This window comes from Pseudomonas sp. PAMC 26793, from assembly GCF_000313235.1.
GTDB lineage: Bacteria > Pseudomonadota > Gammaproteobacteria > Pseudomonadales > Pseudomonadaceae > Aquipseudomonas > Aquipseudomonas yamanorum.
Window position 1 is genome coordinate 1 of sequence record NZ_AMXG01000029.1, and the last position, 54417, is coordinate 54417.

General features: G+C 58.2%; 59 protein-coding genes and 2 pseudogenes (1 of these 61 only partly in view). 31 read left to right on the plus strand and 30 right to left on the minus strand.

Annotation, left to right across the window (positions count from 1 at the left end; translation table 11 throughout):
* Positions 1–210 precede the first annotated feature (210 nt).
* The 3 genes and pseudogenes from D109_RS01000000131855 to D109_RS1000000134920 all read right to left on the minus strand — a co-directional run.
* Entirely contained in the window at positions 211–1032 is an 822-nt protein-coding gene (locus D109_RS01000000131855) for a hypothetical protein (protein ID WP_017477079.1), read from the minus strand.
* Between the two features lie 695 nt (positions 1033–1727).
* Positions 1728–1952, minus strand: a complete 225-nt coding sequence (locus D109_RS1000000134915) for a DUF4406 domain-containing protein (protein WP_256219493.1) — start codon at positions 1950–1952, stop codon at positions 1728–1730.
* A 23-nt stretch (positions 1953–1975) separates the two neighbouring features.
* A pseudogene (locus tag D109_RS1000000134920) lies at positions 1976–2035 on the minus strand (hypothetical protein); the annotation flags it as partial.
* A gap of 108 nt (positions 2036–2143) precedes the next feature.
* Between D109_RS1000000134920 and D109_RS1000000134025 the strand changes: the two are divergent.
* Positions 2144–2884: a hypothetical protein gene (locus tag D109_RS1000000134025; RefSeq protein ID WP_152416355.1), complete on the plus strand. Its 741-nt coding sequence runs from the start codon at positions 2144–2146 to the stop codon at positions 2882–2884.
* A gap of 185 nt (positions 2885–3069) precedes the next feature.
* Here the strand turns inward: D109_RS1000000134025 and D109_RS1000000134925 are convergent, their stop codons facing one another.
* On the minus strand, positions 3070–3300 hold the full coding sequence (locus D109_RS1000000134925) for a hypothetical protein (protein WP_017477083.1): 231 nt from the start codon (positions 3298–3300) through the stop codon (positions 3070–3072).
* A gap of 80 nt (positions 3301–3380) precedes the next feature.
* On the opposite strand from D109_RS1000000134925, the gene D109_RS1000000134030 reads away from it, so the two are divergent.
* Positions 3381–4259 (plus strand): hypothetical protein, encoded by an 879-nt coding sequence (locus D109_RS1000000134030; protein ID WP_177325514.1) that lies wholly within the window; start codon positions 3381–3383, stop codon positions 4257–4259.
* A 320-nt stretch (positions 4260–4579) separates the two neighbouring features.
* Here D109_RS1000000134030 and D109_RS01000000131870 read toward each other — a convergent pair whose 3' ends face one another.
* Both D109_RS01000000131870 and D109_RS01000000131875 read right to left on the minus strand, forming a co-directional pair.
* Positions 4580–4879 carry a hypothetical protein gene (locus D109_RS01000000131870; protein WP_017477085.1) on the minus strand — a complete coding sequence of 100 codons (300 nt, stop codon included), beginning with the start codon at positions 4877–4879 and terminating at the stop codon, positions 4580–4582.
* A 151-nt stretch (positions 4880–5030) separates the two neighbouring features.
* Positions 5031–5408 carry a hypothetical protein gene (locus D109_RS01000000131875; protein ID WP_177325512.1) on the minus strand — a complete coding sequence of 126 codons (378 nt, stop codon included), beginning with the start codon at positions 5406–5408 and terminating at the stop codon, positions 5031–5033.
* On the opposite strand from D109_RS01000000131875, the pseudogene D109_RS1000000134930 reads away from it, so the two are divergent.
* Positions 5355–5501: pseudogene (locus tag D109_RS1000000134930) on the plus strand (lysis protein); the annotation flags it as partial. The gene D109_RS01000000131875 and the pseudogene D109_RS1000000134930 sit on opposite strands and share 54 nt — an antisense overlap.
* Here the strand turns inward: D109_RS1000000134930 and D109_RS1000000132785 are convergent.
* Positions 5488–6021, minus strand: coding sequence for a GAF domain-containing protein (locus tag D109_RS1000000132785; RefSeq protein WP_081585339.1), 534 nt, complete (start codon positions 6019–6021; stop codon positions 5488–5490). The pseudogene D109_RS1000000134930 and the gene D109_RS1000000132785 overlap by 14 nt on opposite strands.
* A 744-nt stretch (positions 6022–6765) precedes the next feature.
* Between D109_RS1000000132785 and D109_RS0111930 the strand changes: the two genes are divergently transcribed.
* Positions 6766–8385: a methyl-accepting chemotaxis protein gene (locus D109_RS0111930; protein WP_017477087.1), complete on the plus strand. Its 1620-nt coding sequence runs from the start codon at positions 6766–6768 to the stop codon at positions 8383–8385.
* 904 nt (positions 8386–9289) lie between these two features.
* On the opposite strand, the gene D109_RS0111935 is transcribed toward D109_RS0111930, so the two are convergent.
* The 5 genes from D109_RS0111935 to D109_RS0111955 form a co-directional block, all read right to left on the minus strand.
* Positions 9290–9967, minus strand: a complete 678-nt coding sequence (locus D109_RS0111935) for an SOS response-associated peptidase family protein (protein ID WP_026077909.1) — start codon at positions 9965–9967, stop codon at positions 9290–9292.
* 28 nt (positions 9968–9995) lie between these two features.
* The gene (locus tag D109_RS0111940) at positions 9996–10334 is read right to left on the minus strand and encodes a hypothetical protein (protein WP_017477089.1); all 339 of its coding nucleotides are present in this window, start codon (positions 10332–10334) and stop codon (positions 9996–9998) included.
* Positions 10335–11026: 692 nt separating this feature from the next.
* Positions 11027–11938, minus strand: coding sequence for a bifunctional GNAT family N-acetyltransferase/nucleoside diphosphate kinase regulator (locus tag D109_RS0111945; protein ID WP_026077910.1), 912 nt, complete (start codon positions 11936–11938; stop codon positions 11027–11029).
* A gap of 297 nt (positions 11939–12235) precedes the next feature.
* Positions 12236–12742, minus strand: a complete 507-nt coding sequence (locus D109_RS0111950; protein WP_017477091.1) for a GAF domain-containing protein — start codon at positions 12740–12742, stop codon at positions 12236–12238.
* Positions 12743–12828: 86 nt separating this feature from the next.
* Positions 12829–14454: a methyl-accepting chemotaxis protein gene (locus D109_RS0111955; RefSeq protein ID WP_026077911.1), complete on the minus strand. Its 1626-nt coding sequence runs from the start codon at positions 14452–14454 to the stop codon at positions 12829–12831.
* A gap of 747 nt (positions 14455–15201) precedes the next feature.
* Between D109_RS0111955 and D109_RS0111960 the strand changes: the two genes are divergently transcribed.
* The gene (locus D109_RS0111960) at positions 15202–15660 is read left to right on the plus strand and encodes an Hsp20 family protein (RefSeq protein ID WP_017477093.1); all 459 of its coding nucleotides are present in this window, start codon (positions 15202–15204) and stop codon (positions 15658–15660) included.
* A 128-nt stretch (positions 15661–15788) separates the two neighbouring features.
* Here D109_RS0111960 and D109_RS0111965 read toward each other — a convergent pair whose 3' ends face one another.
* From D109_RS0111965 to D109_RS0111980, 4 genes are all read right to left on the minus strand, one after another.
* Complete coding sequence (locus D109_RS0111965; protein WP_017477094.1) at positions 15789–17117, minus strand: OprD family porin; 1329 nt, start codon at positions 17115–17117, stop codon at positions 15789–15791.
* Positions 17118–17351: 234 nt separating this feature from the next.
* Complete coding sequence (locus D109_RS0111970; RefSeq protein ID WP_017477095.1) at positions 17352–17606, minus strand: hypothetical protein; 255 nt, start codon at positions 17604–17606, stop codon at positions 17352–17354.
* Between the two features lie 39 nt (positions 17607–17645).
* Positions 17646–18638 (minus strand): zinc-dependent alcohol dehydrogenase family protein, encoded by a 993-nt coding sequence (locus D109_RS0111975; protein WP_017477096.1) that lies wholly within the window; start codon positions 18636–18638, stop codon positions 17646–17648.
* A gap of 61 nt (positions 18639–18699) precedes the next feature.
* Positions 18700–19002, minus strand: coding sequence for a helix-turn-helix transcriptional regulator (locus D109_RS0111980; RefSeq protein WP_017477097.1), 303 nt, complete (start codon positions 19000–19002; stop codon positions 18700–18702).
* A 601-nt stretch (positions 19003–19603) separates the two neighbouring features.
* Between D109_RS0111980 and D109_RS0111990 the strand changes: the two genes are divergently transcribed.
* Positions 19604–19801, plus strand: a complete 198-nt coding sequence (locus D109_RS0111990; RefSeq protein WP_017477099.1) for a hypothetical protein — start codon at positions 19604–19606, stop codon at positions 19799–19801.
* A gap of 56 nt (positions 19802–19857) precedes the next feature.
* On the opposite strand, the gene D109_RS0111995 is transcribed toward D109_RS0111990, so the two are convergent.
* Positions 19858–20418: a fasciclin domain-containing protein gene (locus D109_RS0111995; RefSeq protein WP_017477100.1), complete on the minus strand. Its 561-nt coding sequence runs from the start codon at positions 20416–20418 to the stop codon at positions 19858–19860.
* A gap of 73 nt (positions 20419–20491) precedes the next feature.
* Here D109_RS0111995 and D109_RS1000000134580 point away from each other — a divergent pair, with 73 nt between their 5' ends.
* Positions 20492–20638, plus strand: coding sequence for a hypothetical protein (locus D109_RS1000000134580; RefSeq protein WP_177325513.1), 147 nt, complete (start codon positions 20492–20494; stop codon positions 20636–20638).
* A 13-nt stretch (positions 20639–20651) separates the two neighbouring features.
* Here the strand turns inward: D109_RS1000000134580 and D109_RS0112005 are convergent, their stop codons facing one another.
* From D109_RS0112005 to xylA, 4 genes are all read right to left on the minus strand, one after another.
* Positions 20652–21788: a sugar ABC transporter permease gene (locus D109_RS0112005; RefSeq protein WP_017477102.1), complete on the minus strand. Its 1137-nt coding sequence runs from the start codon at positions 21786–21788 to the stop codon at positions 20652–20654.
* The gene (gene xylG / locus D109_RS0112010; RefSeq protein WP_017477103.1) at positions 21789–23348 is read right to left on the minus strand and encodes a D-xylose ABC transporter ATP-binding protein; all 1560 of its coding nucleotides are present in this window, start codon (positions 23346–23348) and stop codon (positions 21789–21791) included.
* A gap of 68 nt (positions 23349–23416) precedes the next feature.
* A complete protein-coding gene (xylF, locus tag D109_RS0112015) occupies positions 23417–24418 on the minus strand; it encodes a D-xylose ABC transporter substrate-binding protein (protein WP_017477104.1) in 1002 nt (333 codons plus the stop codon).
* 57 nt (positions 24419–24475) lie between these two features.
* Positions 24476–25792, minus strand: coding sequence for a xylose isomerase (gene xylA / locus D109_RS0112020; protein WP_017477105.1), 1317 nt, complete (start codon positions 25790–25792; stop codon positions 24476–24478).
* A gap of 153 nt (positions 25793–25945) precedes the next feature.
* Here xylA and D109_RS0112025 point away from each other — a divergent pair, with 153 nt between their 5' ends.
* From D109_RS0112025 to D109_RS0112035, 3 genes are all read left to right on the plus strand, one after another.
* Positions 25946–27157 carry a DNA-binding transcriptional regulator gene (locus D109_RS0112025; RefSeq protein ID WP_017477106.1) on the plus strand — a complete coding sequence of 404 codons (1212 nt, stop codon included), beginning with the start codon at positions 25946–25948 and terminating at the stop codon, positions 27155–27157.
* Between the two features lie 54 nt (positions 27158–27211).
* Positions 27212–29362, plus strand: coding sequence for a phosphocholine-specific phospholipase C (locus tag D109_RS0112030; protein ID WP_026077912.1), 2151 nt, complete (start codon positions 27212–27214; stop codon positions 29360–29362).
* Between the two features lie 139 nt (positions 29363–29501).
* On the plus strand, positions 29502–29777 hold the full coding sequence (locus D109_RS0112035; protein WP_017477108.1) for a hypothetical protein: 276 nt from the start codon (positions 29502–29504) through the stop codon (positions 29775–29777).
* Here the strand turns inward: D109_RS0112035 and D109_RS0112040 are convergent.
* Positions 29768–31483, minus strand: coding sequence for an amidase (locus D109_RS0112040; RefSeq protein WP_017477109.1), 1716 nt, complete (start codon positions 31481–31483; stop codon positions 29768–29770). The two genes, D109_RS0112035 and D109_RS0112040, sit on opposite strands and share 10 nt — an antisense overlap.
* 153 nt (positions 31484–31636) lie before the next feature.
* Here D109_RS0112040 and D109_RS0112045 point away from each other — a divergent pair, with 153 nt between their 5' ends.
* Positions 31637–31942 carry a putative quinol monooxygenase gene (locus D109_RS0112045; RefSeq protein WP_017477110.1) on the plus strand — a complete coding sequence of 102 codons (306 nt, stop codon included), beginning with the start codon at positions 31637–31639 and terminating at the stop codon, positions 31940–31942.
* Positions 31943–32028: 86 nt separating this feature from the next.
* Entirely contained in the window at positions 32029–32283 is a 255-nt protein-coding gene (locus D109_RS0112050; RefSeq protein ID WP_017477111.1) for a hypothetical protein, read from the plus strand.
* Between the two features lie 14 nt (positions 32284–32297).
* On the opposite strand, the gene D109_RS0112055 is transcribed toward D109_RS0112050, so the two are convergent.
* The gene (locus D109_RS0112055; protein WP_017477112.1) at positions 32298–33098 is read right to left on the minus strand and encodes an SDR family oxidoreductase; all 801 of its coding nucleotides are present in this window, start codon (positions 33096–33098) and stop codon (positions 32298–32300) included.
* A 120-nt stretch (positions 33099–33218) separates the two neighbouring features.
* On the opposite strand from D109_RS0112055, the gene D109_RS0112060 reads away from it, so the two are divergent.
* Positions 33219–33743, plus strand: a complete 525-nt coding sequence (locus D109_RS0112060) for a MarR family winged helix-turn-helix transcriptional regulator (RefSeq protein ID WP_017477113.1) — start codon at positions 33219–33221, stop codon at positions 33741–33743.
* 74 nt (positions 33744–33817) lie between these two features.
* On the plus strand, positions 33818–35149 hold the full coding sequence (locus D109_RS0112065) for an LLM class flavin-dependent oxidoreductase (RefSeq protein ID WP_017477114.1): 1332 nt from the start codon (positions 33818–33820) through the stop codon (positions 35147–35149).
* Positions 35150–35388: 239 nt separating this feature from the next.
* Here the strand turns inward: D109_RS0112065 and D109_RS1000000134585 are convergent, their stop codons facing one another.
* The 3 genes from D109_RS1000000134585 to D109_RS1000000134590 are packed head-to-tail and all read right to left on the minus strand — an operon-like array spanning position 35389 to position 36772.
* The gene (locus D109_RS1000000134585) at positions 35389–35910 is read right to left on the minus strand and encodes a hypothetical protein (protein ID WP_017477115.1); all 522 of its coding nucleotides are present in this window, start codon (positions 35908–35910) and stop codon (positions 35389–35391) included.
* 60 nt (positions 35911–35970) lie between these two features.
* A complete protein-coding gene (locus D109_RS0112075; RefSeq protein ID WP_017477116.1) occupies positions 35971–36609 on the minus strand; it encodes a helix-turn-helix domain-containing protein in 639 nt (212 codons plus the stop codon).
* Between the two features lie 4 nt (positions 36610–36613).
* The gene (locus tag D109_RS1000000134590) at positions 36614–36772 is read right to left on the minus strand and encodes a hypothetical protein (protein ID WP_167410161.1); all 159 of its coding nucleotides are present in this window, start codon (positions 36770–36772) and stop codon (positions 36614–36616) included.
* 202 nt (positions 36773–36974) lie between these two features.
* On the opposite strand from D109_RS1000000134590, the gene D109_RS0112085 reads away from it, so the two are divergent.
* From D109_RS0112085 to D109_RS0112110, 6 genes are all read left to right on the plus strand, one after another.
* Complete coding sequence (locus tag D109_RS0112085) at positions 36975–39122, plus strand: TonB-dependent receptor domain-containing protein (protein ID WP_017477118.1); 2148 nt, start codon at positions 36975–36977, stop codon at positions 39120–39122.
* A gap of 423 nt (positions 39123–39545) precedes the next feature.
* Positions 39546–40391, plus strand: a complete 846-nt coding sequence (locus D109_RS0112090; RefSeq protein ID WP_017477119.1) for a DNA/RNA non-specific endonuclease — start codon at positions 39546–39548, stop codon at positions 40389–40391.
* Positions 40392–40648: 257 nt separating this feature from the next.
* Positions 40649–41194 (plus strand): sigma-70 family RNA polymerase sigma factor, encoded by a 546-nt coding sequence (locus tag D109_RS0112095; RefSeq protein WP_017477120.1) that lies wholly within the window; start codon positions 40649–40651, stop codon positions 41192–41194.
* Entirely contained in the window at positions 41191–42135 is a 945-nt protein-coding gene (locus D109_RS0112100; protein WP_017477121.1) for a FecR family protein, read from the plus strand. The genes D109_RS0112095 and D109_RS0112100 overlap by 4 nt, the downstream gene beginning before the upstream one ends.
* Before the next feature lie 89 nt (positions 42136–42224).
* Complete coding sequence (locus tag D109_RS0112105) at positions 42225–44714, plus strand: TonB-dependent siderophore receptor (protein WP_026077914.1); 2490 nt, start codon at positions 42225–42227, stop codon at positions 44712–44714.
* A gap of 110 nt (positions 44715–44824) precedes the next feature.
* Positions 44825–45463, plus strand: a complete 639-nt coding sequence (locus D109_RS0112110; RefSeq protein WP_017477123.1) for a hypothetical protein — start codon at positions 44825–44827, stop codon at positions 45461–45463.
* A 63-nt stretch (positions 45464–45526) separates the two neighbouring features.
* On the opposite strand, the gene D109_RS0112115 is transcribed toward D109_RS0112110, so the two are convergent.
* Positions 45527–46072: a hypothetical protein gene (locus D109_RS0112115; RefSeq protein WP_017477124.1), complete on the minus strand. Its 546-nt coding sequence runs from the start codon at positions 46070–46072 to the stop codon at positions 45527–45529.
* Between the two features lie 213 nt (positions 46073–46285).
* Between D109_RS0112115 and D109_RS0112120 the strand changes: the two genes are divergently transcribed.
* The 5 genes from D109_RS0112120 (at position 46286) to D109_RS0112140 (ending at position 49144) form a co-directional block, all read left to right on the plus strand.
* Positions 46286–46615 carry a hypothetical protein gene (locus tag D109_RS0112120; protein WP_017477125.1) on the plus strand — a complete coding sequence of 110 codons (330 nt, stop codon included), beginning with the start codon at positions 46286–46288 and terminating at the stop codon, positions 46613–46615.
* Between the two features lie 95 nt (positions 46616–46710).
* The gene (locus D109_RS0112125) at positions 46711–47406 is read left to right on the plus strand and encodes a fumarylacetoacetate hydrolase family protein (protein ID WP_017477126.1); all 696 of its coding nucleotides are present in this window, start codon (positions 46711–46713) and stop codon (positions 47404–47406) included.
* Positions 47407–47442: 36 nt separating this feature from the next.
* Positions 47443–48342: an AraC family transcriptional regulator gene (locus tag D109_RS0112130; protein ID WP_017477127.1), complete on the plus strand. Its 900-nt coding sequence runs from the start codon at positions 47443–47445 to the stop codon at positions 48340–48342.
* 90 nt (positions 48343–48432) lie between these two features.
* The gene (locus D109_RS0112135) at positions 48433–48879 is read left to right on the plus strand and encodes a GNAT family N-acetyltransferase (RefSeq protein ID WP_017477128.1); all 447 of its coding nucleotides are present in this window, start codon (positions 48433–48435) and stop codon (positions 48877–48879) included.
* 4 nt (positions 48880–48883) lie between these two features.
* Positions 48884–49144, plus strand: coding sequence for a hypothetical protein (locus D109_RS0112140; protein WP_017477129.1), 261 nt, complete (start codon positions 48884–48886; stop codon positions 49142–49144).
* Positions 49145–49431: 287 nt separating this feature from the next.
* Here the strand turns inward: D109_RS0112140 and D109_RS0112145 are convergent, their stop codons facing one another.
* Positions 49432–50376: a diguanylate cyclase gene (locus tag D109_RS0112145; RefSeq protein WP_017477130.1), complete on the minus strand. Its 945-nt coding sequence runs from the start codon at positions 50374–50376 to the stop codon at positions 49432–49434.
* Between the two features lie 244 nt (positions 50377–50620).
* Here D109_RS0112145 and D109_RS0112150 point away from each other — a divergent pair, with 244 nt between their 5' ends.
* Positions 50621–50869, plus strand: coding sequence for a DUF1652 domain-containing protein (locus tag D109_RS0112150; RefSeq protein ID WP_017477131.1), 249 nt, complete (start codon positions 50621–50623; stop codon positions 50867–50869).
* Positions 50870–50873: 4 nt separating this feature from the next.
* On the opposite strand, the gene D109_RS1000000134595 is transcribed toward D109_RS0112150, so the two are convergent.
* Positions 50874–51017, minus strand: coding sequence for a hypothetical protein (locus D109_RS1000000134595; RefSeq protein ID WP_167410160.1), 144 nt, complete (start codon positions 51015–51017; stop codon positions 50874–50876).
* Between the two features lie 269 nt (positions 51018–51286).
* Here D109_RS1000000134595 and D109_RS0112155 point away from each other — a divergent pair, with 269 nt between their 5' ends.
* The 5 genes from D109_RS0112155 to D109_RS1000000132795 all read left to right on the plus strand — a co-directional run bounded on the left by D109_RS0112155 (position 51287) and on the right by D109_RS1000000132795 (position 53744).
* Complete coding sequence (locus tag D109_RS0112155) at positions 51287–51607, plus strand: YXWGXW repeat-containing protein (RefSeq protein ID WP_017477132.1); 321 nt, start codon at positions 51287–51289, stop codon at positions 51605–51607.
* Between the two features lie 47 nt (positions 51608–51654).
* Complete coding sequence (locus tag D109_RS0112160; protein WP_017477133.1) at positions 51655–52236, plus strand: RNA polymerase sigma factor; 582 nt, start codon at positions 51655–51657, stop codon at positions 52234–52236.
* The gene (locus D109_RS0112165; RefSeq protein WP_017477134.1) at positions 52233–52664 is read left to right on the plus strand and encodes a hypothetical protein; all 432 of its coding nucleotides are present in this window, start codon (positions 52233–52235) and stop codon (positions 52662–52664) included. Before D109_RS0112160 ends, D109_RS0112165 begins: the two co-directional genes overlap by 4 nt.
* Positions 52661–53137: a periplasmic heavy metal sensor gene (locus tag D109_RS0112170; RefSeq protein WP_017477135.1), complete on the plus strand. Its 477-nt coding sequence runs from the start codon at positions 52661–52663 to the stop codon at positions 53135–53137. Before D109_RS0112165 ends, D109_RS0112170 begins: the two co-directional genes overlap by 4 nt.
* A 397-nt stretch (positions 53138–53534) precedes the next feature.
* The gene (locus D109_RS1000000132795; RefSeq protein WP_081585340.1) at positions 53535–53744 is read left to right on the plus strand and encodes a YXWGXW repeat-containing protein; all 210 of its coding nucleotides are present in this window, start codon (positions 53535–53537) and stop codon (positions 53742–53744) included.
* A gap of 423 nt (positions 53745–54167) precedes the next feature.
* Here D109_RS1000000132795 and D109_RS0112180 read toward each other — a convergent pair whose 3' ends face one another.
* Positions 54168–54417, minus strand: the 3' portion of a protein-coding gene (locus tag D109_RS0112180) for a LysR substrate-binding domain-containing protein (RefSeq protein ID WP_017477137.1). Its footprint extends 644 nt past the window's final position; only the last 250 of its 894 coding nucleotides appear in the window; its start codon lies off the right edge, out of view — the gene reads right to left on this strand; it ends in the stop codon at positions 54168–54170.

The following is a 54417-nucleotide window of genomic DNA, read 5'->3' on the forward strand; positions in this document are numbered from 1 at the left end:
GCGCGTTTCATGGCCTCGGCCCCTTGTAGATGAAGACGTAGGCGAACCAGAGGGTGGCTGGCACCGTGAGCAAGATCATGGCGTCACCCGCTTGAACTCGACCACCCAGACCCACGGGTTGGAGTCCCAGTCGCCACCGGTGGCGTTCCACAGATTGGCGAACGCCCAGCGCGGACTCCCGAGGCATTCCTCATGGCTGGTGGTTTTGTCTCAGGCCCAGCCGGTGCGTTGCTGGTGGCCGACCACCGCCGGACAGATGCCTATGTCTTTCCAGTCGGTGCCGCCATGGGCGCACTGCTGGCCATAGTCGGTGAAGAAGCAACCCTCTGCCTTGGCCTGGTCCTCGCTGATGTCCTGCAACCGCTCGACGAGCACGGCGGTGATCTCCAGCAGGATGCGGCTGGCTGCCCGTGGCATGTGGATGCTGGGTTTGTACTTCAGGCCGAAGTCTTTCCTTGCCTCGTCGCTATGTGATCCAGGGCGGCAGTCGGCAGCGTAGGCGTAACGCTGGAGTGGCCCTTCCGGGTCCGGGCGATGCTCAACACCGGTGCCGCGCAGATCAATGAAGGTCTCGCGCACCCACAGCCGGTCGCCGCGCCGGCCATATGGGCATCCGCCGTACATGGCGAGTTCGGCGGCGCATTCCTGCTCGGTCGCGCCAAATGCGGCGAAGCCCCAGCGTGGATGGTCTTGAACGACGGCAATCCACTGATGTTCCGGAGAATCGGATTTGCTACGGCTCGGGATCTGATTGCCTTTAACCGGGCGGCGCGTGACCGTTTTTTGTCCGGACAGAATCGCGCGAACCATTGCACCGTTGAAAAGAATGGGCCGCTCTTTATGGAATGGCTCCGGCGCCTCGCGGGGTTTGGCCATTTTCGCCTGGCACCGTTTGCAGCTGACAAGGTCGCGCTTGTGGGTGCCATCCCACGACACCTCGGAGTCTTCGTTAAGACCGCAGGCGGAGAGCGACCAGGGCTCGTTATCCTGGGTGCAGCCTGAGTCGACGATGAGGTGGTTTTTTCTGGCCATAGGTCGTCCTTGCCGCTATAGCGGCTGACTTTGAAGGGGGAGGGGTTTATTTAAGATCGGCCCTACACGAGGCCGAGGGATGTGCTAGAAATGACATGTCGCGCATGCATTTCAGATATTCGTTGTTGGGGTGTTGCGTGGCAGACGCTCTATTACTCCGTTGGAGCGGGCCCTTCTGCTGTGGGCATTGATCGGTAGGCTGTCGCATTTAGCCGCGAGTTAAACAACTCCCTTACTCTGGGCTACTAACTCAACGCCTTGGCTTGCTGGTCACCTCTTCCGATTTAAGTGAATCCCTCCTACGTCTTCAGGCTATCCGCTACAGCGACTCACTTTGAAGGTGGGGAAGGGTAGGAAGCCACTTAAAATTCGTGTTCAACTTATGCCGAAAAGAAACACGATTGCTCGATGAACCTTAGCCTTGTGGTGCGTGTCATTAGTGAAATGGGCACAACCCGGAATCTCCGGCTAGACCTGTCGCAAGGTGATTTTATGGCCGACTTAGAGGATTTCAGATTTAGATCCCACGAGTTACTGGTTGAGCTTGATGCCGCCACCACCAAAATGATGATGATGGTCGTTTAGAAGAAAGTCTTTGGGGTGGAATGGGACGAGGCCGTCAAAAAACACCACGACGCCTTCGAAGCTTGGAATTCGTTCCTAAACTCTCCGAATACCCCGCCGAACGACCCAAGTTAACTAAGGTCTTTCCTCGCTACCTGATCATGGGCACTCACAACCGTCATGCCGAGGCGTTCGGTGATCAGGACTTCCAGCTTCGCGCCTTGCGACTTCTCCCAGTCCGGCAGCAGGGCGATCACACCGCAGAGGCCCAAGCGGGTCAGGTCATAGGCCATGTAGTCGGCCCACTGTGCGCCTTTGATGCTGCCGTGGTCGCCGGGTTCTCTACTTCGTAACATTGGAGTCGGAGTTCCTGGGCGACGGCGTTGAAAGCTGGATAGTTGAAGTCTTCGATACCTGTAATCGGCCCGGCGACGTACACTCGGTTCTCGCGGGCATTCTGGAGCGCGACGCCGATTTCGCGGATGTTGTTTAGTGTGGATATGTCGCTTTTCTCGCGGAAAATAATACGAACTAACGGAGTAGTGTGATGGCTAGGGAAAACTGGTGGGACCGAAGATCAGATAGAGCAAGTAACTCTGGCTTTAAGTCTGTTAGAGATGCAAAGAAGATTGCGAAGGAAAATGCCCAAAAAGAGGTATCTGCTGTATATCGCTACTTTGACAAAGAGGAGCATGCTGCTGCATTCGCCAAAGGCCAGATATTTATCAGCACCCTTAAGAGGTGCCGTGAGTACGAAGATCCTTTGCAAGGAGATAGCGAAGAGGGGTTTGAACGCTTCAACACTGGACGCCGAATTACAGGCAATGGCTCGGATCCGGTATTTGTTGCAATGGCTGCCCGAGCCGGAATCCATATCGCGCAGAATGCTATAGGTGTGACAATTGAAAATAATTCTAGAACCACATACTTGCATGATGCTTACGTACTATGCACCACTTTGGGGTTTTCTGATGACGGACTATCGAAAACATTCGGTAAGTACTGCGTTAAAATAACTTCAGTGGATAAGTTTCATTCGGTAGTAACTAGCTCGTTAACTTCAAAAGCCGAAATAATCCGCTCTCTGAGAGGGCAGATTATTTATAAGGAGCGCTCATATAAAGAATTCGAGGACAGTCCAGGTCTGATTGGCTTTGTAAAGCCACCCGATAAGTACGCCTCACAAAAAGAGTATCGTTTTCTATGGTATGTGCCTGATGGCGCTGACATATCAGGAATTGTAATTGAGTGCCCAGGTGCCGTCCCATTGTTAACCCCAATTTATTGATGCGCCTTTAATTTGGTATGTGCCATGTTCAGGCTGCTTGCTCTTCCTGATTTGGCAGCCACTCTGTAAGCCCAACCTTTGGCGCCTTCGTCTTCGGGTTGATGATGGGCTTGCCCTTGGCGTCCACCAACACTGCCTTTGCCCTGATATGCATATCGCGGCACCTCAGCGTTTTTCGGACCAGCTCAATAAACTGCTCGGCATACTGCGTCGCGTCGAAGAGTGGCGAGAACTGGCGAACCGTGCCCCCCCATGATCTTTTCGGTTCGCTTGGCGACCAGCTCCACCCATTCAGATTCCGGGATCGGCTCGACGCCGCCAGGAGCCTTCGGATTCCTCCGGGTGCCGGCCGTTTTCTTGCGGGCCTCGGTCTTGGCGACATCGAGGGTCATTCCAAACACTGCAAAGGTGCTCATGGGTTATGTCCAAGCATGCGCCTGCCTCGCCGGCTGGCGTGATTCGTTGATTTGGGGTATTTGTGCGTTGGATTTCTGACGTGGTGAGGCAAGCAGTGGGGAATTTTGAGTTTTACGCTTATTTGGATATCGAAAATCCGATGGTTGCTTGGGAGGTAGCTATCGGCAGAATCAAATCTTATTGTGACAGGAATCCAGAAAATATCGGTCTTTCAGTATGGCAATACAATATACTGCGTCAGATATCTAAAAATGGAATTGTAAATAAAATTACTCATGAGTTTGACTTGGAAGCGCACAGGAGGAAGTATTACGCTGGCAAGGTTTCTAGGCTGAATGGCGTTTATTTTTTTGAGTCTGAGTCTATGGCTCATCAGGCTCTTGATCGGTGGAGCCTATCTAGAAAAAAGAAATATATATCAAAAGTAAATTTTTCTGCTGATAATTTGACTCGATATGACTCAGAGTGGATAACTGCTTTTGGGGATGGTGGGTCTTCTGATTGGTATGAAGGTTATTTGAGTGGGGAAACTTTAGGTGTAAAACCTCTCACTGAAGTAATTGCTTCAGGAATAGGAGTGGTGTGTAGTGTGCCGCTTAGGCAGCAAGCTTACAAAATTATATATGATAAGTGGCCAACGTCTACTCCGTTGCTGGCAAGTGCAGTTGCAGGATTTTGTGATGTTGGAATTGAAGATGTCGCGCTGATAAGGCCATTCTTAAAGCTAGAAAATGGAAAGCTATGTGGTGAGCATATAATTTATATGGAGTCTCTGCGCTTGCGGCAGGTCGAGGTATATGAGGCAATGGTTAGGCTTAAACGAAACAACACTCTCCCGGCTATAGCTTTCGACTCGTTTGAACGAGGCTTGATGACCCTTCCTGACTTCAGTGCATTGAGGTTTGAATTATCGATTCCTGATGCGGCTTCTACCTTTTCGTCTATTCACGATATCTAACTCGCATGTTTGGATAGTCGTCAGATGGTGCCCTCCGCTACCGGAAGTGGCAATTTGGCTAAGGTTGGGGTATTACGGGTGACCGGCATGGAGCCGGATTAAGGAGAAGAAGATGAGTTTTGATGGGATAGCTATTAACGATCTGATCCGAATCCTGGCCTCGGGAGCAATCTTGGAGCTAAATGCCCATGGTCGACCAATCAACGATCTTGTACGCTTGGCCGCTGCTGCAAGTAATGGTGGAGGCCTGACGCTAACTGGCGTCGGCGGCCTTGCCACCAACGATCTCGTTCGAATAGGCGCCGCAGGTAGCGGTAAGGTCACCCTGAGGTGGCGACCACTGGCGGCTTGAAAATCTGATCTTCTGGCTCGCCAGGATCATCCTCAAGCTGCTTAATGCGTGCAGCTTCAAATGCTCGCGACACCTTTTCCGAAACTACAAAAGGTGTCGTGACGCACTTGAGCATCTGCGCCGCCGTTTCGAAGTCGGCGGCGATCACGTTGCGCAGTAGGTTTTGGAACACTTCCTGCTGATTGTTGAAGCCGTGCTGCTTCATCAGGCGCTTGAGGTCGGCCTTGAACACGCCGGCCACCTCAACCGTGAATTTCTCGACGCCCAATGCAGCGTCCTTCGCTGCTGATCTCGCGCTTGCGGCGCTGCTTCAAGGCTTCCGCCGTCGGCTGTTGCTCTTCCTCGGCCATGGCCTACCTCTTCTATTCCGCTGGCCGGCAGTGCGAGCCAGGTTTGACGTTTACGTTGTTGGATGCGGGCTACGCGGCGCATTTAGTTCGCCCCGGTTTTGCTTTTGGGTAGTCGATGCCGTGGGCGGCGACGATCCGCTCAAAAGCTTTCGATCCCATGGCCAGCCTTCCAAGGCACTGGCGCCGGGTTAGGCCAAGCTCCAGAAATGCCCGGATTCGCTCAGCGTATTTCGCATCGCTGGCTTCATCCGCTCGCCTTGGCACCAGGTTTCGTGCGCCGCCCCGGGTTGGAGCCTTGAACGTAATCCCGAACTCCTGGCCGATGGTGGATACCGTGCGCCGGTCAATCCCGAGCTCTTCCGCTACATCTACCTTTGCGTGGGTGGGGGCTCCGGCGCCGTCGGCGTGGTTCATGCAGGTTGTAAAGCCAAACTTGACCCAGCGCATGCTCAACGAATTCTCGGAATCACCGCAGACGGCGATCAAGGACTGATCGCACTGCGGGCGTGCCAAGCGTACGTCAGGGCTATTGCGTATTGAAAACTGCTGCGGCCGGGGCATCTTCCGGACTTAGGCTGGCAAAAAAAATACAGCCTATTAGTCTGGCAAATAAAAACAAAGTTTCTTCTAAGTCTGGATCTTCAAATATCATGGGACGTGAATCCAGAGCGCAAAGAGCACCGTAAAGCCGTCCGTCAGGGAGTATAATAGCAACACCAGCGTAGCTCTCTATTGCATACTTCTTCACTACTGCACGTTCAGAATATCTTCCGTCTTGACTGATTTTAGGCACAAATAGCGATCTGGGATCCCGACGTAGTTCGCTGCATAGTGTGGTCTCCAATTCCCAAATGTCTCCCGGGCTTATACCTATCTCATTTGGGTCGTAAGCTGCGCACACTACCCACTCTGTCTCTGTGAATTTTGCGATACCAGCAAAACGCATCTCCGTCAGTCGAGTGACAAGCTTTAGAATGCAAGTTGTTGCTTCGATCTCAGCAATCGTCGCACGCTCTTCAGCGCTAAATTGCGCACATAGGATTAACTCATTCAGATGCATCCGTTATCTCCCTAATGGGAACCTGCCTAAGGCAGTCGAAAACACTAGTCGTTCGGATGCAGAATGAGGCAAATATGAAGTTTGAGCACGTCATATCGCGAGATTTTTTTACAAGTGCATGGCGCAAAGGCTTTAAGGTTTCTAACCACTCAAATGAGTTGCTTTTTCGGCTGTTGATGTAGGCAGGTATTCAAAACGATTCGTGGGTGAATGTATTTGATTAGGAGATTGTGAAAATAGACTCTAGTAGCATATACGGGCTTAAGTTTTTATGCTGTGAAAGAAGTTGGATTTGCTGATTTTGCTCATGAGTGAGTTTTTGGTTGGTTTAGCTGGTTCTTGCAAAACTAAAATAAGTCTTATTTCAAAATCTGTTCGATTATTTGGAGTAGTATGCTTAGCGTGCTATTCATGAGCTAGCTATTTTATTTGAGGAATTTACATTAAAAACATAGAGTTAAATGAGTCTGCTGAGTCGCAGTGGTGGTTCTATTTTTTTAAGTTGAGCTTGTTGCAATCGCGAGTGCTCGTTTGGATGTTTGTTTTTATAGAAGTATCCAAATGGAGGTGCGAAGGATTTTCAAATAAAATTTGTAATATGATGTTAAGTCGCTATTATTTGTCGTGTGATCGGATTCTGTTTTATTACGCCAATAAAGGTTAAGCCGAGAAGTGCATTTCTGCTCGATTAGCCCTGGAGGGCGACGGTGTAATTTTCGCTGTACTTTCTCCAAGGAATGCGCAATGAGAAACTTTAAGATTTCAGTCCGGGCAGGATTCAGCTTTATGCTTATTACTTGCCTTCTGATTGTGTTGGGCGGGATATCTCTATGGAAGATGCAAGATATTAGAAAAGGTATGATCGATCTTCAAGATAACTCTATGGCTAGTATTATCGCTGCGAACAAAATAGGGGATGTTGTCCTCCGCCTTCGCCTCGATGTACGCCGCCTAATTGCTCAGACCGACGCGCAAGCGAAAATGACCACTATTGAGCGTCTCCAGCAGGCAAGAGAAGATATGCTCAAGCGGTCTATGGCTTACGCACCTTTGGTGGCTAGTGTCAAAGAGTCGGAGATATATCAATCAATAAATAGTTCAGTGCAAAAATTTTCAGCACTTTTAGATGGTGTTGTGGCGTTAAGTCAGCAGGGAAAGAGCTCTGAGGCGACTGATTTTACTGAATTAAATATCGTTCCTTTAACCGATGCTCTGCAAAAAAATATTGACTCTCTAATTCAGATAAATATAGATCAAGCTAATAGCTTGGGGGCAAGTGCTCAGAAATCTTATAATGAGGGGTTTGCTTTTGTTGTTATAATTATCGTAATTTCAATAATTGCTACGATTATATTGGCGGTGCTGCTTACAAGAAGCATAGTAACGCCTCTTAAAGACTTACTTGCTGCAAATGATAAGGTTTCCGCAGGTGACCTCCGGGACGGGATGGTTATATCTGGAAAAGATGAATTTACTGAGTTGCAGCGGTCGACACTGTCTATGCAGATGAGTTTGCGGCAGACAATTGGTCTCATTGCAAACTCCTCGCTTCAGCTTGCGTCTGCTGCCGATGAGATGAACTCTATAACGGCCCAATCCAGCGATGGTTTAGGTCGTCAAAATCAAGAGATTGAACAGGCAGCGACCGCAGTTAATGAAATGACTGCCGCCGTTGACGAGGTGGCACGTAATGCCGCTGCGGCATCTGACGCGGCTAGGGAGTCAAACCAATCTACTATTCGAGGCTCCCAGAGGGTTGCTAGTACAGTTGGAGCAATTGAAAAGCTCAGCGCTACGGTTTTAGCTACCAGCCTAGATGTGCAGAGATTGGCTGGACAATCACAAGACATCAGTAAGGTTTTAGCGGTCATCAGAACTATCGCAGAGCAGACCAACCTGTTAGCTCTCAATGCGGCGATTGAAGCCGCACGAGCAGGTGAGCAGGGACGTGGCTTTGCGGTGGTAGCTGATGAAGTTAGAGCACTAGCTCACCGCACTCAGCAATCTACTCAAGAGATTGAGCAGATGATAGGTGCCATCCTAAGCGGTTCAGAGCAAGCGACGAAGTCTATGCAGGATAGCTGTGTAGGTGCACAAGATACTCTCCATGTTGCACATGAGGCGGGAGCTGCATTGACTGAGATTGCTCAAGGTATTCGAGAAATAAATGATATGAATACTTTGATCGCAACAGCCTCAGAAGAGCAAGCGCAGGTTGCGCGCTCTATTGATCATAATCTTGTGAGCATTCGAGACCTGTCGGTGCAGAGTACCGAGGGGGCCAATCAAACTGCGCTGGCAAGCGGAGAGCTATCTCGTCTGGCTAGTGAGATGAATGCAGTAGTTGCACGATTTAAGATGTAGGGCCCACGAGGACAGGGGTACCAGGCACGTGGCCCGCTTAGCATCTGTGCTTACGCTGGGAGGGCATGAGCCTATTGAATAATGGATTTTGTCGGCGCGCATATATTTTTGGTGAGGACTTATGGAGCACACGCGAAGAGTGCTGGAGCGTGAAGTAAATAAGTTGGAGGTCGCTATCGAAAAATTAATAGAGGTAACGAGGTCTTTTTATGGAATTCAGAATATTGATGTCTCTAGTGAGGTTGTCGCCAGTATTAGCACTACACGTAAAGCCATTCAGGATTTACGAGAGTTAGTTAGGCCAGATCAGCGGCAAAACCTGAAAAGACCTGAAAGATTTTGAAAAGAACGTGGGTAGCGCTGGTGCTATTTGGTTTTCGGATTTTCTCATTTTTCATGTTTTTGAACTTGTAGAATCAGGTATACCCTGAGCGTGAGCAGCCCAAAGCAAAAAATCATTCCTACTATGAATTGAAATGTGGTCATGAGTTACCTCCAAAACAATCAACCAAAAATCATCTCGTAGTTACTTAAAAATTACCACCTGCACTTTGTTGCTGGTTGTGTTGTAGGCGTTTCAGCTTCAAAAGATAATGCGGCTTTTTACATGCGAAGTGGTTGCTATTTCTAGGATGGCGGGTTGGGTTTTTAGCTTGGCTTAGTTCTCTGTCATCGGCAATGTGTCCATTTTCTGCTGCTGTTTCGCGTCCAGCCACTTAAGATGGCGGAGCCTTTCACTTTCTATTGAGATTCCCCGTCAGCTGCTTAAATATGCCCTTCGCCAACGATGGCGTTGGCTTAGTTAACTCTACCTGTAGAGTCCAACTTGATCTTGCGCATGCTCAACGAATTATCGCCATTACCGACGATGGGAATCTACGGGCGTGCCAGGCTTACGTTGGAGCTATTGCTCGCTGATAGGCTGGATCATCGCTGGTCCTTTGTTCCGCGCGTTGCCCAAGGACGTATCGACCTTGAACCATCCGAAGGCTTCGGCTGGCTCGCCCTGGTGCAGCACCATCTGCTCGGCGCGCTCTTTGGGCGTGGCCGGGTCCAACCATTGCCGGGCCAGGTCCGGCGTCAGCACCACGGGACGCCGGTCATGGATGTCCACCATTCCGCCGGCGCTGATGATCACGAATCCGTCGTGCTCGCCCGGGCCTTCGTCGCTGTCGGGCAGTTGGCCAATAGAGGCGCACAGCACTGGCGCGCCATCCCGCCGGCGGATCAGGTAGGGCTGTTTCTTCGGCCCGCCTTCCTCCACCCACTCAAACCAGTTATCGATGGGCGTGATTGCCCGGTGCGGCCATATCGACCGGAAGAACGGTCCGTGGGCCACCTTCTCGACACGGGCATTGATCGGCGCGGCGCGGTCCTTGGCCCAGTGCGGCCGCCATCCCCATCGCACCAGGTCGGCGTGCAGCACATTGCCCTGCAGGTGGAGCAGGGCGACTTGGGTTGTCGGGGCGACGTTGTACCGCTCCAAGGGCAACTCACCCACGGAGTTCGCCAGTGCATTGGGCATGCTCAGCGCTGCAACGAAGTGATGAATGCCGCTGTACTGGGAAAGTCTTCCGCACATGGTCAAGCCCTCAATCTGAAACCTGAGCTTAGACGATGGTTTTTGGACGAGTGATGAGGCCATCAAGCAGTTCTTTCAGTTGATCCGCGCGTTTCTTGTCAGCCCTTGAGGAGGTCGTCAGGTCGTTGATCTGTTTGCGCATGGCGGCGGCTTCAGCGCCTCTCTCAGCGAGGTATCCACGGAACTGTGTTTTGACGGCCTCCGCCTCGGCCAGCATCTGCACCAGGCCGTGAATATCCTCCCTCGCTTTACGCAGATGCAGGTTCAGTTCCTGGATCTCATTCTCCAGTAGGCGGGCGTGCTGTTTGTGCATTTCGAGAGGCGTGGGGATGCCAAGCCACTCGCAGGTGTCTTCATCGATGTTCATGGGGCGTACTTCCGAGAGCTGTATGTACGCACAGCATTCGAGATTTGGACAAGCGAAAGGCCTGAGGCGACGAACTGCAGGTTTACCCGACGATCAGTCGGGCGCCATGAGGACGGCTAGGGTCAGCTTGATGAACTCTTCGTTCTCATCACTGAGTTGGGCATCGGCGTTCCTCTGGTGGAGTGAACAGCTTAGCAGTCGGTGTTCTTTGGGAAGTTTGTGTCCGGTCGGCAGGACGCCGGGGAGGGGGGAAAAAGAGTTCCAAAACTAAAACCGCACCCCTTGTAGAATGCGGTCTGTAGCCCGGTCGATTTCCGCCAGTAATGGAACGCCATGAGGCTTCAAAGCAGCAGCCCGCCGGAGTTTGCATAGCGGTCTTGAAACCGGCGAACGTTAATAGCGTTCCCAGGGTTCGAATCCCTGGTTTCCCGCCAAGATTGACTCAAGAGCCCCGCTATTGCGGGGCTTTTGCGTTTCTGGGGTTCAGGAATATTGGCAGTGAAACATCAATCGTTTCCGCATCATTTCAGGCAGTTTCCGCAACTCTGCCAAACGTGGGAGTCAACGGGTAGGTTTCACGATCTCACCCACGCGCCGATAAACCGTCCCGTTTATCAGTTCACTCGGGATAAGTCAGGCCCCCAAGCCGGGCGAGCCGGCTGGCGCGATTCGTTACTGAGAAAAAGGCGCCGTTATAGGTGGAAATGGCCCGCAGCTTCCGGCTGGTAAAGCACTTTCTTGATCTCAATCCGGCGGGTTCGATCCGAAATTCGCCAGTCGATGGCGTCTCCCTCCTTATAGCCAAGGATGGCGGCGCCTATGTCGGAATACACGGAATGCTTTCCTGCGTTGCTGTCCGCGTCTTCAGGGTAGACCAAGGCCACTTCGAACTCTTCGTCGTCCAGTTGCAGCAACGCCCTGGAGTTCATCGTGATGACATTACGCGCCACCTGCTGCGGCTTGACGACAATGGCTCGCTCAAGCTCATGTTCGAGTTCAACAACCGTCGGGCCTTGCTCGAACGCGATTAGCTCCTCGAGCCTGGCCTTGTCGATTTCAGTGATGTAGATCCTGGTGGAGTCGCCACCGGCGCCTTCGCGCAAGAACTGGAGATAGCGCGCCGCCGTCATGGAAAATGACTTCAATGTCGGCGTTTCGCTCTCAAGCATAAAGCCGCTGCGCAGAAAGGCTTTCAGCGAGCGCGAGTTGTCCGGGTGAATCTTGGCGATGAGCTTCTCGGCCCGCATGTCGAGGAAGGCCAGTTTCATGCCTTCGCGGATCGTGCGGGCGCCAAGGTTTCGACCCCATTTGTCGCTGTCTCCGATGACCAGGACTATCTCGCAATTTGAGCCGGTCTTGATTAGACGGACAAAGCCCACCGGGGCGTCATGCCGGTCATAGGCCATAAAGAATCTGCCGCCCCGGTTGAATAGATGAGTCAGGATCGGCAACTGAGTCCGATCAATGACGTGCTCAATGGAGCGGGAGACATGACGCGAATCGCTCAGATAGCAGGTGATGCGCTCATCCTCTAACCAATCCATCAACGTCAGAGCGTGCGCCCGAGTAATTTCTGGGCACAGCGAAATGAAAGGCTTGTTCATCTTGACCACACTTATTTGTAAAGGATTGAAGCCCTTCATGGATATGTCATGGCGGTTCTTCGGCAACCGGATATTTTAAGACATACCGCAAGTAATGGCGAACGTCCCACAGAGTTCCAAGAGACCATCGCTTGCTGAACCTGAACCTGGCTTCATCTGCAACCTGAACTTGCAGAGCAAGCGAGGATAACGCCGTGATCGCACTGCGGGCGTGCCAGGCGTATGTCAGGGCTATTGCGCATTGAAACCCGGTGATTTAGGGCATCTGAAGTAACAGCGACAGACAATATTGCTGAGTTAGTTTCCGTCCGGACTTAGGCTTGCGAAGAAGATGCAGCCAATTAACCGAGCAAACAAGGTCAACGTGCCTTCGAGGCACGGATCGTCAAACAGCATGGGTCGTGAGTCCAGCGCGCACAGAGCACCGTAAAGCCGGCCGTCAGGAAGGAAGATAGGAGCACCTGCATAGCTTTCTATTGCGTATCGCTTGACTACGGGGCGATTTGAGTACCTGCCGTCTTCACTGATTTTTGGAATAAAGAGTGCTTTGGGGTCCTTTCGGAGCTCGCTGCAAAGTGTGATCTCCAACTCTAAAGTATCTCCACACTCTATACCCAGATGGATGGGGTCGTAAGCTGAGCAAACTATCCAATCCGTTTCGGTGAATTTAGCAATTCCGGCAAATCGCATCCCTGTCAGGCGCGTAATAAGCTGCAAGATAGCGCTTGTGGCCTCAAGTTCAGCTATTGCTGAGCGTTCATCTGTGCTCAGCACAGAGTGCAAGGCGATCTCATGAGAATCCATTTTTATCCTCTGCTATCTGTAGCTGAGCGGGTGACCGGGCTTTATAAATTTGTTTGATGAATCTGGTAGGGCGCTTGATCCAGCATCTATGTCTTGAATCGCAGAACCAAGTCGTTCAAGTTGACTGCCAATCGTGACAGTTCATTGCTCGCCGTCAGCGTCTGTCGGGTACCCTCACTGCTCTGAATGGCCAGGTCGCGAATGCTAATCAAGCTCCGGTCAACGTCACGTGCTACGTGAGCTTGTTCTTCGGAGGCCGTTGCAATCTGGATATTGCGGTCATTGATTTCGAGCACTGAATCTATGATTTGTCGAAGCGATTGGCCTGCCTGCTCTGCCGTATCTCGCGTGCTGTAAACCTCAGACGTGCTCTTTTGCATCGATTCTACTGCGGCAGACGAACCGGCTTGAATCGTCGAAATCATCTGTTCAATTTCTTGAGTCGACGTTTGGGTCCGGTGCGCCAAGGCGCGAACTTCATCGGCGACCACCGCAAAGCCACGGCCTTGTTCTCCTGCACGCGCGGCTTCAATGGCAGCGTTCAAAGCCAACAGGTTGGTTTGTTCGGCAATCGCCCTGATGACGCTTAGAACTTTGCTAATGTCTTGAGCCTGGCCCGCGAGCTCTTTTACTTGATCTGAGGAAACCTCGACCAGTCCAGTAAGGCCTCGCATGGCGGTAAGCGTTTCAGTCACTTTTTTGTTGCCGAGATCTGCTGCCAAGCTCGACTGCATGGCCGCTTCAGAGGTGGAGTTGGCATTCCGCGCTACCTCTTCAACAGCAGCGCTCATCTCGGTGACCGCTGTGGCAGCTTGCTCTATCTCGCTGTTTTGCTGTTGTAAGGTGCGATCAGCACTTTCTGTGATTGAGGTCATTTCGACGGCTGCAGTACTCAGCTGAGCTGACGCTCCTGAGATTTCCAATATCGTGTTCCTGAGGTTCTTCTGCATCAAATTGAGCGCGTGCATTAAGCGCGATGCTTCATCTGAGCCAGTGACATCAAGGTCATGGGTAAGGTCGCCTGCTGCTATATCCTCTGCCAATTTCAGAGATGAGCTGATAGGACTCACAATGCTCTTGGTAAATAAAGTAGCCAGGAGAAGGGTGAGCGCAAATGCAACAACCAGTACGGCGATGAGTACGTTTACGCTATGGGCATATACTTCCGCCGCCTCCTGGCCAGACACAACTGCCTGACTTGCATTTTGCTCACGTAGGATTGTCAGTTGGTCTTGATAGACGCTTGCTCGTTGCGCCTGTTCCGTATTAGCAAACGTCACCGCTTGCTCATGATCAGATAAATCCAGTGCAAGTACTTTTTTGAGCCCCTCAATATAGGTGTTCATCATTTGGCTTGCCTTTTCAAATTGAATTTGATCTTGCTCGCCAGATATCAAATTTTTACGATAAAACTCTGTCTTTGACTGAAGTGTCCGTATGGCCTCTTCAACTTTTGACAGGGATGCATCATGCACATCTTTGGTGGTACTTGAGAGCATGCGGATGCTCTCCAGGCGGGCATGAAGAAGGGCGATTTGAATGTCGTCAATTACCTGGATGCTGGGCAGGGAGTTTTGCTCGATATCCTGCTCTGCAGTACGTAAGTGGCCGATTTGTAAATAAGAAAAACCTGCCAGGCTGATCAGTAAAAGCGTGATTAGACCAAAACAGATGAAGGCTCTGCGTGCGATATTCATGGATCTTAATTTCATATAGGCCTCCGAGGGCCGAGGTGTCAGGGGAGGGAGCCCGTTACGTCAATTTGTTGATCGCGTGCAAGGGAAGCCTTTGATCTCGATCGCAGCTTGGTGGTTGTGTGTGGGTTAAGGAATACAAAAAAATGAATCAAGATAATAGGCGCGCTAAATAATTGCGCGCCTAGCTTCTTGATGGGTGGTGTGACTGACTACCGCAAGTCGCGAGCCCGGTCTTTCGCCCAGTACGGCCGTGACCCCCAACCGCCGTGCACAAAGGGCCCTGGCCGAGAGAAGTGTCTAGATCAAGGGTTTTAGAGTCATTCAGGGTTGCCACCTGGGATTATGGCGACTACCCTGAGAATGTATGAATTGTTACGAACAATTTCGGTGGTGACCATTTTCAGGTCACACTACTTCAGGATGAGGAACGAAAAATGTTTTCACACGAAGGTCCCGCACTAGAGCTGTTGTTGTTCGTTATTGGTTTGTCTGGCCTGCTCTTGGTCGTGTGGTTTATTCACCACCAATACGAACGAATAACTGGGAAAGGCGTAAGAAAACAACAAAATCGTAACGAAGGGCGCTCGAGGTAGGCTGGCGGCCTGTTTATCCAACCGAGCCAGTCGCCCCCGACTGGCACTCAAACGTAAAAATTTTTATCTGCCCTCTTGAAAATTTTTCCGGCGAACATAAATTTTCATCACGCGACGCCGAATGCGGGTCGCGCACTTAATCACTTGGATTTAATCAGGAGATTTTGAGATGGCTACTACCCTTTCGTTGGCCCCTTTGTTCCGTCAATCCGTGGGCTTCGATCGCTTCAATGACCTGTTTGAGTCGGCGCTTCGCAGCGAGGCTCCGAACACTTATCCGCCTCACAATGTGGAAAAGCACGGTGATGACGAATATCGCATTGTCATTGCAGTCGCCGGGCTAACTGAAGCGGATCTGGATATTCAGGTCGAGAAGGGCGTTTTGACAGTCGTTGGCGACAAGCGCGAAACCGAGAAACAAGTCACCTATCTGCACCAGGGCATCGCGCAACGAGCATTTCGGTTGTCGTTCCGTCTGGCCGATCACATTGAGGTGCGCGGTGCTTCGATGAACAACGGGCTGCTAAGCATCGACTTGCTGCGCGTGGTTCCTGAAGAGGCCAAACCCAAGCGCATCACGATTGGCAGCGGGAAAGAACCCGAACTGCGTCAGGTTAGTTTGCAATAAGTCAGCGGTAGCAAAAAAGGCGCTCTTGGTAGCGCCTTTTTTGTGCGTGTGGAATCAAAACGCCTACCGAACAATACCTGGCCACGCAGAGTACCCGGTCGATCCATCAACCGGGCACTCCCGTCTGTTTAGAAGATATTCAACGGATACTCGGTAATCAGGCGCGTCTGCACCAGATGCCCCCCGGTGGACGCGTCGCCATCGTGCCAAGCTTCCCGCAGGCGGAAGGACAGTTTCTTGGCCGGGCCACTCTGTACGACGTATTTCACTTCGGCGTCGGTTTCGTGTTCCTGGTCGTTGGCACCATAGAACCCGGTGTAGGCCGAATTGCCGGGAGTATGCGTTCCGTCGATGCCGGAACCGCGAATATGACGGGCCATGAAGCTCAGGCCCGGGGCGCCGAAGGCACCCATGTCCAGGTCGTAGCGCATCTGCCAGGACCGCTCGCCCGGGCCGTTGAAGTCGGAGTACTGCACCGAGTCGGCGAGGTTGATCGAGTTGCCGTAGCGGCCAGCACCGACACCGGCATTGGTCTCCCCAAAGCCGACGTAGTCGAATGGCTCGTCACCATGAACTTTCTGTCCGGCCAGGGTGAAGGTCTGCGCGCCCAGAGTGTAGGCAGCCGCCAGCGAGGCGGCGGTGGTGTCGATGGTCCCGGCCTTGGCGCTGCCATCATCGAGTGTGCGATAGAGGTTGAAGTCCAGCGCGACGGATTGGTCATCGGTCAGTGGATGAACAAGGTTCAAGTTGACGTAGTACTGGTTCCAGACGTCTTCCAGGTGCGCGCCGTACAGCGAAGCGGTGAATTCCTTGCTGAACTGGTACTTGCCCCCGGCGAAGCTGGCCGACGACGCAGCCACGCCTGCATAGCTGGCGAGGATGTCGCCGCTGCGCGAGGTGGTGGTGTTACCGGTGCCGGAGGTGTAATGGCCGGCCTCCAGGTTCAGGCCGGTGATTTCATGGCTGTCGATCTGGAAGCCTGATGCGGTCTGGGGCATCAGGTAGTTGTCGGCGGTGGCGAATACCGGCGACGTGGGCTGCAAGTCGCCGATCTTGAGCGTGGTGTTGGAAACACGGAATTTGATGTCTCCGCCGGCCTTCGCATAGCCTCGATCCGGATTGCCATTGGCGTCGGATGGCATGGTCGGGCCACCGGCACGGTCGGTGTTCCCGTCGATGCGCAACGCCAGGTCGGCAAACGCATCAATGCCGATGCCAACGGTACCTTGGGTGAACCCCGAGCTGTAGGTCGCCATCAGCGCCTGGCTCCAGTCACGGGTGTGGTTGCCGCTGCCGTTCTGGTTCCAGAACACGTTGCGGTTGAGGATATTCAAACTGCTGTCCGCGACGAAGCCCTTGGAGTCGGACTGATCGCTTGCGTAGCTCATGGCCGGCAAGGCAAATGCCAGCGCCACTGCCAAGGTATTGAGCTGAAGTAACGGTTGACGTTTTTTCATTATTTTTTGCTCCTGTGCACGAGTTCGTGTTGGAGCATTAAGGCGACAGCCCAGGCCATCAACAAATGAAACTGGATGAAGGTTTTGATATCCCCTTTTACTGAATTCCAGGCAAAGAAAAGCCCGCGATGGGGAGTGCGGGCTTAAAGGTGTTCACTTAGGAGCTGGGGTAACCATAAGCGCTCAACTGTGAAAGGGATGTGAAAGAATGTTGGGGGCGTAGCGTATTGACCGCTATTGATCCTCCCCCCGCACAATCCTTCCCGCCTTCACCTCATCCGCGTACCCGCTGAGCTTTTCCTGCTGAGCAGCGAGCAGGGCGCCCATCTTCATCAGAGCGACAGCTTCGTCGGGTGATTTGGCGACCCCGGCGATACTGGCCAGCTCATTGACCGACCAGGCGATAACAGCCATCGCATCTTCGAGGTCGTAGAACAATTCCTGTTGTGCGGTCCTTGGGCCGTCGAGCATTTCCATCAGTTCTGCCATCTACTCGTGCTCCCCAAAGAATGGTTCAGTGCCATCAGCTCAAACGCCGTTGCGCCAATCCTCCTGTAACTCGGAAGACACGGCAATCGCGATTTTTCCTTGGATGCCGTTGTTAGGGCTCTCCAGCCGGGAATGGGCGAGTGGGATGTCGGCAAGCGAATAGACCGCGCCAAGATGTGGGCGCAGCTTACCGTTGGCTATCAGTGCGCTCATTTCATCCAGTTTGCCGCGGTTCTGTCGTGTGAAAACGAAGTGATAACTCGCGTTCTTGCCCCAGGCCTGAACCAGGTTTTGCGGGTGTGAAATGTCCACAATCGAGACCACGCGCCCCAGTTGCGCAAGCGCGTCCGGGCTGCGCGACAACGTGTTGCCGCCGATGGTATCGAACACGACATCGACTCCACGACCAGCCGTTTCTCGCTGGATGACGTCGACATAATCCTCCTTTTCGTAGTCGATTATCACATCGGCGCCCATGCTTCGTGCGAACTCAGCGTTCGCTTCGCGCACGGTTGTGAACACCTTGGCGCCCATGGCTTTTGCCAGCTGGATCGCCACATGGCCGACGCCTCCTGCGCCGCCGTGCACCAGAATGCTTTCTCCCACTTTGAGCGCCCCACGCACCACCAGCGCTTCCCAGGCTGTGCCGCCGACCAGGCTCAGGCTTGCTGCTTCAAGATGACTCAGCGAAGAGGGCTTCTTCCCGATAATGCTTTCGTGCGCCACGTGGTACTCGGCATAACTGCCCGGGCCTTCGAAAATTTGCGGGGTATACCAGACTTCGTCGCCTGGCGCGAAGGTCGTAACCCCCGGCCCGACTTCTTCAACAACACCCGATACGTCATGCCCGGTAATGGCTGGTAACGGCACCAAGCCGGAATAGTCGCCACGCCGGAGCTGATAATCCAGAGGGTTGATGGAGGTTGCGTGTACGCGCACCAGGACTTGTCCTGCGTGTGGCACTGGCTTGGGCACGTCGCACAGTTCGAACGATTCCGGGCCGCCAAATGAATTGAGTATCAACGCTTTCACTGTATTTCCTCATTTCGATAAAAAGGGATATCGCGAAATCTCGATATTGTAGGGCAAAAATTTACAGCTCTTTCCCCATAACCTCGGCAAGCATCCTGATGGTTGCTTCATTGCGCTTGTAGTAGGTCCACTGGCCGATACGCCGGACTTCCACCAGGCCCACTCGCTGCAGGGTTGCAAGGTAACCGGACACCGTCGATTGCGAGAGTCCGATACCTTCTTGGATGCTGCTGACACACACACCCACCGTGTGAACGTCACCTTCATCTTGAGGCGGGAAGTTCTTTTCGGGATCTTTCAAACCTTTCAGGATTTCGAGGCGTGTCTGGTTTGAGAGTGCTTTGAATATTTCGAGTAAGTCCATGGCGCGATCATATCGAGAATTACCGATATGTCAATGTGTGTCAGATCTAAGGTGTATTCAGCTTTCAGGCCTCACCGTTGACGGCGACCAAAGACCTGTCGCGCTGCGGGCCTCTCAGCTATAACACTGTGAAAGCACAAAAAATAAACGTGTTTCCGGCCTGTTTTCAGGAGAGAACTCATGAGTGCCATGGACATGGGACAAGTGGTACCAGGCTACGTAACGTTTGTCGGGGGGGAGACATCGTGGGCTGGGCGCCAATTCATGAGCTTCAGCTATAGCGTGAATGGGCAGCGCTTTCACAAGTCTCTCAACGAGACGGTTGATGCTTGGTCGACGGCCACGCTTCGTAAAGTCTCATACGGCCTGCGGGTCGGAGACCCGGTGGCTGTCTGGTGTTCTCTCACCGACCCTGAGCTGTGTTGCATAGGCGAAAAACCAGCCGAGAAACCCGCGATCCTACGGTGGATAGAGTCTCTCGGATCGTTAGGGCCGTTATGAAATTGATACCCACCGTTCGTCTATCCCCCGGCACTCGCGACCACGCACCGTTTCTCATGTTCAAGCACGGACATCCCGCGCGCCAGAACGGAGAGCCAGCATGGAAATTGACGAGAAGGCCCCTGGAAACCTATCCCAGCAAGGCGTAACCCGTGGTACAGACAATGAAGCCGGTCATGATCCTCGGCGCGATCAACCTGAAGCGCCTCTACCACCGGACGATGACGCGCCTCTGGAGGAGGATATGTCGGACGTGGATGCCGCTGATGCTGTCGCGAGTGAACACCCCGACAACTGACGCCTCCGAACAAGCCCGGCGCACGCTGCGCCGGGCTTTTCGGTATCGAGCGGCGACTACGGCATCAGCACCGAATCAACCACATGAATCACGCCGTTGGACTGCATCACATCCGCAATGCTGATGCCGGCCTTGCCACCCTTGGCATCCACCACCCACAGCTTGCCGTCGTGCAGCTTGATCGTCAGGGATTCACCCTGCACGGTTTTCAACATCACCATGCCGCCGTTCTTCTTGGCATCGGCCATCAGTTGGGCAGAGGTATGGGTGCCAGGCACCACGTGATAGGTCAGGATTTTCGTCAGGTCGGCTTTGTGCTCAGGTTTCACCAGCGTATCCACGGTGCCTGCGGGGAGTTTGGCGAAGGCTTCGTTGGTCGGTGCGAATACGGTGAACGGGCCTTTGCTGTTAAGGGTATCAACCAGACCAGCTGCCTTGACCGCCGCCACCAGAGTGGTGTGGTCCTTGGAGTTGACGGCGTTTTCGACGATGGTTTTCGTCGGATACATCGCCGCGCCGCCCACCATCACGGTGTCGGCGGCAACGCTGAGGGTGGTTGTGATGGAGAGGATCGTGAAGCAGGCGACGGCAGCCATTTTTTTGTAGAAAGCATGCATGATGTATCTCCTGGGTTCGTATGCCCTCCAGATGAGGGTATTGAATCTACGTACCAAGGACCAAAGTGGATGCATGTGTCGAAAAAATTATTCGGTTTGCCGCCCCCGGCAAGTTCGCCAGGCCATCGAACCTCACCAGCCGCTGCCCACTCTTGGGGATCAGCGCGACCTGGCCGCACTGAGCTCCTTGCTGCTGATGAGTGTCCTGCCGATGCAGTGACCGGCTGGCACTCTCAGCGCCGCCCCGTCCGCGTACTCACATCCACCCACACCGCCAGCACCAGGATGCTGCCCTTGACGATCATCTGCCAGTAGCTGTCCACATCCAGCATCGACATGCCGTTGTCCAGGCTGCTGATCACCAGCGCACCGAGCAGGGCGCCGTACACCGTGCCCGAGCCGCCGCGCATCGACGTGCCGCCAATGAAGCAGGCCGCGATGGCGTCCAACTCCCCCATGTTGCCCGCCGAGGGTGAACCCGCCGCCAGGCGCGCGGTGTTGACCAGCCCGGCGAAGGCGCACATCACCCCCATGATCCCGAAGATCCACAGCTTGACCGCCTGCACGTTGATCCCCGACAGGCGCGTGGCTTCCATGTTGCTGCCCACCGAGTAGATGCGCCGGCCAAAGACGGTCTGGCTGGTGACGTAGCTGAACACCCCCAGCAGCACCAGCAGAAGCAGCACCGGTACGGGAATCCCATCGTAACTGTTGAGGGTGTAGACGAAGCCCGCCAGTACAAAACCGATCAACACCACGCGCACGCTGTCCCGCAGCATCGACGGCAGCGCCAAGCCGTGCAGGGCGCGGTTGTGGCGTTGGCGCCAGGTCAGGAATATTGCCAGCCCGAACAGCAACACGCCGAGGATCACACCCACCACCGTCGGCAGATAGCCCTGGCCGATGTACACCAGTTGTGGCGAAACCGGCGCAATCGTGGTGCCGCCGGTAATGCCCAGCAGCACCCCGCGAAACGCCAACATGCCACCCAGGCCGACGATGAAGGAGGGGATGCGCAGGTACGCGGTCATGTAGCCGTTGCCCAGGCCAATCAACAAGCCGCAGAGGGCGACAATGGCCAGGTTCAGCGGCAGGGGAATGTGATAAACCACATCCAGGATCGCCGCGACGCCGCCGAGCAAACCGAGCATCGAGCCCACCGACAGGTCGATCTCGCCGCTGATGATCACCAGCACCATGCCGCACGCCAGGATGCCGGTGATGGACATCTGCCGCAGCAGGTTCGACAGGTTGCGCGGGGTCAGGAAACCGCCTTCGGTCTGCCAGCTGAAAAACACCCAGATCAGCACCACGGCGATCAACAGGGCGAGCATTTTGTAGCGGGTAAAAAGCTGTTTGACCTGATTCATTTACGCGGACTTCCGATCATTATTATTGTCATGCCCGTTCGGTTGGCTGAGGGCGGCGGCGAGCACCTGTTCCTGGGTCAGGCCCTGGTTGATGAAGTCCCCGCGCAGTTGGCCCTCGCCGATTACCAGCACCCGGTCGGACACCCCAAGCACTTCGGCCAGCTCCGACGACACCATGATGATCGACACGCCTTCGGCCGCCAGTGCGCCCATCAATTTATAGATCTCATATTTGGCGCCCACGTCCACGCCACGGGTGGGTTCGTCGAGGATCAGCACCCGGGGTTTGGTCAGGAGCATCTTGGCCAATACGGCTTTTTGCTGGTTGCCGCCGGACAGGCTGGTGATCGGCAGGAACGGGTTCGCCGTCTTCAGGTGCATGCGTTTGATTTCCTGCTCGACGCTGCCCAGTTCTGCCTCGGCATCGATGCGCGTCAGGCGCGAAAAACTGTCCAGCACCGCCAGGGTGATGTTTTGCCCGACCCCCAGGTCCGGCACGATGCCTTGGCGCTTGCGGTCTTCCGGGACCATGCACAGCCCGGCGCGAATCGACTTCAGCGGCGTGCGTGTATCAATGGGTTTGCCGTCCAGCCACACCTCGCCTTCGTAGCGCCCGGGGTAACTGCCGAACAGCGCCGACACCAGTTCCGTACGGCCCGCGCCCACCAGCCCGGCGATGCCGAGGATTTCGCCACGGCGCAGGCTGAACGAGACATCGTCCACGCGCTTGCGGCCTGGGTTATCGACGTCGTAGCAGGTAATGTGGCGCGCCTCGAACAGCACCTCGCCGACCGCATGGGGTTCGGTGGGGTAGAGGTTGCTCATCTCACGGCCCACCATCTGCGTGATGATGCGCGACACGTCCATGTCGGCCATGGCCGTGGTCGCGATGTGTTTGCCGTCGCGGATCACCGCGATGGTGTCGCAGATGGCCGAGACTTCCTCGAGCTTGTGAGAGATGTACACGCAGGCGACGCCCTTGGCCTTGAGCCCACGGATGATGTCCAGCAGCACCTCGATTTCCGAGCGGGTCAGCGCCGAGGAGGGTTCGTCGAGGATCAGCAGGCGCGCTTTCTTGTTCAGGGCCTTGGCGATTTCCACCAGTTGCTGGTAGCCGCCGCCGTACTGAGACACCGGCAGGGCGACGTTCATGTCCGGCACTTTCAGTTCGCGCATCAGGGCTTCGGCGCGGTGCATCATGGCGGGGTAGTTCATGCGCCCGCCGGGCAATGTCAGCTCGTGGCCCATGAAGATGTTTTCGGCCACCGAGAGGTCGGGCACCAGGGTCAGTTCCTGATGGATGATCACGATGCCGCAGGCTTCGGTTTCGGCGATGGAATGGGCGCGCAGCGGCTGGCCGTCCCAGATGATTTCGCCGTCCCAGGTGCCATGGGGATACACCGCCGACAACACCTTCATCAGGGTCGATTTGCCGGCGCCGTTCTCGCCGCACAACCCCACGCACTCCCCGGGTTTTACCTTGATGTCGATGCCATTCAGGGCTTTGACGCCACCGAAGGTTTTGACGATGTTGTTCATTTCCAGCAGGTAGTCGGACATGGCGGGCACTCATTCCACAGCGAAAAGGCAGGAGCGGCCTCAAGCCGCCCCTGCAGTGAGCCGTACGCTTACTGCCCGGCGATTTGCGCTTTGGTGTAGAACCCGTCTTCTTCCAGCACGTTGACGTTGTCTTTGGTCAATGCGGTCGGCTTGAGCAGGATGCTCGACACCTGTTTGCTGCCGTTGTCGTACTGCGAGTTGTAGGCCGGTTTCTCGTCGCGCACCAGTTGCACCGACAGCTTGGCCGCCTCGGACGCCAGCAGCTTCAGGGGTTTGTAGACGGTCATGGTCTGGGTGCCGGCGATCACGCGCTTGATCGCGGCGAGGTCGGCGTCTTGCCCCGAGACCGGCACCTTGCCCGCGAGTTTTTGTGCCGCCAGGGCCTGGATTGCGCCGCCGGCGGTGGCGTCGTTGGAGGCGACGATGCCGTCGATTTTATTGTTGTTGGCGGTCAGGGCGTTTTCGACAATGCTCAGGGCTTCGGTGGGGTTCCATTCTTTGACCCATTGCTGGCCGACAATCTTGATGTCGCCCTTGTCGATTGAAGGTTGCAGCACCTTCATCTGGCCCTGGCGCAGGATCTTCGCGTTGTTGTCGGTAGGCGCACCGCCCAGCAGGAAGTAATTGCCTTTAGGCTGCGCGTTCAACACGCCCTGGGCCTGCATCTCGCCGACCTTTTCGTTATCGAAGGAGATGTAGGCGTCGATATCGGCATTCAGGATCAGCCGGTCATAGGACAGCACTTTCACCCCGGCTTTCTTGGCCTCGGCCACCACGTTATTCAGCACCGTGGCATTGAATGGCACGATCACAATCACGTCGACGCCTCGGGAGATCAGGTTTTCAATCTGCGAGATCTGCCGCTGTTCGTTGGCGTCTGCCGATTGCACATAGACCTTGGCCCCCAGCTGCTCGGCGGCGGCGGTGAAGTAGTCACGGTCGCGGGCCCAGCGTTCAAGGCGCAGGTCGTCGATGGAAAAGCCGATTTTCGGGTGGGCCGCGTCGGCCATGACCGAATTGGAAAGCAGTGCCAGAACGCTGGTGATCAAGATGGTTTTCAGGTGTTTCATGATGGTGAGTCCCTTTTATTGTTGTTTAGACGCACTTCTGGACTTGGAGCGTAGCGGTCATGGATAGATAAAGCGATTCACCACGCCTTCGAGCATCTCCTGGCGGCCGCTTACCGCTTGAGGGTTGAGTTGGTGGCTGAAGGCATGCTCGGCCAGCGATTCCAGGCTGAAGTCCCCGCCGAGTACGGCGCGCCCGAAGGATTGGTCCCAGCCGGCATAACGCTGGGCCTTGAACTGCTCGAGGGCATCGTTCTGGACCATGGCGGCTGCACGTTCCAGGGACAGCGCCAGCACGTCCATGGCGGCCACGTGACCATGGAACAGGTCCACTTCATCGAGGCTTTGGCGGCGCACCTTGGAGTCGAAGTTGTAGCCGCCGCCTTTGAAACCACCGGCCTTGAGTACCTCGTAGGTGACCAGGGTCAGTTCCTCGACGCTGTTGGGGAACTGGTCGGTGTCCCAGCCGTTCTGGGGGTCGCCGCGGTTGGCGTCGATACTGCCGAAAATCCCCAGGGACGCGGCGGTGGCGATCTCATGGTGAAAGCTGTGGCCGGCGAGGGTGGCGTGGTTGGCCTCGATGTTGACCTTGATCTCTTTCTCCAGGCCGAACTGATGCAGGAAGCCAAACACGGTGGCGCTGTCGTAGTCGTATTGGTGCTTGGTCGGCTCCTGTGGCTTGGGCTCGATAAACAGCTCGCCGGTGAAGCCGATCTTGTATTTGTGCTCGACCACCATGCGCATAAAGCGCCCGAGTTGCTCGCGCTCGCGCTTGAGGTCGGTATTGAGCAGGGTCTCGTAGCCTTCGCGGCCGCCCCACAATACATAGCTGGAGCCCTTGAGACGGTGGGTGGCATTCATCGCGCTGAACACCTGGGCCGCCGCATAGGCAAACACCTCGGGGTTGGGATTGCTCGCGGCACCGGCGGCAAAGCGCGGGTTGCTGAAGCAGTTGGCCGTGCCCCACAGCAGCTGGATGCCGGTCTCTTCCTGATGGCGTTCGAGTTCGTCGACCATTTGCGCGAAGTGGTTGCGGTACTCCGCCAGACTTGCGCCTTCGGGGGCGACGTCGGTGTCGTGGAAGCTGTAGTAGTCGATGCCCAGCTTGGAGAAAAACTCGAACGCTGCGTCGGCCTTGCCGCGTGCCACTTGCATGGCTTCCCCCGGTTGCTGCCAGGGCCGCTGGAAGGTGCCGGAACCGAACATGTCACTGCCGGGCCAGACGAAATTGTGCCAATAACACGCGGCCATCCGCAGGTGCTCGCGCATCGGTTTGCCGAGGATCAGCTTGTTTGCATCGTAGTGCCGGAAGGCCAGGGGGGAGTCGCTTTGCGGGCCTTCGTAAAGGATTTTATCGACAGCGGGAAAGTAGGGCATCGCCAGATCCTTGTTGTTATGAGTGCACGTTAACCTTGCCTCGATACTAGCAACGGCCCCCGGCCAACCGATTATGAAAATCACCAGAGCCGGGTTCGATTTTGAGTAGTTTTGGGTGCATAGTTGATCGACACCTCCCATGGAGCCGCCCCTGTGAAAACCGTCCCGCCTGTGCACCGGATTGCCCTGCTGTTCAACGGTAACAAGATCTACGATCGCGGCATCATCACCGGGATCGGCAACTACCTGAGCAGCACGCGGGTGTCGTGGGATTTGTTTCTGGAGGAGGACTTCGTCTGCCGGCTCAAGGGTATCGAGCGTTGGCATGGTGACGGGATCATTGCCGACTTCGATGACCCGGCGATGGGCCCGGCGTTGGCGGGTGTGCATGTGCCGGTGGTGGCGGTGGGCGGGTCCTACGAAGATGAGCGGGCTTACCCACGGCATATTCCGTACGTGGCCACCGACAATTTCGCCCTGATCAAGCTGGCGTATGAACACCTGATCGAAGCCGGGTTGACGCGTTTCGCCTGTTTCAGCTTGCCGCAGGCCGATATCAACCGCTGGGCCCAGGAGCGCGAAAAAGCTTTCCGCCGTTTGCTGGAGCGCGATGGCCTGCCCGTGGAGGTGTATCGCGGGCTGGGCACCAGTGCTCCGCTGTGGGACTCGGCGGTGGAGCAGCAGATCGCCTGGTTGCACAGCCTGCCCAAGCCCATCGGCATCATTGCAGTCAGCGACGCCCGTGCCCGGCAGTTGCTGCAAGCCTGCCTCACCGCCGGGATCCCGGTGCCGGAGCAAGTGGCACTGATCGGCATCGACAACGACCCGCTGACCCGCACCCTGACCCGCGTACCGCTGAGCTCGGTGATCCAGGGCACCGAAAAAATGGGCCGCACTGCCGCGCGCTTGCTGCACCAGATGTTGCACGGCATGCCCTCGGCGGGCAGCCAGATCCTGGTGCCGCCGGAGGCGGTCAACGTGCAGACCTCAAGCCTGCACCAACCCCTCGGCCATCCCTACGTGATGCAGGCGCTGCACTTCATTCGCCAGTACGCCTGCCAGGGCATCAAGACCGCCCAGGTCGCCAACTACGTCGGTGTGTCGCGGTCGTCCCTGGAAGCGCATTTTCGCAGCGAACTGAACCGCAGCGTCCACGACGAAATCCTGCGCTTCAAACTCGCGGCGGCGGTGGCGAGCCTGGAAAAGACCGGGGCCGGCATTGCTGATATTGCCTACGACTGCGGGTTCAAATCGGCGCAGTACCTGCACACGGTGTTCAAGCGCGAGTTCGGGTGTACGCCGAGGGAGTATCAGGTGGGGCAGCTCGAGCGCGATTCGCGCGATGTCATTTCTTTGTCGCCTTGAGTGCCTATTTTGTCCTGAGCCTCGCTCCAGAACCTCAAGGGATTGAATCGTCTTATGCCGACTCTTACGCGCAGAAAGTTGCTGCAGGCAGCTGCCATCGGATCCGCCTACACCCTGTTGCCCGACTCCATTCGCCAGGCCTTGGCGATCCCCGCCAACAACCGCACCGGCACCCTCATGGACGTCGAACATGTGGTGATCCTGATGCAGGAAAACCGCTCATTCGATCATTACTTCGGTACCTTGCCCGGCGTGCGCGGGTTCAGTGACCGCTTCACCATTCCACTGCAGGGTGGGCATCGGGTGTGGGAGCAGCAGGGCGTCGGGCGGCGGATTTTGCCCTATCACCTGGACAGTTCCCGTGGCAACGCACAGCGGGTGAGTGGCACGCCCCACTCCTGGATCGATGAGCACGCCGCGTGGGGCAGTGGCCGAATGAATGCCTGGCCGACGTACAAGACGCCCACCTCGATGGGCTACTACCGCGAGCAGGAAGTGCCGTTCCAGTTCGCCCTGGCCAACACCTTTACCGTGTGCGATGCCTACCATTGTTCGGTGCACGCCGGCACCAATCCCAATCGGCTGTTCCACTGGACCGGCACCAACGGCCCCACCGGCGCGAATGTGGCGGCGGTGGTCAACGAATGGGACGGCCCCGGTGCCGTGAGCGTGGGCTACACCTGGAAAACCTATCCCGAGCGCCTGGGAGAAGCGGGCGTGAGCTGGAAGGTTTACCAGTACTTGCCGGATAACTTTGGCGACAACCCCTTGGCCGGGTTTCGTCAGTTTCGCGCGGCCAGCGTCGCGGCCGGCAACCCCGCCGTGCCACCGAAAGACTTCAAGGACTTTGTGCCCTACAGCGATCAATTGAACGCCCGCGTGCCGTTATACAAAGGCAATGGCAACACCCTGCCGGCGGTCAGCGGCAGCGACCTTGAGGCGATCATCCAGGGCTTTCGCAAAGACGTGAACGACGGGCGCCTGCCCCAGGTCAGTTGGCTGGTGGCCCCGGCCGATTATTCCGAACACCCAGGGCCTTCCAGCCCGGTGCAGGGTGGCTGGTTCACCCAGGAAATCCTCAAGGCGCTGACCGCCAACCCGGACGTTTGGAGCAAGACGGTACTGCTGGTCAACTACGATGAAAACGACGGTTTCTTCGACCACGTGCCGTCGCCATCAGCCCCATCCAAGCGCCTGGACGGCAGCTTTGCCGGCAAGTCCACGGTAAAGTTCGACAGCGAGATCTTCACCCACCCGGCGCCCCCCGGTTCTAGCCAGCAACCCGCGCCCGACGGCGGCGTGTACGGGCCCGGCCCGCGGGTACCGATGCTGGTGCTGTCGCCGTGGAGCCGTGGTGGTTGGGTCAACTCCCAGGCGTTTGATCACACCTCGGTGCTGCAATTTCTGGAAAAGCGCTTCCACGTACGCGAACCCAATATCAGCGCCTGGCGCCGTGCCGTCTGCGGCGACCTCACCTCCGCCTTCAACTTCGTCAACCCCAACACCGAGACCTTGCCGCCGCTGCACACCATCAGTCGCCAGGCGGCCGACTCCCTGCGTCAACGCCAGGAGCAACTGCCCCAGGTCGCCCTGCCAACCGAGGGCCAGCAACAGGCACCGTTCCAGGCGCGAATGGCGCGGCCATCCCGAGCGCTGCCGTACCAGTTGAACGTCGAAAGCTCGGTTGATCGTCGCGCCAGCTCAGTGAGCCTGGACTTCTTCAACAATGGCGAACAAGGCGCGGTCTTCCATGTCTACGATCGCTTGCACCTGGACGAGGTCCCGCGCCGCTACACGGTGGAAGCGGGCAAACACCTCAGCGACAGCTGGCAAGTCGCGGGGGCCTACAAGCTCTGGCTGTTGGGGCCGAATGGGTTCCACAGGTCGTTCAAAGGGCACCTGCAGCGTCGCGAGCCCGAGTTATCCCTGGCGTATCACGGCGACAGCTTGTTGCTGACCCTGGCCAACCCCGGCAAGCATGCTGCCTCAATCACCATCGAGCGTTGCTCTTACACCAAACAGGGGCCTTGGCTGCTTGAGATTGCGGGCGGCAGTACCGTGCAACGGACGTTCTCCTGCCAGCCGAATGGGGGCTGGTATGACTTCAAGCTACGTGACGAGCATGGTTGGGTACGGCGCGTGGCGGGGCGCATCGAGACGGGGGCGCACAGTATCAGTGATCCGTTGATGGGTAAGCGCGGGTAAAAGGCTGTTGATCGCTGGGGGGATTTCGTAAGCCCTTTCCCTGTTTTCCGTAGGAGTAGGGCTTTCTTCCCATGCAGCGCTTGAAACACTACCCCTCGCGGCCATAGCCTCACGCTTTTCCTGACACTGAGGCCCGGCATTGGGTAAGCGAAAAACGGTATGGCCCACGGAGCGGGAAGTTCGACTGCGCTTTATCCTGCTGGCAATCATTGAAACCGCCTCCAATCGAGGCGTTCCCATCGAGCGACTTTTGCTCTCGTATATTCTGCTGCGCAACAAGCCGACCCAGGCGCAGCTGTGGGAGGCCATCAGCGACTGCCTGCTCCTCGATGAGATGAACGGCTTTCGATTTGAACCCGGGTCGGAAGCCGATCGGTTGATGCGCAAAATCAGCAGCGAAACCGATCAGGCCTGACGAGCCACCAGCACCGGCGTACGCGGTGGCACCCGGCGCTTGCTCCCCGTCGCCTCATACGCCGACGCCAATCGCAGCAACGCCGAGTCGTCATAAGCCCGCCCGGCAAAGGTCAGCCCCACCGGCATGCCGATGTCCGCCATGACACCCATGGGCACCGTCACTGTCGGCACGCCCAAATGGCGGATGGCGAGGTTACCGTTGGCCACCCATACACCGTTGCTCCACGCGATATCCGCCGACGCGGGATTCACATCCGCATCCGCCGGGCCTACGTCGGCGACGGTCGGGAAAATCACCGCATCCAGCCCCAGCTTATCCATCCAGTCTTCAAGGTCGATGCGCCGAGTTTGTTCCAGGCCGCGTAGGCCATCGGGCACGGTGCTGATCTTGTCCCACGGCGTGATGCCGCGCTCGGCCATGCGCACGTATTCGTCCATACCGGCGGCCAAGTCGTCTTCGCGGTTGGGCAGGGTGCCGGGGTCGTGGGGGAAGATGTTCGGGCCGTCGACATCGGCCAGGCGGTTCAACGCAGGGTCGTTGTTGGCGCGCAGGAAATCATCGAACGCCCAGGCCGACAGTTCCCACAATTCGTCGTGGAGGAATTCTTTCGACACCAGGCCTCGGGTAAACACTTTCGGTGCGCCCGGGCGATCGCCTTCGCAATTGGAAACCAGCGGGAAATCCACCTCGACCACTTCTGCACCGGCCGCTTCGAGTGCCATGCGCGCGGCTTCCCAGAGGTCAATCACCGAGGCGCGGGTTTTGATTTGCTGGCCAGTAGGGCCGCCGATTCCCGGCTCGTTGCTGGTGCCTGCCTCAGGGTCGGCGTTGATGTACATGCGTGGCACGCCGAAGCGTTTGCCGGCGAGTGCATCGCCGGTCGCGGCCAGGTCTGCGTAGGACTGCGGGCGTACCGAGGCGACGCTGGGGATCGGCACCCAGGGTTGCATCCGCCACAGGTCGCCGCGCGTGTCGGGGTCTTCTGCGACCACGACGTCGAGCACTTCAAGCAGGTCGGCCATGGTGCGGGCGTAGGGCACGACCACGTCCATGGTCGGGGTCAGCGGCCAGTTGCCGCGTACCGAGATCACGCCACGGGACGGGGTGTAGGCACACAGGCCATTGTTGGAGGCCGGGCCGCGCCCGCTGGACCAGGTCTCTTCCGCCAGGCCAAATGCCGCGAAGCTCGCCGCAGTGGCCGTGCCGGCGCCGTTGGAGGAGCCGGACGCGAACGGCGCGGTCAGGTAGTCGGCGTTGTACGGGCTCTCGGCCCGGCCATACACTCCGCGCTGCATGCCACCGTTGGCCATGGGCGGCATGTTGGTCTTGCCCAGGCAAATGGCGCCGGCGGCGCGCAGCCGCTCAATGGTGAACGCGTCGCGGTAGGCAATCAGGTTCGCGAAAGCCGGGCTGCCGGAGGCGGCGGTGAGGCCTTTGACCAGGTAGCTGTCTTTGGCGGTATAGGGAATGCCGTCGAGCGGGCCCAGGGTTTTGCCGCTGGCCCGACGTGCATCGCAAGCGCGCGCTTCCTCCAGTGCTTGAGGGTTGCGCACCACCACGGCGTTGAGGGCAGTGGCGGTGTTGGGCGCGTCGTAGGCGTCGATCCTGGCGAGGTAGGCCTCTACCAACTCAACTGCCGTGGTCTGGCCGGACTCGAGCGCAGCGCGCAGTTGGGCAATGGAAACTTCGGTTACTTCGATCACGTGGTTATCGCCGGGTGCAGAAAAGGGGGAGGGGGTTGAGTGCTGACTCAATCCATTCAGTGAAAGTAGCTTACTGATAGATTTTTCATAGCGCCAGAGAATGGCATCCCTTACTGTGGCCACTCAATTTCCTTATCGATAACGGTGCGGTTTATGTCCGATGAAGTGCGGCTTGTCGTCATCATTAATACCCAGCCTGGGCGGGGGGCGGACCAGTTGGCCGCGTTTGCCAGACTGGCGCCGCTGGTGCGGGCTGAGGCGGGTTGCATCCAGTACGACCTGCATCCGGTTGAGGGCAACAGCGACAGTTTCGTGTTGATCGAGACGTGGGCTTCAAAGGCGGCGCTGAAGGATCACCACGCAGTTCCTCACATGCTGGAAGCCGCCAAGCACAACCCGACATTCCGTGCGGGCCCCTCCAACGTATTGGTGCTGGAACCGGCGGTGCAGGTACGCTGACTTCAACCCGGTGGCTCAAGGGTTTATCATTGGCCCTTCATTTTTTGCTGCCCGGAAAGATTTCGATGTTGTTTACAAGGACTGTCATGGCGAGCGCACTGCTCGCCGTTCTGGCCACCCCGGCCCACGCATCCAACCTGGACCTGACCTACGAGGCACCGATCCTCAGCGCTGTCCCCCTCACGCCGCAGGCTGAGCCCAAGCCGCGCTTCCCGGTCAAAAGCGTTGCGCCCGTGACCGTGGAAAACAGCTGCACCGGCCGCGAGTGCACCTACGAAGGCGACATCAGCCTGCCCCGTGAGGAGCAGACTGTGCGGCGTTTTTCCATCGGTATTCAATAAGACCGGTTGACGCCTCAGACAATCCCGTACCGGGGCGCCGGCTTACCCGTCTGCGTTGCCGCAAACAACGCACCACGCGCCGCGTCATAGGTATCCCACAGCGAACCATCGGCCACCGAAGGCCAGGTGATCGTCTCGCCCTGATCCAGCCCGGCCAGTGCCGCGTCCACCAGATGTTCGGTGGTCATGACCGACTCTTGTTGCAGGGCGGAAAGCGGAATGCCCGACGCGTCCCAGATCTCGGTAGCGGTGGAGGCCGGCAACACGATCTGCACCTTCACACCGGTTTCCGCCAGTTCCGATTGCAAGCCACGGCTGAATGCCAGGACATAGCTCTTGGTGCCGCTGTACACGGAACTGACCGGCAGCGAGTGCACGCCCAACACTGACGCCACGTTGATGATCACACCTTCATTGCGCACGAGCATGCCCGGCAGCGCCGCGTGGGTCAGGCGGGTGAGGGCGGTGATGTTCAGGGCGATCTGGGTCATGGAATCTTCGACCGAGGATTGAGCCAGCGGGTGCAGGCGGGCCAGGCCGGCGTTATTCACCAGCACGTGGATTGCCGGGTTACTGGCGAGCAGGCTTTCGACACGGGCGAGGTCGGCGGGGTTAACCAGGTCGGCGCCGAGGGTCTGGACCTGGCGCCCGTGGGCTTGAGTGATCTTCGCCGCCAGGGCTTTGAGGCGGTCTTCGCGACGGGCGACCAGGATCAAATCGTAGCCGCGAGCCGCCAATCGGTCGGCATACACAGCGCCAATACCGGAAGACGCGCCAGTGATGAGGGCAATTTTTGTGGAAGCGGGGGTCGACATGAACGGCTCCAATAGATGAGTACTCAACCAATATTGTTGAGGGCTCAAGTTATAGGCTTGGCGTTTGTCCTTGTCAATGGTTTAGTACTCAATCATTCTAGAGGCATGGAGGAGCTGAAAATGCCCATTGAGAAGACTGACAAGCCTGATGCTCGCACCGACCTTTTGAGTCTGCTCGGCGATGTGGCGTGCACCAACAACGCACTGCGCCGTGCCGCCAGGCGACTGGGCCAACTGTATGACGAAGCACTGGCACCGATTGGCCTGAAGGCCACACAGGTCGGCTTGCTGGGTGAAATCGCCCGATTGGCGGCGGTCGACGAGCAGGCGGGCCCGACGTTGCAGGAGCTGGCCGGACGCCTGGCGATCCTGATGTCGGCGCTGACCCATGCCATGAAGCCGCTGGTGCGTGACGGGATCGTCGAGCTGCGTCCGGATGCCTTGGACAAGCGCACCAAGCGCTGTGTGCTCACGCCCAAGGGCGAAGCGCTGTTCAATGAGGCCCTGGTGTTCTGGGCGTCTGCCAACAACCGGGTGGAGGAGGTGCTGGGGCATGATTCGGCCGCGCAGTTGCGGGCCATGGCAGACCATATCGCCTCCGACGCGTTTTTGGCGGACTACAACAGCCAGTCCGCGCAGGCATAAGCCAGATCCTTTCGTTATTAGACAGACGCCGTTCGCGCATCCGATGCTGAGCCCCTCTCGATCAGGGGCTTTCCATGACCACTCCACGCCAACTGAAACTGGGCGCGTTCATGCGCCCGGTCAGCATCCACACCGGCGCCTGGCGCTATCCCGGCGCTTACCGTGACGCCAACTTCAACTTCACGCACCTCAAGGCTTTTGCCCAAACCCTGGAGAAGGCGCGTTTCGATGCCTTCTTCATGGCCGACCACCTGGCCTTGCTCAACATGCCCATCGACGCGTTGAAACGCAGCCACACCGCCACGTCGTTCGAACCGTTCACCTTGTTGTCGGCCCTGAGCCAAGCCACCGAGCACATCGGCCTGGTGGCCACGGCCTCGACCACCTACGACGAACCGTTCCACATCGCCCGTCGCTTTGCGTCGCTGGATCACCTGAGCAACGGCCGCGCGGGTTGGAATATCGTCACCACCGCCAACCCGGATGCCGCGCAGAATTTCGGCCTGGAACAGGCCTATGATCACGACGAGCGCTACGCCCGTGCGCGGGAATTCTACGATGTGGTGACCGGGCTCTGGGACAGTTGGGCCGATGATGCCTTCATTCGCGATGCTGACAGCGGCGTGTACTTCGACCCGGACAAACTGCACACCCTCAACCATCACGGTCGCTACCTCAACGTGCGCGGCCCGCTGCACATTGCGCGGCCGGTGCAGGGCTGGCCGGTGATCGTGCAGGCCGGTGCCTCGGAACCCGGGCGTCAGCTGGCGGCGGAAACCGCCGAGGTGATTTTTGTCGCGCCGGGCACCCTGGAAGAAGGGCGCAAGTTCTATGGGGATATCAAGCGCCGGATGCTGGCGGTCGGTCGGCATCCCGACCACCTGAAGATTCTGCCCGGGGCGTTTGTGGTGGTCGGCGATACGCTGGAAGACGCGCGGCGGATTCGTGCACACCTCGACAGCCTGGTGCATTACGAAAGCGCGATGGCCTCGCTGTCCATAGCGCTGGGTACAGACGCGACGAAGTTTGATCCCGACCAATACCTCCCGGCGATTCCCCAAACCAACGCCAGCCAAAGCGCTCGCGAGCGGGTACTGGCGTTGGCTGACCGCGAGCAGTTGACGGTGCGCCAATTGGCCCAACGCCTTGGCGGGTATGCGGGCTTGTCGTTTGTCGGCACGGCCCGCAGCATTGCCGACGAGATGCAGCAGTGGCTGGAAGAAGAGGGCAGCGATGGCTTCAACATCATGTTCCCGTGGCTGCCGGGCGGGCTTGATGATTTTGTCGCCAAGGTGGTGCCCGAGTTACAGGGGCGCGGGATCTTCCGGCGGGAGTACGAAGGCTCTACCCTGCGGGAAAACCTCGGGCTGCCGCGTCCGGCAAACCGGTATTTTCACGCTGGTTAGATCGTTTATTTCCTTATGATTGGAGGCCATTCCCCAATTGCATATCCATCACGCCGGTTCGGCCCTGATAACGGAGCGGGTCGGCGTGATCGCGTGACTAAATCTGTCATCGCGGAATTATCGGCTGTCTCGCTCCGATAAACCCCTATGCAACGTCCATTTCTGCTGCTGGGCCAACGCCTTGCGCCGTTGCGTCGCATCTCTAGAATCGGCCCCAGAATTTACTCATTTCCTGTCGATTACGGAGTTTCGAACATGATGAACGCCATGCAGATGCCAATGAACAACGCGATGCCAATGATGCCGATGATGGGCATGCCAATGATGATGGCCACCATGACCTGCACGATGACCGACGAGGCCATGATGTGCACCATGAAGCCGGCCGCCGGCATGGACATGGCGATGTTCAAGAACAACGCCGAAATGATGGCGATGATGATGAACTGCGGCATGCCGATGATGATGCAGTGCGCCAACATGTCGATGATGTGCATGTCGCAAGACGGCATGGCGATGATGAACAGCATGTCCACCCTGAACATGCCGATGATGATGCCGATGGGCATGCCTATGCCGATGATGAAGTGCGTCATGGAATGCAAGATGGAAGCCGACTGCATGACCTGCACCATGATGCCGATGCCTGGCATGAGCATGGACATGATGAACAACTGCTGCATGCTGATGATGAAGATGATGAACCACTGCGCCATGCCGATGATGATGAGCTGCAACGGCATGCCGATGATGTGCTGCACCTGCTGATTCGTTTGGCGTGAAATCGAAAAGCCCCGGCGAGTGCCGGGGCTTTTTGCGTTTCAGTCCAGGCGTTCCGGGTAAGTGATCACCAGGAATGCCACCGCCTCACTGTCTGCCGGGTTGCGGTAGCGGTGGGGCTGGTCGGCGTAGAACAGGATCGAATCACCGGTGGACAGCAGGTAACGCTCGTCGTTGACGCTGACTTCCAGCACGCCCTGGGCCACCACCAGATTTTCTTGAATCCCCGGCCCGTGACCTTCAGAAACTTCTTCGCCGAGTGCCTTCAGGCGTATCTCGTAGAACTCCGACTGGCGCGCCATATCGTAGGGAAACAGCGCACGGCTGATGAAGCTGCCGTCGGCACTCACCAAGCGTTTGCTCTGTTGTGCCGGCAGCAGTTCAACCCCTTCGAACGCACGGTTTTCCAGGAAGGCGGCCACCGAGACTTTCAAGCCTTTGGCAATCTTGCACAGCACTTTGATCGACGGCACGCTGCGCCCGGATTCAATCTGCGCCAGCATCGCCCGGCTCACGCCGCAATTGCGCGCCAGGGCGTCCAGCGACAGGTAGCGTTTACTGCGCAGGCGTTGCAGGTTCTGCGCGACGCACTGGCCGATGGCGTCATCGTCGCCGCTGTTGCAATCCTTGGGTTTGGAGGGGAGGTCGGGCACTTCGGGAAGCGCGTGCAGGAAATTCATGGCCTCACGCCCGGCGGGTATCGCTGGAGGTGGTGACGTGTGCGGTAAACACCGCGACCCCGGCCCGTGCCGCGTACATCGCCCACATCAGTTCAGCCGCTGCGCGAGCCTGGCGGCGTTTGCGGTGGAGGGTGAAATCGATGACGGTGGCGGATGTTTGCATGACGTAAATCTCTGGGGACTCAATGGCCCTACAGTAATTCGTGGCGCTTATTTCCATAAATACTGAGTTTGCATTTGGTAATTCGATTTTGGACTTAACGCCGATGGGCGCCTGTACGTCCATCAGTGGTGACCCGTCGGGCTTCACAGGCTTCCCATTGGGCCAAGTTCGCCGCAAAAACGAATTCCAAGGATTTACCCCCATGCCCCCCGCGTTTCCGTTCCCCGCCCGAAAAACCTGGCCCTTGCTGGGCTTTGGCGCCGCCCTGAGCTTCAGCCCTGTCACCCAGGCCGACGACACGCTGCAACTGGCTCCCGTCGAAGTCAGTAGCGCCGAACTCAGCGCTGATGAACTGGCCCAGGTCCAGCTCAAGAGCGTGCCCGGCGCCACCAACTACATCGACATGGGCAGCGTCGACCAGGGACGGGTCAGCACCAACGAGGACGTGTTCAAGTACCAGGCCGGCGTGTACGCCAAGGCCGCGAACAACGAAGGGGTGAAGCTTTCCATTCGTGGTTCGGGCATCAACCGGGGCCCCGGCGCCCACGCGTCCGGCCTGTACGAAACCTTTGACGGCCTACCGCTGACCGGCCCGGGCGGCACGCCCTACGAACTCAAGGACCCGTTGTGGCTCAGCCGCGTTGAAGTGCTGCGCGGCGCCAATGGTTTTGACCAGGGCGCATTGGCCCTGGGCGGTGCGGTCAACTACGTCACCCACACCGGCTACGACGCCCCCAAGCTGCAAGTGCGCTACGAAGCCGGCAGCCATGGCTACGCCCAACGGGAAATCAGCTCGGGGCAGGTGCTGGGGGATGCCGACTACTACATCAGCCTCACCGATTCGCACTACGACGGTTTCCAGAACCACAGCGCCGGCAGCGGCAAGGGCATGGCGGCCAACTTCGGCTACCGCTTCAACCCCGACCTGGAAACCCGCTTCTACTTCCGCTACCGCGAAACCGACAACGATTCCCCCGGCAAGCTGACCCGCGACCAGATCAGCCACGACCCACGCGCCGCCGCCAGCCTCAACGTGACGCGGGACTCCAAGCGCCTGCAACCGGGCTCGACCTGGATCGCCAACAAAACCACCCTGCACCTGGACGACAACGCCCGGGTCGAGGTCGGGCTGGCGTATCACGACTATCCAATGGACCTGCGCGAGGGCACCAACCGTCTCAAGGTCGCCTACACCGACGTCAGCGGCACTCTGAACTACATCCGCCAGGACACGTTGTTCGGGCGCGACAGCAAGACCACTATCGGTTTGCGCACGACTCAGTCGATGCCTAACAACGGCGGCTCGGAATTCGTGCGGATCCCGACCGGCAATACCGCCTTTTATGCACCCGGCACCAAGACCCGCGATTACAGCTACCTGGGTTCCGACACCGTGCTGCAAATCGGCAACGACCTGGAGCTGGTGCCGGACCTTTGGCTGACCACCGGGTTGGCGGCGATCTACACCCGCCGTGAAACCGAAGTCAGCTATCCGGAAACCCACACGCCGGTCAGCCAGCACGATTGGGATTACGCGCCACGGGTTGGCTTGCGTTATGACTTCAGCCCGCAACTGCAGGTGTATGGCAACCTGAGCCGCTCGGTTGAGCCGCCTCATGCGTGGTCGATGATCTGGGGTTCCAACAAGTATTTTCCGGCCAACAGCGGCCCGGCGAGTGGGCTGCAGCGCGAAGGCGTGAAGCTGAAAAACCAGACCGCAACCACCCTGGAAATCGGCGGCCGCGGTGAAGAATGGTTCGGCCAGTGGGACCTGGCGCTGTACCGTTCCGAAGTACGCCACGAACTGCTCAGCGTCGAAACCCAAGCTGCGACCTCCACCACCTCGGCAATCATCGCCGAATCCAATGCCAGCCCCACGGTGCACCAAGGCGTGGAACTGAGCCTGATCAGCCTACTGTGGGATGGCGGCCGCACCGGCCAGCTTGCCTTGCGCCAGGCCTACACCTACAGCGACTTCCACTACCGCAACGACGACCGCTTCGGCGACAACACCTTGCCGGGCATCCCCAAGCACTATTATCAGGCGCAATTGCGCTACAGCCATCCCAGCGGTTTCTACACCAGCCTCAATGGCGAGCACTCATCGCGGGTGGCAGTGGACTACGCCAATTCCTACTACGCGGCGGCCTACACGCTGCTTGGCGCGACGGTCGGGTATGACGCGCCGAAGCACGACTGGCAAGCCTGGGTCGACCTGCGCAACCTGACCAACCAGCGCTACGCCAATACGGTCACGCCGGGTTATGACGACAAGGGGCTGGACGTGGCGCGGTCCACGCCTGGAGATGGCATGGGCGTGTACACCGGGGTTTCCTGGAGCTGGCGTTAATCAGCCAAGCAAAGATCAAAGGGGGAAGTTGGCTTGCCTGCGATAGCATCACCTCGGTGTAACTGAAACACCGAGTCGCGTGCATCGCGGGCAAGCCCGGCTCCCACATTGGATCGGGTTTACGGGCTGATTTTTTTGATTTTAACGCTGGTTTTTTTGTAACAATTACGTGTATAAGATAAAGCCTGCTCAACCGAAAGATGATTTTTCATGAGCAGTTAGTTGCTTGCGCCACTGGCGTGGGTACTTAAGCGTGTACGCACATGGAATGTCGCGTTACGCGCAAATACAGTTATCCAACTGTCAGCAATCAACTTGATAGCGTAGTCATCTCATCACGAAGTGGCTTTTGCACTGTCGGGACCCGTTGCGCCTGTTTTATCGCCTTAAACTTAATTAATCTGCTGTAAATGGAGTATTACCATGCAAAGGAAAGCATTGTTCAAATACGTCGCGTTGTTGTGGGTGCCGCTGATGGCGGGCTGTATCAGCACCCCGCCTTCACAGGCACCGGAGCGCGCCATCCAGGCGCCGCTCGAGCAGGCCGTCACGGTCGATAATTGTTCCCAGGGCTGCCCTTCGGGAGGTGGGCCGCTGACGTTGAATCGCCAGGCCTACAGCCTCAATAACAATGCGTCGACCAAGTTCGCCAACTGGGTGGCTTACCGGATCACCAAGTCCACGCCGGCCAGCGGGCGCCCGCGTAACTGGCAGACGGACCCGGACATTCCGGCGGGTGAAACCCTTGACCCTGTTGACTATAACGGCGCCAACGTGGCGCTCAAGGTCGACCGTGGGCACCAGGCAAACCTGGCGTCGATGGCGGGCGTCTCCGATTGGCAGACCCTCAATTACCTGTCCAACATCACCCCGCAAAAGTCCGATTTGAACCAGGGCCCTTGGGCACGCCTGGAGGATCAGGAGCGCAACCTGAGCCAGGACGCGGCAGTGGATGAGGTGTACGTGATGACTGGCCCGCTGTATGAGAAATTCATCGGCACCTTGCCGGGGACCAACAAGGTCCACACGATTCCCAGCGGCTACTGGAAGATTGTTTCCGTGGGCAAGTCGCCCCAAGACGGACTTTATGCCTCGTTCATCATGAATCAGGAAACCCCCAAGGGTGCGAACTTCTGTGACTATCGTGCGACAGTCGAACAGATTGAACAGCGTTCGGGGCTGACCTTCTGGAGTGAGTTGCCCCAAGCGGTACAAACTGCACTTAAGTCGAAGCAAGGGCAACTTCCGCAGAGGATTGGTTGCAAGTAACCGTCGCGCGCTACACGTTCGTCATTAATTGTCATGCGTCCATTAAGTTGGCAGGTACGCCAGTGCCTGTCGACTTTTGCTGTTTCTAACTAAGTGCAGTGTAAATGCTTCAGTTAAAAGGTAGTTGCCCTCTACCTGCATCCCGTTAACCACCCATCACCGTCACGGCTTCGATCAGCGAGCCCCTTGCTCCCCCTCCGTTTTACTGTCATCGTTTGCGCAATTGGTAATCTTTCTTGTTTGAGAAATTTTTGCGCATGCATGACTTTCCTGTAGCCAAGGCTGATATAGCCCGTCGCCAGCAGACCCTCACCGCCCTCTACAGCGACCATCATTCCTGGTTGTACGGTTGGCTGCGCAAGAAGCTCGGCTGCTCACAGCATGCCGCCGACCTGGCCCACGACGCGTTTATCCGCATCCTGCTGCTGGCCGAACCCCACACCATCAAGGAACCCCGGGCCTTCCTGGCGACGACGGCGGGGCGCTTGATGATTGATGGTGCGCGGCGGCGGCGGATCGAGAAGGCCTACATGGAAGCCCTGGCGATTCAGAGCGAAGACGCCGGTATGCCGGATCCGGCGGCCATGCATGTGGCACTCCAGGCCCTGGAGCGGATTGCCGACATGCTCACCGGCTTGCCCGCTAAGGCCCGCGAAGCCTTCCTGCTCAGCCGCCTCGACGGGCTGACCTACAGCGAAATCGCCGCACAACTTCAGGTGTCACCCAGCACCGTGAAGAACTACATCTCCAGCGCACTGGTGCACTGCTATCACACCCTGCACGGGGCGGACCCGCTGTCGTGAGTGCCGAGCAGATCATCAGTGAAGCCGCCCGTTGGCTGACGTTGTTGCACGACGATCACGTGACCGAAGCCGACCGTGCCGCATTCGATGCCTGGTGCCAGGCCGACCCACGGCATGCAGTCGCCATCGAACGGATGCGCAGCCTATGGGGCAGCCTCGACGCATTGCCCGCCGCCCCGGCGCGCCTTGCCCTGAACCGCGCGTTTGCCCCGCAAAAACCAAGGTTTGCCGCCCGTGGCACCCAGGCCGTCGCGCTGTTGGGTGTGTTGCTGTGCGGCTGGGCCGGGATTGAGCGGCTGCCGGTGTGGATGGCCGACCAACGCACCAGCATCGGCGAACGGCGTCAGGTGGCACTGACCGACGGCAGCCAGGTGCAGCTCAACAGCAACTCGGCGCTGGACGTGAAGTTCGACGGCCACCAACGGGTGATCGAACTGTTGCAGGGCGAGATGTGGGTCGAGGTGGCCAAGGACGCGCAACGGCCGTTCGTGGTGCACACCGACCAGGGCACGGCCACGGCGTTGGGCACGCGTTTCCTGGTGCGCAAGGCCGAGGACGGTTCGACTGTGGTCAGCGTGATCGAGTCCACCGTGGCCGTCAAAGGCGATAGTGCAGGCGACGTGAAAGTGCCGGCAGGGCAGAAGTCCACACTCAAGGACGGACACGCCAGCAACCCGCAACCCATCGGCAATGCCGACCCGGACGCCTGGACCCGCGGCCTGCTCAAGGTCGACGACCAACCCCTGAGCGAGGTGCTGCAAACCCTCGCCGGTTACCGTCACGGCCTGGTGCGCTTTGACCCGCAGGCGCTGCAAGGGATGCGCGTGTCGGGAGTATTCAAGCTCGACGACACCGGCGCGGCCCTGGCGTCACTGGCAGATAACCTGCCGATCAAGGTCGAGTACTTCACCGATTTGGTGGTGGTGATCAAGCCGCTGTAAAACGTCTGAATAAAAATTGCTCTCATTCATGCCCGATTTTCCGACATGGCCGTCATGACTAATAGAACCCCCATTTCCCAGGACTTCTCATGTCGCGCCTTGCTCGTCCCTTACCGCCACTGGCCCTTTCAGTGGCGATGGCTTTTGCCGCCGTACCCCTGCTGACCGTTCAAGCGTCCTACGCGGCTGAAAGCGCTGCGTTCTCCATTCCCGCCGGTGACCTGAGCCAGGCCCTCAACAGCCTCGCCGAACAGGCGGGCCTGGTATTGGCCTTTGATTCGAGCCTGACCCGCGGCAAACGCAGCAATGGCCTGAGCGGGCAGTACAGCACCGACGCCGCCCTGGGCCAATTGTTGGCCGGCAGCGGCTTGCAAGCGCTGAAGATTGCCGACAACCGCTACCGCCTCGAAGCCATCCCGCACACCGATGGCGCCATGGAGTTGCAGGCCACCACCATCAGCGGCGCGTACCAGTCGGAAAGCCCCACCGGCCCGGTGTCTGGCTACGTGGCCACCCGCAGCCTGTCGGGTACCAAGACCGACACCGCGCTGATCGAAACCCCGCAGTCGATCTCGGTGGTCACCAAAGACCAGATGCGCGCGCAGAACGCCGAAAGCCTCAACCAGATCCTGCGCTACAGCGCCGCCGTGATCCCGGAAACCCGTGGCTCCACCGCCTCGCGTCTCGACCAGTTGACCATCCGTGGCTTCACCCCGGCAACCTACCTGGATGGCCTGCGCATGCCTTCGAGCCGGGATGCCTTGCCGCAAAAAGACGCTTTCGACCTGGAGCGTGTCGAAGTGCTGCGCGGGCCGGCGTCGGTGCTGTACGGGCAGGGCACCCCCAGCGGCGTGATCAACATGGTCAGCAAGCGCCCGCTGGATACGCCGTTCCATGAAGTCGGCGTCGAGTACGGCACCTTCAACAAGAAGCGCACCACCTTTGACTTGAGCGGCCCGCTGGACGATCAAGGCGTGTATTCCTACCGTGTCGCCGGCCTGTTCGACGATGCCGACGGCCAGATCGCTCACACCGAAACCCGTCGTCAATCCCTGTCCACCGCCTTCACCTGGCGCCCGGACGACAACACGTCGCTGACCTTGCTCGGGCATTTCCAGAAGGACCCCAAAGGCGCGTCCTACGGTTCGATGCCGGCCTGGGGCTCGGTGCTGCACAGCCCGACCGGGCGCAAGATCGACGTGGATTTCTACGACGGCGAGAAAAGCTTCGAGAAGAGTGACCGTGAGTATTACTCCATCGGCTACGCCTTCGAGCATCACTTCAACGATGTCTGGACCGTGCGCCAAAATGCCCGCTACCTGCGCAGCGAAGGGCAGTACCGCAGCCTCTACAGCAACTACCTGGAGAGCGATTACCGCACCATCCGGCGCTCGACCACCGCCAGCGACGTGAACATCGACGCCTACGCCCTCGACAATCAGTTGCAGGCCAAATTCGACACCGGCCCGTTGCAGCACACCGTGCTGATGGGCGCCGATTACCAGAACACCAGCACTGACACCAAGTCGGGCAGCGGCGTTTACACCGCAGGCCCTACGCTGGATATTTTCGACCCGGTCTACGGCGCGGCCGTGCCGGTACCGGCCTACACCAGCGACGCGACCTCGCGCAGCGAGCAGACTGGCGTGTACCTGCAAGAGCAGATGAAGTGGGACAAGTGGGTGTTGTTGATGGGCGGGCGTTATGACTGGGCCAGCACCGACAACAGCACCCTGACCATGACGACCCGGAAGAAGACCAAATCCAGCCAGGACAGCAAAGCCTTCACTGGCCGCCTGGGCCTGGTCTATCTGTTCGATAATGGCTTGGCGCCGTATGTCAGCTATTCGGAATCCTTCCAGCCGCAATCCGGCACGGGCTACGGCGGCTCAACGTTCCAACCGACTGAAGGCAAGCAGACCGAAATCGGCATCAAGTACCAGCCGCCGGGCAGCAACAGCTTCATCACGGCGGCCATCTTCGACCTGCGCCAGACCAACGTGCCGACACTGGATCCGGACGCTTCCCACCTGTGCAACGGCTCGCGCTGCCAGATCCAGGACGGCGAGGTGCAATCCCGCGGGTTTGAACTGGAAGGCAAGGCCAGCCTGAACGACAACCTGGATATCACGGCGGCCTACGCCTACCTGGATAACCGCATCAGCAAGTCCAACAACACCGTGCGTTATGCGCCCATCAGTGACATCGGCGTCGGCCCGGCCGTGGCTGCCGAAGGCACTACCACCTATGCCGTACCGCGTCATACCGCATCGGCCTGGGCGGATTACACCCTGCATGACGGCACGTTGAAGGGCTTCGGTGTGGGGGCCGGTGCGCGGTATGTCGGTTCGTCATGGGGCGATACCGCCAACACCTTGAAGGTACCGGGCTACACCTTGTTCGACGCAGCGGTGCACTACGACATCCCGCACATCAACCGCCAGGGCGACAACCTGCGCCTGGCGGTGAACGCCACCAACCTGGCGAATAAAGAGTACGTCGCGTCCTGCTATTCCTACTCGTGGTGCTGGTATGGCTCACAGCGCACCGTGCAGGCCAGCGCGACGTATCAGTGGTAATCGGCAGATTATTTTATGGAGGATGGCCTTTTAACATCGGTGCTCACTCTTTATCATCCGCCCCCAGCAACTCCGGCCATGGAGACGCTCCATTCACTAAGGAAGTCGTAATGCACATTGGAAAAATGCTGGGGTTGGCCCTGATCACGTTGTCGATGGGCGGCTGCGCCAGCTTCACGAAGGACGAAGTAGCCCCCGTCACGCTGCCATCGAAGGCCAGCTACGCCAACAAACCGAACGTCTATGTAGACTTCAAGTTCTACCAGGGCGAGCCGACAAACGCCGCCGCTGCCGAAGTTCCACAAGCGCGGGACATGCTCAAGCCACAGCTGCAGAAAGTCCTGACCGACTCCGGCCTGTTCGGGCGCGTGACCCTGGATGAATTCCAGAAGCAGCCCGGGGATTACAGCCTGCGCCTGAAGGTCTACAACCATCCACCGGGTGGCGGCCAACTGGCACTGGCGTTTATCAGCGGCTTTACCTTCACCATCATCCCGGCGCTGGGTACTGATCAGTACACCATGAAGCTGGAGTCGGTGGACCCACAAGGCCAGGCGCTGAGCACCGGCACCAACCACGACTCGATCAATACCTGGATGGGTATCTGGTTTATCCCGTTGATGGCCAACACGCCGAAAGAGGCGGTGACCGATACCTTCACCCGCCAGGTCAATGCCCTGCTCAAGCAAATGGTCGACGGCAATAACCTGAAGTATTCGGCACTGGATGCCGGCGTGCCACGGGCGTGACACGTAACTGAAGGTTTGAAACAGCTGCGAGGGCAGGGTGATCCCGCCCTCGCAGCCTGGGCCTTACTTAAGCGCCTTGATGAACAGCGGGTCGCTGTACAACGACTTGAGCAAATCCCGCACCATCGGGTTGTAGGCGTTGGCGGCATTCGGGATCGCAATGAACCCGAAGAACGAACTGGACCAGGTGTGATTCACTTCCTTGGTCGCGTCGTACACCACGTCATTGCCCTTGAGCAGGGTAAACCGCGCGGCCAGCGTGCCGTGGCCGGAGCCCATGCCTGCCGACAGCGAATTCTTCACCACCAGCACTTGCAGATGACGTTCCGCTTGCGGGTTCAGCAGGCCTGCGAGTTGCAGTTCCTGGGTGATCGCAGCCTGGATATGCGCCGGGATGCTGCCACTGGGCGAGCGGATCGGGTTGGCACGTACGGACAACGAGCCTTCGCCCGACGCGGCCGTCACCTGGGCATTGCTGACGGGTTGCAGCGGCGCTGCGTGCTTGAGGACCTGGACGTTGTCGAAGTTCGGCTCGTATTGCGTCATGGTGACGCCGCAGCCTTGCAACAGCAGCGCGAGCAATGGGGTCAACAGTAGAAGCTTTTTCACGGCGTTTCCTTGCGTGAGTGTGGGAGAGCGCGGCGATTATCGTCAGACACTGGCAGGTCGGCAACAAATAGTGGCAAAAGGCCTTAAGGCATGCGTAGCCTCTTGGCCCTGGTACCTGCCGGAAAAATCATCGAGAAGGCAATTTGCTGGCCCCTTTGTAACAAAATTCTCGCCAAAATCGCTTTTATTTTCAGGTGGTTAGGCGGGATGCAAATGCGCAATGTTGGAATCATGCTGATCGCCTGCGCAATGGCGGGCGGGGCGGTTTCGGTTGAGGCACGGGAGCTGCGGGACAACGACAAGTACATGTGCAGCTGGGGCGCGGGCACCGCAGCCCGGGCCCAGGAATTGAAGCTGTCGGGCGTCTCGCTGTACGCCGCGCGCCAGAAGCTCAAGACCTACCAGTTCAAGAAGCCCTGGATGCACATGATGGCCATGGGCATCACCGAGCAGACCTACGACAGCCGCTCGCGGGTCAAGCCCGAGGTGATTCGCCAGAGTTTTTATCAGGACTGTTTGCGCTACAAGCTGGCGCGTAAATGATTGCACCGCCCAGTACAAAATCTGCGTAAGCCTGTCCAACTTCGCCCTGAGGCCAGTCCGCATACTGGCCCCAGGTAACCGAAGAGGCACATGCCATGACCCGCTACGTCATCACTCCCAACGAAACTCCATCCCTCGCCATCCACGGCGACGACGCGCGCTTCCCCCTGCGTCGGGTGTTCTGTGTCGGGCGCAACTACAGCGAACATGCCCGCGAAATGGGCCACGACCCCGACCGCGAGCCGCCGTTCTTTTTCATGAAACCGGCGGATGCCGTGGTGCCTGCCGAGGGCGTGATCGCCTATCCGCCATTGACCGCCGACCTGCACCATGAAGTCGAGTTGGTGGTGGCCATCGGCAAAGGCGGTGTGGACATCGCCCCGGAACACGCCTTTGCGCATATCTGGGGTTACGGCTTGGGCATCGACCTGACCCGCCGCGACCTCCAGGCCCAGGCGAAAAAACTGTCGCGGCCGTGGGAATGGGCCAAGGCCTTCGATGAATCGGCACCCTGCACCCCGTTGCAGCCGGTGAGCGCCGTTGGCCATCCGGTCAGCGGGCGTATCTGGCTCAAGGTCAATGGCGAGCAACGCCAGGTGGGCGACCTGGCGGACCAGATCTGGTCGGTCAGCGAGGTGATCAGCCACGCTTCCAAATCGGTGGCATTGAAGGCTGGCGACCTGATCTTCACCGGCACCCCGGCAGGCGTCGGCGCCTTGCAGCCGGGCGATGTGGTGACCGCCGGGATCGACGGCCTGGCCGAGCTGAGCTTCACCCTCGGCCAGGGTTGACGCTACAGTGGTGCCCAGGCCCTCCGAGAAGTACGTATGCCCGGCACCCGCATCACCACCTATGGCATGGAACAACGCAGCGACCGCTCCGACTTCTACATCCGCGACAAGCGGGGCAGGGCGGCGCTGACCAGTCCCCATCGCCACGAATACTTCCAGATCCAGATCAACCTGGGCGGCGACACCGTGCAGCACATCGGCGGCGCGGTGCGCCCGTTCCCGAAAAAGGCCCTGGCCTTTATCCTGCCCCATCGCCTGCACGTGATTCCCCATCCCGAAGACGGCGACTTCATGCTGATCAATTTCAGCCAGGGCTTTTTCCTGCCGCAACTGACCTGCGACCCGCTGGACCTGGAAGACATTCCCATCGGCCAGGCCCCGGAACTGTCGCCGTTCCGCTTCCAGGAACAGCTGGACTTTATCCTTGAAGACGCTGCATTCGAGGAAGTCAAAACCTGGCTGGAACACATGCGCGTCCTCGACGCCCACCGCAGCTTCGGCGCCCGGGAGCGGCTCAAGGGGTACCTGTTCCAGCTGATCGGGCTGGTATGCCAGCAGTACGCCGAACCGCTCCAGGCCTTCGCCGCCAACAACGCCACCCGCCGTGGCCGCAAGGACGCTCTGGCTCGGGTGCAAGGCTACATCCGTGAGCATTTGCACGAGCCGTCGCTGAACCTGACCGATGCGGCGGCGGCAGCCTTTCTGTCACCCAACTACCTGACCCACCTGTTGCGCAAGGAAACCGGCAAACCCTTCTCGCAATTGGTGCTCGACCGGCGCATGCAACTGGCGCGCACGCTGCTGCTCAACAGCCCGCAGATGATCGGCGCAATTGCGCACCGCTGCGGGTTTACCGACGAGGCCTATTTTTCCCGGTGTTTTCGCAAGGCCCACGGGCTCGCGCCGGGGCAGTTCAGGCGGCGTGAGCAGGATTAACGCGCAATCCGTTGAGTGTTTTACAAATCCAACACAACCGATGTGTTTCAATTTACATACAATTGAGCGTCTCATCGGGAGGCGGTGCACATGGGTACGGTTATACGGTTGGCAACGCCGGGCGATATCAATGCTATTTTCGATATTCGCACCGCGGTGGTGCAAAACCATCTAAGCCGCGAGCAGATGGCTGAGCTGGGCATTACCCCGCAGGTCGTCGCTGACTGCATGGGTGAAGCGCCCTGTGTGTGGCTGGCCGAAGTGGACGGTGTGCCTGTGGGGTTTTCAATGGTCGATCTTGCCGAAGGCGAGGTGTTCGCGCTGTTTGTGTTGCCGTCCCACGAAAACCTCGGGTTGGGCCGCCAACTGATGACGGTGGCGGAGGCGGCGCTGTTCGACCGCCACGACACGCTCTTCCTGACCACTGACGGGCGCCAACAGATCCGGGCCAATGGTTTTTACCAACGGCTTGGCTGGTCGGTGGTCGGCACGACTGAGGGCGACGACGTTCGCTATCAGAAACACAAGGTGCAATGAGTGTATGAGTGAGCTGGAACCCCCTCAATCCAACGCCTTCCGCTATTTTGTCGTCGGGGTTCTGTGTGTCGCAGTGTTGTTGGGGGCCTATTTCGTTCGGCTCAATGCCCAGGTAGACCGGCAGCGGGAAGAGGCGGCGGAGCGCCTGGCGTTATGCCGCCAGGCAGCCAGCGTTTCGCGCGGCACGGCTCAGAACGAACTTGTGTTGGTGGATCCCTGCAAACACCTGTTTGAGCATTATTTGAAGAAGCCCACGCACTTCTAATCAATAACCTTATTTTTATCGCGGAATTAAACCGCGCAAGTGTGTTTAATGCAGGGCGTTATTGCACCAAAAAGTGGCACTTCCAATAATCGGATCCATTAAAAATGTGTGGTTATTGAATGACTTAGCGCTTTTTTAATCCGACGAAAGGTTGAAAATTATCTTGTTACAAGTTTTGCCGCTCGGTAATATAGCCGGGCGTTCACCTCCCACGGTTTATGCATTTTTAAATCCCAAGTCTCCATCAGCTACTTGGGATTTTTTTTGTCCGCGATTTGAGGGTTGTATCAATCCTCTACGTCGGCAAACTCTGCGCGCATCCGGCCATTGCGCTTGGCCTGGTACAGCAACTTGTCGACGGCTTCGACAAAGGCCAGCGCCGCGCTGCCCGGCTTTACCGTGCAAGTGCCCACCCCCAGGCTCAATGTCAGCAGGTTCGACACCGCCGAATGCCCGTGCTCGATCTGCTGCTGGCGGATCAGGTGCAGGCAGCGTTCGGCCACACGGCGGGCGGATTCGGCATCGGTTTCCGGCAGCAACCACACAAACTCCTCACCGCCGATACGCGCGATGAAGTCCCGTGGCCGGTTGGCTGCCCGGGAGAGCGTATGCGCCACTTGCCGCAGGCATTCATCACCCTTGATATGCCCGTAGAGGTCGTTGTACTGCTTGAAATAGTCGATATCCAACAGGATCAACGACAGCGGCAACTGGCTGCGCTGGGCACTGGTCCATTCCCGCGCCAGCACGGTGTCGAACATGCGCCGGTTGGCGATACCGGTGAGGCCGTCCTGGAACGAATATTCCTCCAACTGTTTTTGCAGGCGGATCAGGTGTTCCTCGGTCTTCTTGCGCTCGCTGATATCGAACATGAAGCCGATCAGCGCCTGCACCTCGCCGTCCTTTCGCTCCACGTGCACGACGTCGCGAATCCACACGTACTCGCCGCTGGCGGTCAGCGCCCGGTAATCGGCTTCGTGGTCGACCCCGGCGCGGGACTGGGAGACGCAGAAGTTGACCACGTATTCGCGGTCGTCCGGGTGCATGCGTTCCACCCAGTCATCGACGGTGGCCCAGCTCTGCGGCGTCCAGCCCAGCAGCGCCTCGATCTGCGGGCCGATGTAGCTGAAAGTCATGGTTGCCCAGTCGATGCGCCAAGGGATGGCCTTGGTGGATTCGAGCAACGTCTTGTACACGGCACTGTCGGGTTCGATCAGAGGTTCGATGCTCATGGGGGATGCTCTTGAGGGCGGTAAAAAGACCATAGCATCTGGCCATCATCGCCAGGAATCAAGCGCTTCCCGCGGCATCGGATGAGAGGTGTCGGTGTGGTTTTTCTGGCGTCAGCCGGCCAGCGATTCCAGGCAAATTGAGTACCAGGTATCACTTTTGACTGAATTCCCCGGCAGGTTGAAAAAGCTCATCTACCCTGGACGGATCACGTCCACCGAGTCTGGTCCAGCGAAGGGTGCCCGCATGGTCTCGATAGCCGAGTTTCGCCACATCATGGAGTCCGGTTTCCTGCCGCTCGCCTGTGACTGTTCATTGAACAGCGATGGTTCGCTGCGCATCAATATCTTCGACCCGGCGTCCGGGCGCGTCGACCTGCTGCTGACCCGCGTGTCGCCCCAGGGTCTGGACAGCATCCGTTCCATCTCAAACCTGATTGGCGAACTGCGCACCGAGATCAAGGCCGGGCGCAGAGGGTTTGCGGCGGTCAGCTAGAGGCTCAGGAAATGGCCTGTGCTGTCGGGGTCGTGACCACCCCGTAACCGCGCCAGCAGCAGTGATCACGGTGGCCAGGCAGGAATACGCAACCGCCAAGGTTCATGAGCAGGACTGCGGCAACCAGCAGTGAAATTCGACGGGTCATGGTGATTTCCTCAAGGTAGTGAACGCTGCCAATCGACAAAAGTGCTTGCTGATTGCTAGCGGTTAACCCTTGAACGCAACCGCCTGGCCAAATCCGTCGCAGCTTTTTGTATATTTCATCAACCCCCCGCAAACCCTGCGCAATACTGACCCTGTCTGCCGTCCTGAACGGTCGCGAAAAAAGTTGTTTTTGTCGCGACGGATTATTCGGACACCCGCCGTTCAACCCTACAGCTGCGATCACTGGCGATCGCCGATGAAGGAGTTGTCATGAGACTTGCACGACCGCTGGCCAAATTACGTTATGCCCTGTTGATCCCGCTGGCACTGGCCGCCCTGGTCAGCACGCCGACCTTTGCCCAGACCGAAGTGATCATCCGCGATGCACCTCCGCCGATGCGTGTCGAGGCGGTTCCCATGGGGCGCCCCGGCTATGTGTGGGACCGCGGGCATTGGCGTTATCAAGGACGTGGCTATGTGTGGGTGCCGGGCCATTGGCAGCCGGTCATGCGCAACGCCCGCTGGGAACCCGGCCACTGGGAATCACGCGGCCCCAACTGGTACTGGATCGAAGGGCACTGGGTCCGCTGACCGTCCCGTCAACCTGACCCTTAGCCACCGGACCGAGACTTGCCCTATTGAAAGACACTGATCCGGACGTTGAGCTGTTGGCCCGCATCGGTAACAACGAACCGGCGGCCATCAACGAAATGGTGACGCGCAAACTGCCGCGTTTGCTCGCGCTCGCCAGTCGGATCCTCGGGGATGCCGACGAGGCCAGGGACGTGGCCCAGGAAAGCTTCCTGCGTATCTGGCGCCAGGCTGCGAGCTGGCGCAGCGGCGAAGCGCGTTTCGACACCTGGTTGCACCGCGTGGTGCTCAACCTGTGCCATGACCATTTGCGTCGGCGCAAGGAGCGCCCACTGCACGACGACGAGGCCATGAACGAAGTGCTGGACAGCGCGCCAGCCCCCGATGAACAGCTGGAAGCCGCCGCCCGCAGTGAGCATATGGCGGCGGCGCTGGCGTCGCTGCCTGATCGCCAGCGCGAGGCGATTGTGCTGCAGTACTATCAAGAGCTGTCGAATATCGACGCTGCGGCGCTGATGAACATCAGCGTCGAGGCACTGGAGAGCTTGCTGTCACGGGCCCGGCGCAACCTGCGCAGTTACCTTGACGACACACCCGGGCCCGCCCGCCCAGGAAGGGGAAAACCATGACGCCCGAACGATTTGCCCAACTGGCCGAGGCTTACGGCGGCCACCTGCACCGTTGGCCCCGTGCCGAACAGGCACAGGCCCAGGCACTGCTGGACGCAGGCGATGCCGGCGCACTCGAGGTACTGCACCAGGCGCGATGGCTCGATGGCCAGTTGGACGCCTATCAACTGGCGCCCGTCGACCCGGCGCTGGCGCGGCAGATTCGCCAGTCGTTCCCCCAGCGCCAGTCCTTTTGGGCACGCTACGCCGGCTGGCTATCGCCCGCCGGCTTCGTCGGCGTGGGCATCGCCGGGATTGCCGCCGGCATCCTGGTGGCGTCCTTGAGCGTACCGCTGCCCACGCTCGGTCCTGAAGTACTGCCCAGTGTCTTCGACCAGGGCGACGCCGACGTCGTCTTCACCGTCAACGCCGAGGAAAGCGAGCAATGACCCCGTCACCCAAGTACCTGAAGCCGCTGCTGGTTGTGTCGGTGTTGTTCAACGTGTTTTTGATCGGTGGTGTCGGCGGTGGCCTGTACCACTGGCTGGCCAATGCCAAGCCCGCCGAAGCGGTGGTGAACCAGCATGGCCTGCGCCAGGCGATGGTCAAGCTGCCGCCGGAGCGGCGCAAGGAATTGCGCCAACTGCTGCGCCAGAACCGCGCCGACAGCCAGCCGCTGGTGCTCGCCGGGCGTGAGGCGCGGCTGGACGTGATCAAGCAACTGGAGGCGCCGACCCTGGATCGTGCGGCGTTGGTGACGGATCTGGGCAAGGCCCGGGAGGCGGACATGGCGCTCCGGGCGCTGGTGGACAACACCCTTGCACAGTTCGCCAGCACCTTGCCCCGGGATGAACGCCAGCGGTTGGTGGAAGCGCTGTATATGAAGGGGCAGGCGAAGGGCAAGGCCGCCAAGAGCCACTGAAGATCGTTCCCACGCTCTGCGTGGGAATGCCGCTCCGGACGCTCTGCGTCCAGTTGGCGAAGCAAGGTTCAAGTCTTGCGCAGTGGTGACGCGGAGCGTCACGGGATGCGTGCCCACGCAGAGCGTGGGAACGAGCATTAAGGTCGCCAAGAGCCACTGAAGATCGTTCCCACGCTCTGCGTGGGAATGCCGCTCCGGACGCTCTGCGTCCAGTTGGCGAAGCAAGGTTCAAGTCTTGCGCAGTGGTGACGCAGAGCGTCACGGGATGCGTACCCACGCAGAGCGTGGGAACGAGCATTAATCACCGAGACGGGCGACGGATTTTCCCGGTTGGCCGCGTTTAACCCGGGTAGGCCCGCCACTCAGGCGAAGGCCAGTCTCATTGGGGAACCGTGCCATGTCCCGCATATTCAAGGCCACGCTGGCCGCCACGTTGATGGCGGCTGCGTTGTCCGGTTGTATTGTCGAACCTGTTCATCCGCGTCGTCCGCCGCCGTTGATTGAAGTAGTGCCGGTGGCACCGGCGCCGGGGTATCAGTGGGTGCGGGGGCACTATCGCTGGGGGAACGGACAGTGGTTATGGGTGCCGGGGCATTGGCGCTACTGATCCACCACACGTTCAACGGCGACACTGAAACCCTGTGTGGCTTGCCTGCGATGGCATCGCCTTAGTCTGACTGACAGACCGAGTGCCTGCATCGCGGGCAAGCCCGGCTCCCACATGAGCTCCCTGTGGAACTGAATGTATCGGAGTACCACAAAGGTTTTGCTTCACACTCCATTAAGCAAAATCAAGGTGAATATTTTGTCCAGTATTAACAACTCTCAATCTTCACAAGCCGGTATGGCCCAGTCCAATTCCTTCGACGCGATCGCTGCTTTTGGGGGCGGTCAGGATGATGACCAGCAGGAACAGGTCCGAGCGAAACGGCCCAACGCCGAATCCGCTGAAACGACTGGGCGACCTCAGATCAACTACTAACGGATAGTCTGCTCGCCCGTGAGCGGCATGTCCGGTTATTGGCGAGCGTCATGCCAGGGGCTCTGTCAGGACTTTCCTGAACGTCTCCACCAACGGCCGCAGATTGATCCGATGCCACGCCGCCCACAGCGGCGTGGTATAGGTCAGCCACGGCAGTTCCCGCAGCACCACGCCCGGTGGTGCATTGCGGCTCAGACCCTTCTGCACCATCGCCACACCCAACCCCGACGCCACCAATCCCAACGCGGTAAACGGCTCGCTGGCTTCCATCGGAATCTGCGGGGTAAACCCTGCACGA

What these genes read in the sequence shown, in the direction of transcription:
- D109_RS1000000134590 (WP_167410161.1), bottom strand. Translation starts at nt 36,772, where the DNA reads ATGCAAACATCCGCCACCGTCATCGATTTCACCCTCCACCGCAAACGC.
- D109_RS01000000131855 (WP_017477079.1), bottom strand. Translation starts at nt 1,032, where the DNA reads ATGGCCAGAAAAAACCACCTCATCGTCGACTCAGGCTGCACCCAGGAT.
- D109_RS0111930 (WP_017477087.1), top strand. Translation starts at nt 6,766, where the DNA reads ATGAGAAACTTTAAGATTTCAGTCCGGGCAGGATTCAGCTTTATGCTT.
- D109_RS01000000131875 (WP_177325512.1), bottom strand. Translation starts at nt 5,408, where the DNA reads ATGCGCTGGGTCAAGTTTGGCTTTACAACCTGCATGAACCACGCCGAC.
- D109_RS0112030 (WP_026077912.1), top strand. Translation starts at nt 27,212, where the DNA reads ATGCCGACTCTTACGCGCAGAAAGTTGCTGCAGGCAGCTGCCATCGGA.
- D109_RS0112170 (WP_017477135.1), top strand. Translation starts at nt 52,661, where the DNA reads ATGACCCCGTCACCCAAGTACCTGAAGCCGCTGCTGGTTGTGTCGGTG.
- D109_RS0112045 (WP_017477110.1), top strand. Translation starts at nt 31,637, where the DNA reads ATGTCCGATGAAGTGCGGCTTGTCGTCATCATTAATACCCAGCCTGGG.
- D109_RS0112165 (WP_017477134.1), top strand. Translation starts at nt 52,233, where the DNA reads ATGACGCCCGAACGATTTGCCCAACTGGCCGAGGCTTACGGCGGCCAC.
- D109_RS0111990 (WP_017477099.1), top strand. Translation starts at nt 19,604, where the DNA reads ATGGAAATTGACGAGAAGGCCCCTGGAAACCTATCCCAGCAAGGCGTA.
- D109_RS0112130 (WP_017477127.1), top strand. Translation starts at nt 47,443, where the DNA reads ATGCCCGGCACCCGCATCACCACCTATGGCATGGAACAACGCAGCGAC.
- D109_RS1000000134595 (WP_167410160.1), bottom strand. Translation starts at nt 51,017, where the DNA reads ATGACCCGTCGAATTTCACTGCTGGTTGCCGCAGTCCTGCTCATGAAC.
- D109_RS0111970 (WP_017477095.1), bottom strand. Translation starts at nt 17,606, where the DNA reads ATGGCAGAACTGATGGAAATGCTCGACGGCCCAAGGACCGCACAACAG.
- D109_RS0112065 (WP_017477114.1), top strand. Translation starts at nt 33,818, where the DNA reads ATGACCACTCCACGCCAACTGAAACTGGGCGCGTTCATGCGCCCGGTC.
- D109_RS0112050 (WP_017477111.1), top strand. Translation starts at nt 32,029, where the DNA reads ATGGCGAGCGCACTGCTCGCCGTTCTGGCCACCCCGGCCCACGCATCC.
- D109_RS0112125 (WP_017477126.1), top strand. Translation starts at nt 46,711, where the DNA reads ATGACCCGCTACGTCATCACTCCCAACGAAACTCCATCCCTCGCCATC.
- D109_RS1000000134580 (WP_177325513.1), top strand. Translation starts at nt 20,492, where the DNA reads ATGTGTCGAAAAAATTATTCGGTTTGCCGCCCCCGGCAAGTTCGCCAG.
- D109_RS1000000132785 (WP_081585339.1), bottom strand. Translation starts at nt 6,021, where the DNA reads ATGCATCTGAATGAGTTAATCCTATGTGCGCAATTTAGCGCTGAAGAG.
- D109_RS0112075 (WP_017477116.1), bottom strand. Translation starts at nt 36,609, where the DNA reads ATGAATTTCCTGCACGCGCTTCCCGAAGTGCCCGACCTCCCCTCCAAA.
- D109_RS0112090 (WP_017477119.1), top strand. Translation starts at nt 39,546, where the DNA reads ATGCAAAGGAAAGCATTGTTCAAATACGTCGCGTTGTTGTGGGTGCCG.
- D109_RS0111980 (WP_017477097.1), bottom strand. Translation starts at nt 19,002, where the DNA reads ATGGACTTACTCGAAATATTCAAAGCACTCTCAAACCAGACACGCCTC.
- D109_RS0112055 (WP_017477112.1), bottom strand. Translation starts at nt 33,098, where the DNA reads ATGTCGACCCCCGCTTCCACAAAAATTGCCCTCATCACTGGCGCGTCT.
- D109_RS0112105 (WP_026077914.1), top strand. Translation starts at nt 42,225, where the DNA reads ATGTCGCGCCTTGCTCGTCCCTTACCGCCACTGGCCCTTTCAGTGGCG.
- D109_RS1000000134915 (WP_256219493.1), bottom strand. Translation starts at nt 1,952, where the DNA reads ATGTTACGAAGTAGAGAACCCGGCGACCACGGCAGCATCAAAGGCGCA.
- D109_RS0112085 (WP_017477118.1), top strand. Translation starts at nt 36,975, where the DNA reads ATGCCCCCCGCGTTTCCGTTCCCCGCCCGAAAAACCTGGCCCTTGCTG.
- D109_RS0111950 (WP_017477091.1), bottom strand. Translation starts at nt 12,742, where the DNA reads ATGGATTCTCATGAGATCGCCTTGCACTCTGTGCTGAGCACAGATGAA.
- D109_RS0112060 (WP_017477113.1), top strand. Translation starts at nt 33,219, where the DNA reads ATGCCCATTGAGAAGACTGACAAGCCTGATGCTCGCACCGACCTTTTG.
- D109_RS0112095 (WP_017477120.1), top strand. Translation starts at nt 40,649, where the DNA reads ATGCATGACTTTCCTGTAGCCAAGGCTGATATAGCCCGTCGCCAGCAG.
- D109_RS0112110 (WP_017477123.1), top strand. Translation starts at nt 44,825, where the DNA reads ATGCACATTGGAAAAATGCTGGGGTTGGCCCTGATCACGTTGTCGATG.
- D109_RS0111940 (WP_017477089.1), bottom strand. Translation starts at nt 10,334, where the DNA reads ATGAACATCGATGAAGACACCTGCGAGTGGCTTGGCATCCCCACGCCT.
- D109_RS0111935 (WP_026077909.1), bottom strand. Translation starts at nt 9,967, where the DNA reads ATGTGCGGAAGACTTTCCCAGTACAGCGGCATTCATCACTTCGTTGCA.
- D109_RS0112140 (WP_017477129.1), top strand. Translation starts at nt 48,884, where the DNA reads ATGAGTGAGCTGGAACCCCCTCAATCCAACGCCTTCCGCTATTTTGTC.
- D109_RS0112145 (WP_017477130.1), bottom strand. Translation starts at nt 50,376, where the DNA reads ATGAGCATCGAACCTCTGATCGAACCCGACAGTGCCGTGTACAAGACG.
- D109_RS0111945 (WP_026077910.1), bottom strand. Translation starts at nt 11,938, where the DNA reads ATGAACAAGCCTTTCATTTCGCTGTGCCCAGAAATTACTCGGGCGCAC.
- D109_RS0111960 (WP_017477093.1), top strand. Translation starts at nt 15,202, where the DNA reads ATGGCTACTACCCTTTCGTTGGCCCCTTTGTTCCGTCAATCCGTGGGC.
- D109_RS0112150 (WP_017477131.1), top strand. Translation starts at nt 50,621, where the DNA reads ATGGTCTCGATAGCCGAGTTTCGCCACATCATGGAGTCCGGTTTCCTG.
- D109_RS0111965 (WP_017477094.1), bottom strand. Translation starts at nt 17,117, where the DNA reads ATGAAAAAACGTCAACCGTTACTTCAGCTCAATACCTTGGCAGTGGCG.
- D109_RS0112155 (WP_017477132.1), top strand. Translation starts at nt 51,287, where the DNA reads ATGAGACTTGCACGACCGCTGGCCAAATTACGTTATGCCCTGTTGATC.
- D109_RS0111995 (WP_017477100.1), bottom strand. Translation starts at nt 20,418, where the DNA reads ATGCATGCTTTCTACAAAAAAATGGCTGCCGTCGCCTGCTTCACGATC.
- xylA (WP_017477105.1), bottom strand. Translation starts at nt 25,792, where the DNA reads ATGCCCTACTTTCCCGCTGTCGATAAAATCCTTTACGAAGGCCCGCAA.
- xylG (WP_017477103.1), bottom strand. Translation starts at nt 23,348, where the DNA reads ATGTCCGACTACCTGCTGGAAATGAACAACATCGTCAAAACCTTCGGT.
- D109_RS1000000134925 (WP_017477083.1), bottom strand. Translation starts at nt 3,300, where the DNA reads ATGAGCACCTTTGCAGTGTTTGGAATGACCCTCGATGTCGCCAAGACC.
- D109_RS0112120 (WP_017477125.1), top strand. Translation starts at nt 46,286, where the DNA reads ATGCGCAATGTTGGAATCATGCTGATCGCCTGCGCAATGGCGGGCGGG.
- D109_RS0112005 (WP_017477102.1), bottom strand. Translation starts at nt 21,788, where the DNA reads ATGAATCAGGTCAAACAGCTTTTTACCCGCTACAAAATGCTCGCCCTG.
- D109_RS1000000132795 (WP_081585340.1), top strand. Translation starts at nt 53,535, where the DNA reads ATGTCCCGCATATTCAAGGCCACGCTGGCCGCCACGTTGATGGCGGCT.
- D109_RS0111955 (WP_026077911.1), bottom strand. Translation starts at nt 14,454, where the DNA reads ATGAAATTAAGATCCATGAATATCGCACGCAGAGCCTTCATCTGTTTT.
- D109_RS1000000134025 (WP_152416355.1), top strand. Translation starts at nt 2,144, where the DNA reads ATGGCTAGGGAAAACTGGTGGGACCGAAGATCAGATAGAGCAAGTAAC.
- xylF (WP_017477104.1), bottom strand. Translation starts at nt 24,418, where the DNA reads ATGAAACACCTGAAAACCATCTTGATCACCAGCGTTCTGGCACTGCTT.
- D109_RS0112135 (WP_017477128.1), top strand. Translation starts at nt 48,433, where the DNA reads ATGGGTACGGTTATACGGTTGGCAACGCCGGGCGATATCAATGCTATT.